The sequence below is a fragment of the Candidatus Zixiibacteriota bacterium genome (assembly GCA_016933955.1).
Lineage (GTDB): Bacteria > Zixibacteria > MSB-5A5 > GN15 > PGXB01 > JAFGTT01.
Map to the genome: position 1 here is coordinate 57,672 of JAFGTT010000019.1, position 57,671 is coordinate 115,342.

The following is a 57,671-nucleotide window of genomic DNA, read 5'->3' on the forward strand; positions in this document are numbered from 1 at the left end:
GGCGCCGATCGAGAAATAGTACTTGGGATGAGCCGCCACAGTAGCCAGATCGGTGGCCCAGGCCAGATCATAACGAAGGACGAATATTCCCAGATTGGCGCGGATTCCGAAACCGAATGATGATTTGATATCGACCAGGCGATTATCCCCCTGGGAGGTAGCGCCCTTGAAACCGGTGGAATCATTCCAGGCGGAACCGATGTCGTAGAAAATATTCCCGGTAACATAACCGATAGTCATCGGAAGCGGGAAGTTCATTTTCAGGTAATCGACAAAGGGGTAACGGAATTCGAAATTGGCCAGGAAGTACCTATCGCCCGAAAAATCGAAATATTCATAGCCACGCAGGGGGGTGATGGTTTCGGAAAAATAAAGATTTTCCACATCGTACACCTCGGCATCGATGGTAGTATTTTCGATTTTATTGGGAGTCCCTCCGAGGAAATACCTCTTGGGCGTATCACCCCAGGAAATTCCGGCCGAACCGCGGACGGCAAATGAAAAGAGTCCTTTGATATGCCAGTATTTACGATAATCGAACTCAGTGGCATAGAAGGAGATATTGGGATCGGATCCGAAGAGGTCATAAGCGATATCGAAATCAAGCCGGGAACGGCGGCCATTGAGCGGCCCGGTGATCCCCCAGATGATATTATCCTGGACCAGGGACAGAGTGGCCGTGGAGACTTTGGCGGACCGATCTTCGCGGATATCATCGGCATCATGATATTTGCGGTCGATAAAATATTGGGCGACGACTCCCTCGACGCGGAAAAACTGCGAGAAGGGCCGAGACATATAACCCTGGAATCCGTACATCCGATCGGAGAATAAATAATCATAGGCATCGATGTAATAGTTTTTGGTATGGAACAGCCCCACTCCGTAATTGGTCCTCATCCGATTGTAGAAATAGTAGACCTGTAGATTGGTCTGATCAATGGTATTGACCAGATCGGTGATCAGATAAATCTGGTGGTCACCGAGATAATCGGAGAAGACGAAGATCGAATTCCCCTGAAGACCATAGAATGTATCGTAGGAAAAGCCGCCGTTGACGTAATCCGGGGTGAATTTAACCCGATAATCATGGACCTTATATTCACCGCTGGGCAATTTATTAACCGTGGCAATGGAATCGAAAACCGCCTTTTCCTCCGGTTCCAGATAATTCATGGACGAGGTATCTTTGTGAACCGGTTCGAATAATCCGGCCAGGGGATCATCACTGCCTTCATCAGGATTAGAGACAAAAACAAAATCGCCACCCTCGATTCGAGTCGTATCGACATGGGCCGGTTCCGGGGTCGTGGTGGAATCACCGGTCTCGGGTGCTGTTGCAGTTACCAGAGAATCGTCGCTGGCAGTCGAATCGGAGACTTCGGCAATATCGATTAATTTTGTTGAATCCTCTTTGGCAATTTCGGTTTGATGGTAATCGTATTTCCCTTTCATAAAATCGGTCGGTTCGAGCCGGCCGTTTTTAATAGCATCCTTCCAGTCTTTCAAGACAAAGATATCAAAACCGCCTTTGTTGAAAGACTGAAAAGCGATCTGCTTGCCATCGGGAGACCATGAGGGGGCATTGGCTCCGGTCAGGATGTCGGTGATCGGAAAGACGGTCGAGGAATCGATAAAAGCGATATAGAGATTGTCGATTCCGTTCCGATTCGAAACGAAGCAGACCGTTTTGCCATCGGGAGCCACATCCGGTTCGGTATTAATTCCAGGACCGGCGTGGATCGGAAAAACCGATTTATCATCAATATCAACCATAAAGAGATTGTAATTTCCATAGCCGAAGGGGCTGTAAATTTTCCGGTAATCCAGTGAATCGGTCGGCTGATAATCGGGGTTATTTACAATAAAAGCATTATCGGGATGCGGGCGATCTGAGGAAAAGGCCAGATGTTTGGAATCGGGGAACCATGAGGGATGATCATCATCATAGGTATCATCGGTTAGATTGTATGTCTTATTGTTTTCGATATCATAGACAACAATATTGCGTTGCCGGCCATTAAGAGCCGCGAAGGCTATTTTCTTGCCATCCGGGGACCAATGGGGATGGAGAATGCTGTTGAATTCGAAGAACTTCCTTTGATAAATGTTTTTATCCTTGATGGTCAGGAAATAGATGGCATCCCGACCATGAGATTTGGCCACGAAAGCGATTTCTTCGCCATCGGGCGAAAAGGTAATCCCCGAATAATAGGAATGAAGCGATTCCAGATCGCCGCTTCGTTCAGCCTTGACCAGGCGGTCGATTTCTTTACCATCGATGGCCGAAATCAGGTACACCTCGGTGTAGTCTTTACGAGTCGAGAAGATGGCCAGACGGTCTCCTTTGGGGGAGAAGATGGGGTTGCCGTTAAATCCAGAGCCGTCCTCGGAATGATTGGTCAGAGCGCGTGAAAATTCTTTGGCTTCCTGCCGTTTGGCGATATCGGGCCAGTAACGGCGTTTCATTTCCTTGGAAAATTCCTCGTAAAGCTCTTTGGAAGTGATACCCAGGGATGATTTCAGGGCCTTATTTATGGTCAGGTGAATTTTGCCTTTGGCGAAAATCTCTCCGATTTTTCGTTCACCATAGTTGTCGGCGATAAAATTAATCAGGGCCTGTCCTTCTTTATAGGCCATGTACCCTGAAATATATTCGAGGGGAGCCAGGTAATTGTTGATGGTGGCATCGCGAACCACCATATCGGCCTGGTAGTCCCATCCGAACCGGGAGCTGTATTCGGCATAACCCTCAGCCAGCCACAGGGGCATTTCGAAAAACCTCTGACGGGAAATCAGCGAGGAAAAGATATTGCCGAAAAGCATATCGAAGGTAACGGCATGGGTCAACTCATGATGCAGGACATGGCGCAGGTCGGCGGTTGATCCATTGAAAGGGACGGTGATACGGTTTTTGAAAACCTCGGTAAAGCCGCCGACTCCTTCCGGAAGCAGTCCGGAAGTGATGTTGGTTTGCTGGAAATCATTCGGGGAATTGTAAATGAAAACGGGAATACGACGGTGGATGTGGTAATTCAGTTGATCCGAAATAATGACGTAAGCTGATTCGAGAACCGTTGCTGAGAATTTGGCCGTTTCATACATCTGATCAGCGAAATAGACATCGAAATGCCTGGTTTGCAGGTACTGCCATTCAAAGGCTTTATACTGGACTTTGTTCTGGCCAAAGAATCTTGTTTGACCATTGGCCGCTCCGATACATAAGAATATCAAAAATGACAGGATAAATATTTTCTTTATCATAACAAATTCCGTGTAAATGATGGACTTTATTTATTTATCAACTTACTCTTTTAATATCGGCTCCCAGCTTCAATAATTTCTCATCCAATTTGCTATAACCCCGGTCAACATGATATACCCGAAGTAATTCGCTGTTTCCTTCTGCGGCCAGGCAGGCCAGAGTCAGGCCTGCGCCGGCCCTGATATCGGATGCCATCACCGTCGTCCCCTTCAACTTAGAGACGCCGGTAACCAGCGCTTCGTTCAGCGTAACATTGACATTGGCCCCCAGGCGCCGGAGTTCCATGGTGTATCCGAACCTGTCTTCAAAAACAGTTTCCTTGATACTGCTGGTTCCCCCGGCTACCGTAGCCAGGGCGACGAAACATGGCTGAAGATCAGTCGGAAAACCCGGAAATGGAAAAGTAACCACCTTGACGGGTTTCAGTTTTTTTGGTCCTTTGACCCTGATAGCCGTTTTTTTCTCCTCAATCTGACAGCCCATCTCATATAATTTACGTGAAACCATGGTCAGATGAGATGGATTTATGCCGGTCACTTCGACCTCGCCGCTGGTAATGGCCGCCCCGCACATATAAGTTCCCGCTACCAGCCGATCCCCGGAGACTTTGTGGCTGATGGATTTAAGTTCGGAGACGCCTTCAATTGTAATGGTGGCCGTCCCGGCTCCATGAATTTTGGCCCCGGCGGCCTTCAAGAATTCAGCAACATCAACCACCTCGGGATCGCAGGCGGCATTGATAATCCGGGTTGTCCCGTTGGCCAGCACGGCGCCGAACATGATATTTTCGGTGCCGGTGTGCGATGGCCGATCGAAATGGACGGTGGCGCCTTTGAGCTTCCTGGACCGGGCGATAACATAGCCGCCATCTTCGGAAACTTCGGCTCCCAGCGTTCGAAATCCGAGAATGTGGTAATCAATTGGCCTGGCACCCAGAATACAGCCTCCCGGAAGGGAAACCCGGGCTTCTCCGAGGCGACCCAGGAGCGGACCAAGAACCAGAAATGAGGCTCTCATCTGCCGCATCAGGTCATAAGGAGCTTCGTTGTTATTAATATTACTGCAATCGAGACTCATTCGGCCGGAATCGGGATCATAATCAATCACGGCGCCGATATATTCCAGGACTTTCTTAATTGTGTATATATCTCTTAAAGGGGGGATATTTTCAAGGACGGTTTGGCCTTTTTTAAACATGATGGTGGCGGCAATGATCGGCAACGCGGCATTTTTGGAGCCATCGGCGGCCAGACTGCCGGACAGGATTTTTCCGCCGCGGATTTCAAACTTATCCATATTAATCCTTATAATGCTTAATATTCCAAATCATTTCCAACTTCAAAAACATTAAAGGATAAACGTTTGCTTTACAGGTTGCAACAATAATATAATCAACACGACCCGACAGCCAGCTACCGGGCCGTGGTTTTTCAATAGATATCCGCGGCGGTTTCTTTATCAGCAACATTGGTCGGTTTTGCCAGAACCGTTTTTATCCAGATTTTCTGTTCTTCCGGCATGCTGGGTTGGCCTCCCGACATTCCGCCGCCGGGGCCCATGCCGCCACCGCCGGGACCCATCCCGCCGCCTGGCGGGGAGCCGCCCATTCCGCCCGGGCCGCCTCCTCTCGGAGGACCACCGAAATCATCATCTTTGGAAGGCCGACTCATTTGTTTCATCTCTATTTTGCCCCACTCAACTCCAATACAAACAGTTGCCCCGGGTTGAGCATCGATGCCGAAAAAGCCGGCTGACATGGGGGCCAGCGGGATACTGAATTCATAGGTATAAATGCCGTTGGTTTCACCAAAAGCGGCCTTCGGACCCATACCGCCATCGACCGGGGCCGTAAATTCAAAATCATTGTCTTTGTCAATCAGGGTCAATTGAGGTGTTTTCAAGGTGTCGCCCGGAAACATTTGTTTCTTCTGGTCGGAATCGAAACGACTGGGTTTATCACCGCCCGGCCCGCCTCCGGAGTCGGGACGAGGGGGAGTTCCACCGCGATAGACTAGGCCGATATTTTTGTGTTTTTTACCCTGGTTATCAAACCAGAGGGTCAGGCCGCTCATCCGAATGGATTGCAGCCAGGAAGGGTCATTGAAACTGAAATAAATATTTAAGTGACTGCTGTCATTGCACATGGCCAGGACGGCTTTTTGTTTTTCGAAATAATGAAAGGGGATATCATCCCAGTCCCCTCGTTTTCCGTCGGCCGTTATACCCGCCCCAGTCCAATTTCCGGGGAGTTCCACCGTGTTACAGGCCAGCAACATAGCCAAACCGCCCAGGATTATCATGGTTATTGATTTTTTGTGGTTCATAAATCGGATTTCACTTTCACCAAAAATGCCAATAAAAGATTGAGACTCTTTTATTTTATTTGACAAGGCAATAGATTAGAAAGACCAATTTTATTTACATATTTTTTGCCGGAATAACCCGGTGACAGATTCTGACAAAATATCCTTGACATTGTTGTCTGGTTTTGTTATGTATAAAATCTGTCTTTATTAAGCAACCGGATTTTACATAAAATATTTAATTGCTCAGGGAGGACCAGGGAACCTGTCCGATAAAGAGCAATCAGGTGTGAAAGGAAACGCTCGTTGTGAGTTCAGGGTCCAGTCGAGACCGGCTGACAATGATTTTAATTCTCATTATTATCATAATGGGAATCGAAATAGTCTATCTGGTGATTCAAAATAATAAACTGCGCGGAATTATCGAGGATCCCAAGAAATATTTTAAAACTTTGTCGCCCGATGATATGGTCCCGCCATTCAGCGCCCAGGATATTTTCGCGGGGAATATCAGTCTGAATTATACGCCGGGAGCGCCATTTTCGATGTTGTTCTGGTTTTCACCGACCTGTACGGCGTGCGAAGATAATATCGGTTTCTGGTCCGAGATTTTCGCAGATACCTCTTTCCAGGAGATAAGGTTTTTAGGGATGTGCGCCGGGACACCCGAGGAAGCCAGGGAGTTCGCGTCGGAGAATGGTCTTAAATTCCCGATTGTCGGGGCCCAGGATCCCTATTTGATGGAAACTTATAAAGGCAACATCTTGCCGCAGACGGTTCTGATATCGCCCGACGGGAAAATAATCCGGGTCTGGCCTGGGGCCGTTACTGAAAGACAACGTCATGAAATAATCCAGGTTTTATCGCAGCTTCAACCATGAAGGAGGTGATATTACATGGCAGCTCTAAGAAGAATTAAAGCCCTGGTGATCATTCTGTCACTGGTTGTGATGTTTGCCGGCGGCTTTACGATCATGTCAACCCAGCAGGCCGAGGCACGTTATGCCTGCTGTATCTGGGTGATGTATTGCACACAGGCACCGCCCATTATCTGCTGGGATGTCTGCATTCCGGTTCCATGCCCTTAGATGGATCGAATCATCTAATGTTGGGCAGATTTTCCAAAGGACAATTTCAGGGTGGGTAATCCCGCCCGGCAGGGCCGGCTTTAAACGTCGGCCTTTTTTATTTTCCGGGGTTATTCTTTGACATAGACGTACGGCACCGAATATGCACCGTTGAAAGGAGAAACATAGAATCGCCCGTCCGGTCCAGTGAAGATAATCTGGTCGAAACTGATAATGAGCGGTTTGGAATATTCGGAGCTGTCGATGTAGGTGACTGAAGTCTCGCCACTTTCGGCGGAATAAATATAATCCTGAAAATGCCAGCCCAGGTCTAACGCCAGACGGCCGCTGGCTTGATGGAGTGAAGGCCAATGGAGCCAGGCTTTGGTTATATAGGTAAAGAGAGTCTCCGGCAGAATGTTGAAAATATTGTTTTTTATTATATGGTAGGTGCTGTCGTTTCCCACGAAATAGATAAAGGTGTCGCGGGTGACGATGGTCGGGTCCCAGCCCGGTCCGAAATACTGCATTTCATTGCCGAGAACCATAAACAGAGAATCATTATTCTGGGCCAGAATCAGGCTGGTGTCCATCAAGACTATGGATTCGAAGTCCCGGGTAATTTCCGAGGGCCATGATGATGCATTTGAAATCCGATAGAACATAATCCGGCTGGAGTCGAGATAAGCCAGGGTGTTGTTATCGGATCCGATGGTCGGTGAATGTAAACCCTCGCCCATCAGTACCGGTTCACGGATCGGGGCCCCGATCGAAGCTCGATAGATACCGGTGAACTGGGTATAATTGGTGTCGGTTGAGATGTAGTATATATAATTGTGATCGGGCGATAGGGACGGCTCGCTTTCGATAGGGTAAATATAATCATCGTCATCATTATTGGTGCCGTAATGCTCATCGCCGCAGGAGAGTAACAGGGCCATCAAAATCAGGCCTGCTATTCTAAGGTTCATAATCCCATCCCTTCAGAGTTTCCCTGACCCTGATGAAAAAATCGAGTGCTTCGGGTTCGGTATAATCTGGATATGTCCAGGGCAGTGATTTGAATTTTTTATTTTGGAAGATCAGTGTCACCTCGCCGAAAATTCCGTTTTTCAGATATACGCGATGGGCATAGTCCTTGGTGGTGGCCAGGCACAGGTTGGCATGGGTCATAATCCCGGGATCCAGATTGATCTTGCGAAAAACGAAATCCCCCACCTTCTCGCCGTATTTTTCTTCGAGTTTATTGGTCCAGAGTTTGATGTCGGCCAGGCTGTCGCGATCCACCGTTTTTTCGAAAGCGAAGAATTTTCGTTTCAGATTGTCACCCATCTCCTCGCGGTAATATTTGGTATGCAGGAATTCGATTTCATCGGTTTCGAGTTCGACATGGCCATACTTCTTCTCGATTTCCAGGACAGCATCATGCATAGCCCCGACCGAAGCATAGATGATCGAGAGGATTAGTCTTCCCGGCAGAGGGGTTTTGATTCGTCCCATAGATTCTCCTGATTAACGGTAACATAACCGTAAATGGTCGGAGTATCAACCATTATTGCTTTTTTTGCCAAAGCAGGGTGCCAGACACAGTCCGCAGATAAGAGTCCCAATATTTTCGGGCCGGGCAAATTCAGAGACTTTGGAAAAACAGGCGGCCAGATCAAAATCCTGCGGATTCTCGGCGATAGCCCCGACCGGGCAGGCATCGATGCAGGCGTAGCAGTCGCCGCAGTCATCATCAAGAGGAAAATCAGGCTCCAGCTCCAGATCGGTCAGGATCGTAACCAGCCGAATTTGAGAGCCGTAATCGGGAGTAACCAGGAGATTGTTCCGTCCGCGCCAACCCAGACCGGCCCGGAAAGCGATTTCCCGATGTGACAGATGGGCCAGCATCTTCGGTTTCCATTTAAGGATCTGTGAGGCCGGAATCGGCAGGGCTGAAGACCCGAGTTGCATAAGGTGCCATGAGACATTGAAAGCAATGTCGTTCAGGATATGATTGATCTGCCGGTAATGCGATTTATACAATACATTGGGCCGGTCAACGATGGTTTCCAGGACCGCCGGGGATACCGGGACGCCGATTGAAATGGCGGTGGTCAGGCGGTTCGATGTTTCTCTGATCTCGCCGTGAAAGCCGGCTCTTAAATCGGCGGTAACGGTAGTGACCCCCAAAAGCGGGCCGCCTTTCAGTTTACTCATCTGACGAAGATCGCTTTTGATTTTGACCGGGTCCATAATACGATTATATGAATATGCCGGATTAAATCCAAGAGAAAGGTCGCCAATTAAAAGTTGCAAAAATCTGGATAAGCCAATATATTAATAGCCTTGAGATTTTAATGGAGGATAAATGGGTATGAAATACAAACCGGTCAAAGCCGCACGGGGAACCAAGCTGAGTTGTAAAGGATGGGCTCAGGAAGCGGCCCTTCGCATGCTTAACAATAACCTTGACCCGGAGGTTGCCGAGAAGCCGAAAGACCTGATTATCTATGGCGGATCGGGCAAGGCGGCCCGCAACTGGGATTGTTATCACGCCATTGTCAAATCGTTAAAAACGCTTGAGAATGATGAAACGCTTCTGGTTCAATCGGGCAAACCGATCGGTATTTTTCGAACCCATGAATATACTCCGCGCGTACTGATCGCTAACAGCCATCTGGTTCCGCACTGGGCGACCTGGGATAAATTCCGCCAGCTGGAAAAACTGGGTTTGATTATGTTCGGCCAGATGACGGCCGGGAGCTGGATATACATCGGAACCCAGGGAATCGTGCAGGGGACCTATGAGACTTTTGCAGCAGTCGGGAACCAGCATTTTAACGGCGATTTGTCGGACAAATGGATTCTGACGGGCGGTATGGGGGGAATGGGCGGGGCTCAACCTCTGGCCGGGACCATGGCGGGGGCATCCATTCTTTGCATCGAGATTGATGAAACCCGGATCAATCGCCGGGTTAAGATGGGTTACTGCGATATCAAGGTCAAGACACTGGATAAGGCTCTTAAATTAATCAAGGAACACACCCGGCTGAAGAAACCGATTTCGATCGGACTGGTCGGTAATTGCGCGGAGATGTTTCCGGAAATATTCCGGCGGGGTATCATTCCCGATATTGTCACCGATCAAACTTCGGCTCATGATGAGTTAAACGGGTATATCCCGGAGAGAATGACCGTCACCGAAGCGGACCGTTTACGCAAGAAGAATCCCCGTGAATATATCGATCGGGCCTATGAATCAATGGTTAAACATTGCAGCGCCATGGTGAAATTTCTCCGGGCCGGATCAGTGGTTTTCGATTACGGTAACAATCTGCGCGGTCAAGCGGAAAAGGGCGGCCTTAAGGAGGCCTTTGAATTTCCGGGTTTTGTCCCGGCTTATATACGGCCGCTTTTTTGCGAGGGCAAGGGTCCTTTCCGCTGGGTGGCTCTTTCGGGGGAACCGGCCGATATTCATGTGACCGATGAAATCATTTTAAAAGAATTCAAATATAATAAATCATTATGTCGCTGGATTGAACTGGCCCGGGAGAAGGTGCCCTTCCAGGGACTCCCGGCCCGAATTTGCTGGCTGGGGTACGGCGAACGGGCCCGATTCGGAGAATTGATCAACGATCTGGTGAAGAAGGGCAAGATTAAAGCTCCGATTGTGATTGGCCGCGATCATCTCGACTGCGGCTCTGTGGCCTCGCCATATCGCGAGACAGAAGCGATGAAAGACGGGTCCGATGCTATCGCCGACTGGCCGCTTTTAAACGGTATGCTGAATGCTATCTCCGGCGCCAGCTGGGTATCGATTCATCACGGCGGCGGGGTTGGTATCGGTAACGCAATTCATGCCGGAATGGTTATTGTGGCTGATGGGACCGAGATGATGGGTGAACGTTTGAATCGGGTTTTAACCAATGACCCGGGAATCGGGATCGCCCGTCATGCCGATGCCGGCTATAAGGAAGCGATTAAGTTCGCCAAAGATCATAAGATAAAAACTCCGATGATCGGGAAATGAATAAAATGACATATGGAGGCCGGATTGCACACCCGGCCCTTTTTATTATTACCACTTTCAAATACCTGTATTAAGAATTGCTTAAACCGGAGATAATCAACGATGATAACTGCCACTGATTATTCGGGGGCTGTCGGATATGCTCTCGGAAATCCGGCGGTTTGACTGAATCAGATTATACCGGTTGATTTTTTACGTTTTGCCTATTAAATTATTCAGTTGTGAAAAGGATAAACTCCGAAGAATTTGTTTGACTATAATTTTGGACTGAATCATGCCTCCTGCAAAAAAAGCGACCCTTCTGATAAAAAATATCAATCATCTGATAACCATGGTTGGCCCGGTTCCGCGTCTTGGAGACCAGATGAAAGATCTGGGTCTGATTGAAGGCGGGGCGGTGGCTGTGGCCGGTGAAGAAATTCTTGCCGTCGGCAAATCCGAGGAAGTCGAAGGTCATGTCGATCTGGCCGAGGGATGCCGGGTAATTGATGCCAGGAAGGCAGTGGTTACACCGGGTTTTATTGATCCGCATACCCACCCGGTTTTCTCCCGAACTCGCGAGAGTGAATTCGAAATGCGGATTTTGGGAAAGAGCTATATGGAAATCGCTGCGGCCGGCGGCGGTATCCGGGCCTCGGTTCGGGATCTGCGTGAAACCGGGCGGGCCGAACTTGTCCAGAAAACAGCCGAGCGTTTGGATGCACTGCTTTCTTACGGGATTACCACGATCGAGGCTAAGTCGGGATATGGATTGTCCACCGAGGCAGAGATCAAATCGTTGGAGATTATCAAGGAACTAAATGAAAACCATGTTATGGATCTCATTCCCACTTTCCTGGGGGCGCATGAAGTTCCCGATGAATTTCGTCATCAGCGCAAGGATTATATTGCCCTGTTAATAGATGAGATGATTCCGAAAGTAGCCGAGGCACAACTGGCGGAATTTTGCGATATTTTCTGCGAGGAAGGGGTTTTCAGTGTTGAGGAGTCGCGGCGGATTATGAGCGCGGCCAAAAATCACGGGATGAAGCTGAAATTCCATGCCGACGAATTGGCTTCATCGGGCGGTTCCGAACTGGCCGCCGAAATGGGAGCGGTATCGGCCGATCATATTGTCTATATCTCCAATGCGGGTATTGCGGCAATGGCTCAATCGGGAACGGCCGCGGTGCTACTCCCGGGAACCTGTTTTTCGCTCGGATCAGGACATTATGCGCCGGCCCGGAAATTGATCGAGGCGGGGGTGACAGTGGCCATGTCAACCGATTGTAATCCGGGTTCGAGTTTTACCGAGTCGCTGCCGTTGATGACCACATTGGCGGCTCTTCATTACAAAATGACGGCGGCCGAATCTATTTCGGCGATTACGGTTAATGCCGCCTGTGCGGTTAACCGCGGGGGGAAGATAGGCCAGTTAATCCCGGGTCTGCCGGCGGATATTGTTGTCTGGGATATGAATGATTATCGGGAAATGCCTTATCATTATGGTGTCAATCTGGTTAAAACCGTTATAAAACGGGGTAAAATTGTTATCGGATAATCATTTTCCGAAACTTCACCTGTGGCGGAATGTTATAAGAATATGATGAAGGGTCTGCCTGGTATTGCCGTTTTCTGCCTGATTATCGGAATAATATCCGGTTGTGGCATTTACAGTTTTAATCCCGGCGGTAAATCATCGATTAAAACTATTTCGGTGGCCCAGTTCGAAAATAAAACGATTGAATCCGGGCTGGCCAACCGGATGACGGATTTGGTGGTGGATGCTTTCATTGCCGATGGCAATTTAAAAATAGCCTCCGAGGACAATGCCGATGCCAATTTATTCGGGACCCTTTTAAACTATAAAAGAGATCCGTATACCTATGATGAGGCCGATAATGTCTCTCAATATGTTGTCCGCCTTACTTTTGATGTTCTACTCCAGAAACGCGAAAGCGGCGAGGAAATCTGGAAAGAGGTTATTTTGAGCGAAGGCGTTTATAATGTCGATTCACAGACCGAGGAGGATGGGCAGGTTCTGGCGGCCGGGAAACTGGTGGAGGATATAATTAACCGAACCACCAAAAGCTGGTAATTTTTGTTTGACAGTAACCGAAAATAGAAAATATATTCCCGATTTAGTGAGGTATTGCATGAAATCAAGACATCTTACAGTCGTCCTGGGGTTGGCCGCGATGCTGTTGCTTTGCTCAGGTTCCCTTTGGGCCGATGAAAATAACCCGGATGCCGGAACCAGTGCCTTTTATTTCCTGAAAATACCGGTCGGGGCGCGGCCAATGGCCATGGGCGGGGCTTTTACCGGGGTGGCCAACGATGAAACCTCACTCTACTATAACCCGGGTGGAATTGCTGATTTGAAAGGTAAACGGTATGTGGCCGGTTATAATAATAATGTATTCGATATGCAATCCGGATTCCTGGGATATATTCATCCGGTCGGCGAAAATCGCAAAGTGACGGTTTATTTAAACTATCTCAGCTATGGTGATTTTGTTGAGACCGACGATACCGGTCGGGTGCTTGGCACTTTTGGCGGAAGTGATTTGCTTTTTGCCGCCGGTTACGCGATGAATATCAATCCCAAACTGGCGGTGGGCGGAACGCTGAAACTTATTTATGAGAAAATCGATGATTTTTCGGCCACTGGTTTTGCGATCGATCTGGGGGCCAGGCTGGCCGTGGATAGGCAGCAGAGGACCCATGTCGGTGTCATGATTCAGAACCTGGGAAAGCAATTGTCAACTTTCGGTGATGGTGAAAAGGATCCCTTGCCTCTTGTTGTCCGGGGCGGGGTATCCTCGTATCTCAAGGGCCTGCCGCTCCTGATCGCCGGGGATTTAATTTATCCGACCGATAATGATCTTTATTTCGCCCTTGGCGGCGAACTTTTGGCTTTAAAACCACTGTATTTAAGATTGGGTTATTCCAATTTCGGTGAGAATTATAAAACGGGTTCCAGCAAGGATGATCTTTCGGGTTTCACGGCCGGATTCGGGGTGGATTATAAATATATGCAGATATCTTACACAATCACACCTCAGGCGGAATTGGGGACCAGTCATCGCATAACCTTAACCGGAGGATTCCAATAATCCGATTTAGAAAACAAATGAATATCAGGATGTTGATCCTGATGATCGCGATATTGTTTCTGGCCGGATGTTCGGGGGGAACCGGCGGCGATTCGCCCAAGGATACGGTGGTCCGTCTGTTCGGGGCTATGGAACGGAATGATGCTCCGGCTATTGAGCATCTGGTCGATTTGCCGGCCCTGATGGATCAAACACAGGAGGATTATGCACTCCAGCGGGATGAACCACGGGTATTTCATAATCCAGCCGAGATTCTGGATGATTTAACCGGTGACGGGATAACCAAAAAGCGCTGGTTCTCGATGCAGAGGGTGATCGGCAAGACGGAAATCCATGGGGATTCGGCTCTGGTCGAGGTATCGTTTCTTAATAAAAAGTTGGGTATTCAGTATTACAATAAATTCGGTCTTCGCCATGTTGACGGCCGATGGTTGATTTACAGCTTCCGGACAATGTCAGGGAATTAGTATTTCCCGATTATTCCGATATAATTCTCGTCGGGTGAATGACCCGAGAGAATGATATTTAAATATTCAGGACGGGCTATGGACCGAGGCAAAATTGTATCAATCGAACGTTCCAAAGGATACGGTTTTATTGAAATGGAAGACGGGGAAAAGGTGTTTTTTCATCAGCGCTGGCTTCGAAAGATAAAGTTTCGGCAGTTGAATGAAGGCGACGAGGTTGTTTTCACGATTAACATAGGTCCCCGTGGTCCGAGGGCATTCCATCTGAATCTTGCCGACCAGGAAATCCAGGAAATAAAAACAAAACGTATCGCCGAACTATTCAAATATTAATCCAATCAAACAATAAAAAGGGAAGCTTACCGTGTAGACGGAGACAGAGGGGGAAATCCCCGTCGTATTCCCTCGGCAAACTTCCATTATAAAAATATTACGGCCGGCATAATTTGTCAAGGATTATCTGCCTGCTAACCGATTCAGAATAACTACATAATGGATCAAAGTAGGCGATGAATCCGATTTGTGGCCCAACGTGATGACTGTAAGTAACTATAATACAAATAATTATAAGTCGGGCTTAATGGCCTTCGATTACAGACGACATTTCTCAAAGCATATTTTTATTATATTTTTGGATTGCCTGGCTTATCCGGTTGACCGGAGGTAAAGATTTATTTAACTTATATTAATCGGCACCCGATCATGGGTTGTTATCTGCGATTCTTATCTGTGATTGATTCCTGTGGATTGGGTGTGGATAACACATTGAGAAAACTATTCAATCCTGCGGAGTGAATGTTTTTATGGCTGGAATGGCAATTAATCCCAATTGATTGTTGGTAATATGTGGATAAAGTTGTGATAGTCTTTTAATAAACTGCCTGACGATGTGGGCAGGCGCAAGGAGGATTGGCGATGCAGACTTTTATTTTGATGACTAAGCTTTCGACCGATGTTTCGAAGCGGATGAAAGACCGCGCCAAAATCGGTCGCGCCTGGCTGGAGCAGGTCAGGGAAAAATGCCCCGAGGTTAAATTCGTGGCGCATTATGCTCTTCTGGGCGGTTACGATTTCATGGATATTTACGAAGCTCCCAACGAAGAGGTGGCGGCCAAGGTTTCCATGATTTCGATGACTCATAGGGCTTTTGAGGCCCAGAGCTGGACCGCGATTCCATATAGACGTTTTGTCGAACTGACCGAAGAGATCTGACCATTAGCAAACTTGAAAATTCGAATGTAATGGGTTATTGTACATCAGGATCATGGTGGAAGACAAATCTAATTTAAGTGATTTTTCGGATTTTTAGTAAAAGATATTCGGTATGAATGAGTCCTATTCGAATTATTATCCGATTGAGAAGGTCAGGCCAAGTCTCTGGTACGTCGCCTTCGGGGTTATGGTCGGAGTGTTCGGAACGGCGGTTTTTATCTGGTTTCTGTATGACAGGGTAATTCATATGGCCGATGATTTTCAGCGGGTGGTGGTACCGGGAAGGGCGGTTATGGAATTTAGGGGTCCGGGCAATTATACCATTTTCCATGAGTATCGCAGTGTTGTCGGCGGACGGATATTTGGTTCGGATGACAATATCGCCGGACTTCAGATCAGACTGGTCAAACTGGAAGGCTATGAAGAAATTTTCTTGGAAGAAACTCCGGGCAGATCATCTTATGAATTCGAAGATCGCGACGGCTATTCGCTGTATGATTTTAATATAATAGAGCCGGGGTCATATCTTCTGGAAGCCTGGTATCCTGGAGTGGGGTCTTCCGCTACGGGTAAGGAAACGGTTCTGGCGGTGGGCCGGGATTTTATGAAACGCCTTTTGACGACTGTTATTATTTCAATTGTTATCATGGTTGTCAGCTGGGTTCTGGCTGTCATTATCATTATTACAACCATGGTTAAAAGAAAAAGGAATCGTCAAGAGGTTCTGGCCTATCAATCAGGTCGGCCCCATATTGCCGGTTAATTTCGTAATAGAGTGGGGGAATAATGTCATATATGACCAAATCGGATTTTCTGGCGGGGATGGAATGCCGGATGAGATTATGGTTTGCCGCGCACCCGCCTGATAATCTTCCGGGACCGGGCCCGGTTGAAATATATCGAATGAAATCAGGAATTGAAGTAGGGCGGGAGGCCTGGAATTTATTCCCCGGTGGCCGCTCAGCCGAGAATGGTGATGGGAATCAGGCGGAAAATCTGGAAACAACCATGCGTTTGGTTGAGGATGAGAATGTCCCGGCTATTTTTGAAGGGAGTTTTCTTTTCGATAATATTTTGATACGGGCCGATATCCTGCAACGTCTCAATGGTGGTAGATGGAATCTGGTGGAAGTGAAATCGAGTACCGGGGTTAACAAGGAAAAGCATCTCTGGGATGTCTGGATTCAGTATTATGTGTTATCCCGTCTTGGTTTTGAACTGGAACAGGCGGGGATCCTGCATCTTAACCGGAATTACCGATATGATGGCAATTCTCATAATTATTCCGGGCTATTCGCGTTTTTCGATCTGAAACCCGAGATTGATCCCATGAATAATCTTCTCGGGCCGGCCATCGACTGGTTCAAGGATATAATTAAGGGCCCCAAACCGGAACTCCCCGAATTGGACCGGGCCTGTAAAGAATGCGGATTATCGGCCTTTTGCCGGGATGATATCCCTGATGATTGGGTGGCATACCTGCCCCGTCTCAGTTCGAGCAAATGGGATCTTCTGGCCTCGATGAATATCAGGGAGATATGTAAAATTCCATCCGATTTCAGCTTGACGCCAACCCAGAACATGATTCGCGGATGCGTAATGGATAATGTCGAATATGTCAATCCCGATCTCGGAGAACAACTGGGCAGTTTGAAATATCCCCTTTATTTTCTTGATTTTGAGACCGTTTCGACCGCTATTCCGCGCCTGTCCGGAACCTGTCCCTACCAGGTGATTCCTTTTCAGTGGTCATGCCATATTCTCCGCCGGGATAACTCAATCGACCATAATGAATTTCTTCATGATCGACCGACCGACCCCCGGATTCCTTTTATTGAATCACTTCTGAACTGCCTTGGCGATGAGGGAAGCATTCTGCACTATACTTCCTTCGAGAAAGTGATTCTATCGAACCTGGCGAAGGAATTCCCGGTCGTCGCCGGCCGGATTGAGGCCATTGGGGCTCGCCTGGTTGACCAGTGCCGTCTGATTATGGGAAATTACTATCACCCTGCATTCAAAGGTTCCTATTCCATCAAACAGGTTTTGCCGGCGATGTTTTCCGATGATGGCAACGGCTGGAGTGATCTTGATATCAAGGATGGCAGTACGGCTATGGCTAAATACCTTGAAATGATATCACCTGATAAAAACGGGCAGGATAGAGATTCTCTCAGGGAGTCATTACTTCGTTATTGCGAGCAGGATACCTGGGCCATGGTCAGAATCCATGATTATCTCCAGGGGAAAGTCTGATTATCTATTTAACCGGATCAATGGATGAGGCCGGCTTTCCCCTTTAAAACATAAAAATTTTATTGTTTTTTTGGGAGCAATATAATTATTATATTAAATTGATGTCCGGAGAATCTAATAAGGGGCAATATAATAGTATTAAATAATAATATAATCAAGATTGGCCTGCGATATCGGGCGAGTCGATAAATCCGGAAGGAGGATTGATAGTGTTCAAGGAATTCAAGGAATTTGCCATGCGGGGCAATGTCGTGGATATGGCCGTCGGTATAATTATCGGCGCCGCTTTCGGTACCATTGTTAAATCACTGGTAGCCGATGTCATTATGCCGCCGATCGGTCTGTTACTCGGCAATGTTGATTTTTCCAACCTGTTTATTGTTCTCAAGCAGGGAGCCACGCCGGGACCTTACCTGGCCCTGGCCGACGCCCAGGCCTCCGGCGCAGTAAGCATCAACTATGGAGCTTTCATTAATACGGTTATTAGTTTCCTGATTGTGGCTTTCGCGGTATTCATGATTATCAGGAGTATCAATAAACTGAAACGGCATGAGGAAAAACCACCCGAGGCCCCGACCACCAAGGAATGTCCTTTCTGTCTTTCAACGATTCCGATCAAGGCCAAGCGTTGCGCCCACTGCACCGCCGATCTGGGTGTAACAGAAGGGTAAGAAAAGCGACCTTTAAATTAATCGGTAATATTCGATTTACGGCATTAAATACTATATAGTGGAAAGTGTCGGGTGTGGAAACATGCCCGATATTTTTTTTGTGAGTCCTCTGAAAAACGAAAGGGCGATCAAAAGCCCGACGATAAATGAAACTTTTATATAAAAAAATGAGTCTATTTCAATATATCACAACCATAGATGGCGGAGGGCAATTGCTTTGAAAAAAACCATCTTACTTTTCCTGATATTGTACTGCAGTACGGTTCAGGCCGCTTCGGTGGGGCTGATGGTCAAGGATTGCGGTATCAGTTTCGGCAACTCGCCGCGCCTGAACGGACTTAGAATCAATGTGGTCGATAAGCATGTCGAAGCTGTTAACGGATTAAACTTGACTCTCTGGGTCCCCGGGAAAAATCCGGATTTCGTCATGAACGGTCTGGCAGTCGGTCTTATCGCTCCTGATGCCCGGCGGCTCAATGGTGTTACTATCGGCGGTATCGGAGTGGCCTGCGATCAAGGCTGCGGACTGGCGGTCGGACCGATCGGGGTCGGAGCGGATGATTTCACCGGGGTCGCCGTCGGAGGAATCGGCATCGGCGGGGACCGAGTGACCGGGGTCGCTCTTGGAGGTCTGGGAGTCGGGGCTGACGATTTCACCGGTCTGGCCCTCGGCGGATTGGGTGTTGGTAGTGACAGAATGACCGGTCTGGCCATAGGGGGACTTGGTGTCGGGGCGGATAAACTGATCGGAGTGGCGATCGGCGGTCTTGGGGTCGGTTCCGATAATATTACCGGAGCCGCGATCGGCGGTCTGGGAGTTGGTGGAGACAGGTTGAACGGTATGTTTATCGGGGGTCTGGGAGTCGGCGGTGACAAGATGACAGGTTTATTTGTCGGTGGTTTGGCGGTCGGGGGTGATGAGATCAGCGGTCTGGTTCTGGCCGGCGGTGTGGTGGGAGGAGATTTAATTAGAGGCGGCACGATTGCCGGGCTGGGAATCAAGGCCGATGAATTGAAAGGTTTTAAAATTGCGCCATACTGTCATGCCGGAACAGAAATGGCCGGAGTCTCGATTGCGATAGTGAATATTGCCCGAAATTTAAAGGGCCTCCAGATAGGTCTAATCAATATCGCCCACAATAATTCGGCCCCGTTTAAGGTAACGCCTCTGTTTAATTATCATAAATAAGCAGCGGCCTTCCCGCTCGCAGGGCTTGGGGTGAGATCTTTCTGTTGGCCCGGCCTGACCGGATAAAGGACCGGCGGCGCCGTGCCCTTTTAAAGGCAATTAGGGTCCGGGCCGTTTCCGTATAAGTACATAGCCAGATAGTTGATATCCAGAATATTAAGATGTCCATCGTTATTAATGTCGGCATTTTCGAAAATGACGGGCGATGGGCCGCTCAAATAGAGATATCTGGTAAGATAAACGATATCCAAAACATTGACAACACTATCATCATTGATATCAGCACATGAACTGAAGCTGGTATAATAGATATTCGAAATGGCCGACCAGTTCATAACTTCGTCGGCGGTTTTCAGAGCAATCAGGTAAACCTGACCGCTATCCAGCCCGGAGATAGTAAAACTTTCATGAGTCCCGGCCGGTTCCGGCCGGGGTTCACAACAGACGGTATCGGCCCGGTTCCACCAGGAATCGATATCATTGCCGACCGGATTGGTCGAGATACGGATATCGTACAGGTAGGCCTGACCTTTATTCATGTCATCACCGGGAGCGGTCCAGTGAAAGGTCACGGAGTTGCCGCTGATAATCAGGGTCGGCTTATACGAGGCATGAACGACCTGAAGACAGGTTGACAGGAAAAATACGGCGGTGAGGATAAAAACGTGCAGAATGACGCTATCGCGTCCTGATGCGAAAGCCATCAAAACCCCCATAGTAACGATTGTTAACATCACACCGATCGGAACGTCCCCTGTTCCGACCACTTCAACCCAAAATCGTTAACTACCCTCGATAGGCTTTCAAGTCTCCTTAAAATCCTCTGCTCGGCGGAATCGGTTTCGGGCCTTTTAATCCTGTTCCCATCAGGAATAAAGCAGTTAGAACCCGCATTTCGCCCATGTTTACGTTATTTTCCCGCAATATATGTTCTTCAAACATTGATGCAAGTTAATTATGACAATGAGTTAAAAATGTTGGTGCATTATGTTCGTTACAAGACATGGCACAATGATACACCGCCGTCCTTTATTTAAAGCTCTACCAGGGAGTAAATTTTACTTGAATTCTTTCGGTCGCGATAGTATCTATTCGGGAGATTCTTTGTTTGAAATCCGGGAGATATAATTATGGAGTATTACACCAGGTTCAGGAGTAGCCGTTTATCGTTTCAGGGTTCATTTATAATGATGGCCGGCATGATGATACTGGCTGTTGCGGCCCTGTCGGCCGAGGCGCCGGTCATGCCGGGAGACGAACCGGTGGCCACTTTTTCTATTGTCGCTCGTGATTCGGTGACAGGTGAACTTGGAATAGCGGTTGCCTCGAAATTTTTCGCGGTCGGGAGTGTTGTTCCCTGAGCCCGGGCCGGAGTCGGGGCGGTGGCAACACAATCTTATGCCAACACAACCTTTGGCTGGCGGGGTCTGGAGTTGTTAAGCGAGGGTTTAAGTCCGCAAGAGGCCCTGGAACGGTTGTTGCAGGATGATGATAATCCGGAAAGACGCCAGATCGGCATAGTTGCGACTGATGGGAACTCGGTAACATACACCGGAGATGAATGTCTGGCCTGGGCGGGTGGCCGCAACGGGCCCAATTATGCCATCCAGGGTAATATCCTGGCCGGCAAAGAAGTTGTCGCTGCGATGGAAAAGGCCTTTCTCGAAGTACCGGGAGATCTCGCCGGTCGCCTTTTCGCGACTCTGTTGGTCGGGGAGTCGAGGGGAGGTGATTCACGCGGCAAGCAGTCGGCGGCTATGCTGGTGGTCAGGGAAGGGGCCGGATACGGTGGTTATACCGATCGTGCCATTGATATTCGCGTCGATGATCATCCCAAACCATTAGCGGAATTAGGGCGACTTTTGAATATCGCCCAGATGAATTATGCCTGGAATGATGCCTGGACATTATTCACGAGGAAAGAATATCAAAAAGCTCTGGAACCGATGGAACGGGCGGCCGAATTGGCCCCGGAATATGGCGAAGTTCATTACGATCTGGCCTGTATCAGGCTGGCGACGGGTAACCGGGCCGGGGCTCTGGCGGCTTTGAAAAAAGCCCTGGAACTTAATCCGAAACTTGCAGGTCAAGCCCAAAACGATGAGGACCTTAAGGGATTACATGATGATCCGGAATTCCAAATGATGATTCAGACAGGTGAAAAATGAATCCTGAGGAACGCCCCGGACTTTTAACCACCCGTTTGGCACTTCGGCCATTTACGCTAAATGATGCTCCGATGGTGCAAAAACTGGCGGGGGATCCGGCTATTGCCGCGACGATGCATAGTATTCCCCATCCGTACGAAGATGGTATGGCCGAGAAATGGATCGAGACTCATGCCGAGGAATATAAACAGGGAAAGCTGGTCAATTTCGCCATTGTCCTGCGCGAAAACCATCAACTTCTTGGAGCCATGGGGTTGCAAATTGCAGGAATCCACAGAAAGGCTGAACTGGGATACTGGATCGGTCATCCATACTGGGGTAATGGCTATTGCACCGAGGCGGGTCGGGCGGTGGTTGCCTTTGGATTTGAGTCTCTGGGATTGAACCGCATATTCGCACGATTTATGATTGTTAATCCGGCCTCAGGTCGGGTGATGGAAAAGATCGGAATGAAGTATGAAGGCTTGTTAAGGCAGGATTTAATGAAGGAGGAGGCCTTTCATGATATGAAAATCTATGCCATACTGAAAGATGATTATAAATGAACAAAGGGTAATTGAAATATGCGGCCGACTTTTTATATTGTCGATGTTTTCGCTGAAAACCGCTATTCCGGAAATCAGCTGGCCGTATTCCGCAATGTGGCCATGCTTTCGGATCGGGAAATGCAGGATATCGCCCGCGAGATGCATTATTCGGAAACGACCTTTATTACTTCCGAGAAAGAATCGGAAGGCGGATATAATGTCCGAATCTTCACTCCCGAACATGAGATGCCCTTTGCCGGTCATCCCACCCTGGGGACAGCCTTTATCATCCAGAGGGAAATAATCGGTCGGGCAGTTGAGAGAGTGAACCTGAATCTGAAGGTCGGGCAGATTCCGGTGACTATCAATTATGACGATGGTCGAGCGGATATGCTGTGGATGAAGCAAAAAAACCCGATTTTCGGAAAGACCATTAATGTATCGCGAATGGCTGATGCCCTGAGATTGAGGAAATCCGATCTGGACGAAAATTTTCCGGTTGAAGAAGTCTCAACCGGGGTCCCTTTTTTCATCGTTCCTTTAAAAAAGATGGAGGCCGTTAAACGGGCCCGGATGAATCTTGATGTTTTCGGCGAGATCGTGAAAGATACCGAGGCCAATGCGATTTTGGTATTCGCTCCGGAAACGGAATCATCCAAAAACCAGTTGCATGTCCGGGTGTTTGTCGATTTTCATGGAATTCCTGAGGATCCGGCCACCGGAAGCGCCAACGGTTGTCTGGCCGGGTATCTGGTAAAACACGGTTATTTCGGGTCGAATGCGATTAATATCAAGGTCGAACAGGGATTCGAAATCAAGCGGCCGTCGCTTTTGAACCTGAAGGCAGAAATCTATGAGAATGGTATTGATGTTCGGGTTGGCGGCCGGGTATATATGGTGGCACGAGGGGAACTGGTTTGAAATTCCTGATTAATATCATGATAATTCAGAGACACAGCCGGTCCTGCGAAATTATAAATAGGGGTGTACGAGGTAATCAATGCCCTGGTATGAAATCATTTATTTTATTCTGGCACTGATAATCATGCTGATCGGACTGGTAGGTACAATTCTGCCGCTTATCCCGGGGGTACCAATTATTTTCGGCGCCATTTTTATCTATGCCCTGCTCACCGATTTCGCGACAATCAACCGCGATGCTCTACTGATATTCGGGATTTTAACGCTCGTGACGTTGTTCCTGGACTGGGTAACGACCACGCTGGGCGTGAAGAAAATGGGCGGATCGATAATCGGTATGATCGGAGCCTTTATAGGTACCATAGCGGGAATCGCGGTCAGTGTCATGCTGGGGGCGATGGTTCTTCTGGGAATGATAATCGGATCCTTCGCCGGGGCTTTTCTATTCGAGATAATGATCGGCAAGGATGCCGACGTGGCATTGAAGGCGGGGTTGGGGAGTTTTATCGGTTTTCTGGCCGGGGGATTGATCAAAGTCGTAATTGCGATCGGGATGATAGCGGCCTTCGTCTGGCTGGCGATTTTTTAGTTTTTCCACGGTATTCCAATAGTCGGCAAGATATTGAATTATATAAAAACAGGAGAGATACCATGAACAGGTTATTATGTCTGGTGGTGTTTTTAACAATTATAACGGGGTGCGGTCATAATATGAATATTTCCGTGGAAAAAGAAAAGATACTTCAGGCTGACCGGGACTTTTCTTCCCTGTCGGTTGAACGAGGGACGGCGTATGCCTTTGATGCTTATATGGATGATAGCGCCGTCATGTTGCGCGGCGGATCGGCTCCGATAATCGGGCGGGAAGCCATTAACAGGAGTTTTGATAATTATCCGGCCGGAGCTGTCCTGAAATGGGAACCAATTATGGCCGAGATGGCCGGATCAGGCGATATGGGATATACAATCGGCAACTGGGAGATGTCCATGACGGATACATCGGGTAACGTTAAAACAGGTTCCGGTAATTATGTAACCATATGGAAAAAGCAGGCCGATGGTTCATGGAAATTCATTTTTGATTCGGGGACCCAGGGTCAGGCTCCGGTTAAAAACGGAAATTAATTACCGTTAACATCCTGTTTAATGTTCCCGGAAAAGAAACAATTTGCTTTTGCAGGAATAATCTATTAAATACGTGTTATATTTATCCGATTCGGATAATATTTATTTACACAATGAGAGCACAGGGAAAATACACTTGATAGAATAAGGAGAGGTGCTATGTCCAGTCCCATGTGGTGCAACCTTTGCAAACGCAATGTCGTCCCCAAGAAAGACTTCAACTGGCTGGTGTTTATTTTTCTGTGCGGAATTTTTTATCTGCCGTACTACTGGCTGAAAAAGAAAAAATGCCCGATTTGCCAGGGCGACAATTTCAGCCCGGCCAAGGCAGAGGAAATGAAATAGGCTTTCATTTTCCAGATAGTAAATAATTTGACAAATAGTTTTCATTGCCGCGGGAACCATTCCGAACAAGGTCCCATTCGGTGGAGTATGCTCGTTTCGCATCACCCGCCCTGCGACTATGACCGCACTTTCAGGGTTGGCCGGGTCAGAATATGTGTCCGCTGTTTCGGTATTCTAATCGGGATTGTCATGATTTTGATCTGGAGTTTGCCACGGGAACCGATGGAAGCTTTAGGGATTCTGATGGCGGCCGTTCTACTGCCGCTTCCGGCTGTTTTCGATTTCACTTTTCATGAGTTGAATCGCTCCCGCAGCAACAACTTCAGACGCCTGATGACGGGGATTTTGATGGGGTTGGCGCTGGGTTTGATCATCCGAATAATTCTGGATATTTCTGTTTTTGCCGGAATCAACCTGATCCTCTATATCTTCTTGCTGGAATTCGGGGTGGCTGTTATCCTGAATCGAAGCGGCCGGCTGGAAGAACTTATACGGCGGTACGAACAAGCCGTGCGGAAACGACCATAAATCCGATATCGATTATATTCCGATTTTGATAATTACTTTTTAAAGTCCGCAAGACAAGTCTTTCTTTTTTTTCAATTGACACTATATTCCCATCGAAATAGAGCGAAAGGATGATGATTTGGATATTAAGAAATACACTGAAGCTAATCGTGAGGCCTGGAATGAAGTCACTCCAATTCATCGGAAAGCCCGCCGGGTTGACCTGAAGGAGGCTTTCAGGAAAAAAGGTTTTTCCACTCTCGATGATATTGTAACCTTGAAATTCAAAGAACTCGGGATTGCGGACAAAAATGTGGCGCAGGTTTGCTGCAACAACGGACGGGAATTGCTGTCGATGCTTAACCTGGGAGCGGTTTCGGGAGTCGGATTCGATATTTCCGATGAGGCCATAGCCGAAGCATGCGAACTGGCTGAAATTTCCGGTTTGAATGGCCATTTTGTCCGAACCGATATTTATGATATCGGACCGGAATATAACGCCGCCTTCGACCTGATTTATATTTCCATCGGCGCGCTTCCCTGGATGCCGGACCTTGAGAGATTCTTTACGGTGGTGGCCGGGATGCTAAAAAGCGGCGGATTTCTGGTTATCTACGAACAGCATCCGCTGGTTTACATGCTGGCATTACAGGGAGACAAGGAATTCGATAAGGCCGAACCGGCCCGGTTGGTACACTCCTATTTTCGGGAGGAGCCATGGGTGGAAAACACCGGGATCGATTATATCGGGAAATCGAGGTATAGCTCCAAAACGATGTATAATTTTACCCAACCACTTTACAAAATAATGAATGCCATAATCAGAAATGGTATTACGATTACCGAATTCAACGAATATGCCCATGATATATCCAGTGAATTCGAGCATCTTCTGGATAACGGTAAACTGCCTCTAAGCTGTTTGCTGATATGTCGGAAGGAGTGATATGCGATATGTCCGATAATGAAAAATGCTGCGGTCATAATTCGTCACGGGAATCATCGGGACATAGTAACCAGAAGTATCCCAATGAAACCATGCGACTTTTATGTGAACGATCCAGTTGCCGGGCCTTTGAGGATCGTCCGATTGATGATAAGGTCATGAACCAAATTCTTGAAGCCGGAATTCATGCCCCGACCGGGGGCAATCTTCAGCCCTATTCCATCATTAAAATCGACCGACCGGAGACAAGGGCAAAACTGGCATCACTCTGTGGAGATCAGCCATGGATCGCCTCAGCTTCGAGCAACCTGCTATTCTGTATCGACCTGCACCGTCTGAACCGGTGGGCCGAGCTGGAAATGGCGCCATTTACGGCGGCCGAACAGTTCCGGCAGTTCTGGATTTCATTCCAGGATGTTATTATCACGGCCCAGAATATTGTCACCGCCGCCGATGCGATGGGGCTGGGTTCGGTTTATATCGGGACGGTGCTGGAGTGTTTCCGGGATCTTAAGAAAATATGCAGGCTCCCTGAAATGGTTTTCCCGGTGGTTTTGCTTTGTCTTGGTTATCCCAAGGTGCGTCCGCAACGGGCCCGGAAACTGGGGATAGATATGATCGTGCATGACGAAAAATATCGTGACCCGGACGATGAAGAACTACGGAGAGCCTTCGACACAAAATATCCGACCTGGAAATGGGAAATCACCGAGGAACGGATGACGAGGATGGCCGAGGTGTGCCGGAGGGTTCATGGCGAGAAATTCGCGGAAAAATGTCTGGCCCGGATCCGGGAAAATGGCTGTATCCGGCCCGCCCAGATATATTTCGGTTTGCATTACTGCGCTGATGAAATGACGGCCGATAATGAGGAATTCGTGCGGATTATCGAGGAGTTTGGTTTTAACTGGTTTAAAAAATTCAATATCCGATCGAAATAAATACTGATTTTTAATGAATGTTTGGGTTCGCTATTTCGTCATGGAATTTGGATAGATAAAATTTGATTCGGGAGGGAATCATGTTGAGATTATTCCGTTTAGCAATTCCGGCATTGATTCTGGTTTCGATGATAGGCACCGCGTCATTTTCGGAACCACTCTGGATTTTTGATAATGCCGCGCCATTTCTGGATATCCGGGCAAACATAACTTCATCGAATTCCAAATATGAGTATTACAGAGTGGAAGAATCAACTAATGACTTTGATGGTATCAATGAAATCCGAACCAGTTATCGCAGAATCAATATGGCCTCGATGGGATTGACGCTTGAAAAATCATACCTGTTTTCCAGCGTGACATTGTCAACACCGTTTGCGGACGAAGAGTTAGGGTTTGATCCCTGCCTGGATATCAACGGGGGGGTTAGGTATGGTGATTTTCAGGTATATGCCGGTATTTTTTCCGATTTGAACCGGGATTGTCTTAATCAAATAAGCAGTCCCCTGTATGGCGGTATTGGTGCTCTGCACCGGCTGGATAAACTGGGAATCGGTTATGATTTTCGTTACCTGCATGGCCGTTATGATGAAGACTGGCTTAATCATGATTATGAGATTTATTCGCTTTCGGCTCGTCTGGCCTGTCTGATCGACATTTTCCACCCATATTTATATTTCTCATATGATAAATGGACCTTTCCCGATGATCATTCTTTTAATTTCGGGATCGGATTCACGCTGGGCGGTTTACCATACACGCTCGGAGCGGAATCGCGCCGGATCAGTAATGAAATTACGGTAACCCCGGATGGAGTAGTGCGCAAGCCGAATATTTACCTGTATCCGGAGAAGGAAAGCGAAGTGAGTGTCCGGATTAATCCCAACGGGTATATCACCGCCTCGCTTCCGGATTACAGCGATGGGTGGCGGGTGACTGCTTATCCCGACGGCTCCATACCCGGAACCGAGGGATTTCTCTTTTATGAGGCCGAGGTCAGCTATGACAAACCGGAGGAAGGCTGGTGTCTGGCGTCCGGTGATTTACCCGCCTTTTATGACAGTCTTTTGATAAACTGCGGATTTAATGAAAAAGAAATCAGTGATTTTGTCGAATACTGGACGGTCAATCTTCCAGCGGCGGATTATTTCGCGGTTTACCCGCTATTTAATGAAGCGGTCGATCATATCTGCCCGCTGGAGGTAACTCCCGGACCGGATAATATTCTTCGCCTGTGGCTGATATTCGAACCGGTTTCGAAGATGGTGCAATTGGAGAAACCGGAAATACCGCCATTCGAGAGAACCAATTTTACCGTGACGGAATGGGGCGGTATGGTGGCCGGGGAGTGAATGACGGATCGAGGCCATTACTTTGGATATATCTGGCAGGCCGGCCGCAATGGCATTCTTTGTTACGACTATTTGTCTTGGATGTTTTGAGCCCGCTCGTCCTGGATATTCTGAAACATATCCAGTAAAGATAGGGCTATCACGTTCAACAGTTCTTGGTCGTCGTGGGGAAGGTTCAGATCCTCTCTCATGGTTCTGTACACTTCGTTCACCGCTGCCCTTATCTCTTTGTCGAATTCCTCCGGGCTCCCCGGGTACCATATCGGCAGGTATTTCCTGTTCCGGTCGAAATTTTTCGGATTCAGAATCTGATCCGGATGCAGTTCGCTTAATGCCGGATCCTTGTCCTCGAGGCTCATCTGGCTGAACGGCGGATTTCCCGCCTTCTCCATCCATTGGACGAGATGCCCTACCGGATCCTCGATCTCCAGTTTTAGATTCATAGACAACTCCTTCCTCTTTTAATATCGCTCTTTTTGGGATTTTGTCAATAGCCTTTCGCCACGCTTCCCAGGACTCAGGATTGTATGTAATCTATGACAAATTTAATCCTTTGGTCTTGCATAAATTTCGCGATACCGTATAATGCAAGGTTTGCTCCTGTATTCCGTATCCCCGATGGGTTATGAATGGGATTGACGATGTATATTTTGACCGGTAAGATTTTCTGGATTTTCGGCGGTCTGCTTCTGGTCGGGCTGTTGTTGTATATCATCATGGCCGTTCTTCTGATGGCGTTCCAGGCGCGGTTTGTGTATTTTCCTTCCCGTGAAATCGAATCAACCCCGGAGACGGCGGGGCTTGTGTACGAGGATATTACCTTCAAGACTCGAGACGGGGTGGAGTTGATGGGCTGGTTTATTCACTCCAGGGAATTATCACCGGTGATCTTGTTCTGCCACGGCAATGGGGGTAATATATCGCATCGCCTGCAAACGCTGGAAATCTTTCATGAGATGGGTTTAGACTGCCTGATATTCGATTATCGCGGTTATGGCCAAAGCGGCGGCGAACCATCGGAGGTGGGGACCTATCTTGATGCCGAAGCGGCCTGGGATTTCCTGATCCGGGAAAAAGGATTTCTTCCGGAGCAGATCATTATTCACGGACGTTCACTGGGTGGTGCAGTGGCGGCCAATCTGGCTTCGCGAATTAAACCGAAGGCACTGATTCTGGAATCGGCTTTCACCTCGATTCTCGATATGGGCGCGGATATGTACCCCTATTTACCGGTTCGGCTTTTAAGCCGGTTTCGCTATGAAACAGCTCGGTATGTGGAAAACATATCCTGCCCGGTTCTGGTAATTCACAGCCCGGATGATGATCTGATACCGTTTAAACACGGGCAGAAGATATATGAAAAGACGCCGGAGCCGAAGATGTTTCCGGAAATTTATGGTGATCATAACGGCGGCTTCCTGCTGGATAAGGATATGTATGTATCCGGAATAAGCGACTTTCTTGAAAAAACATATCAGATTAAGTAAAACGGGATTTTATCATTTTACAAATTCAAAATAAAAGCGGGGTGATTTTTTAATTTTTAATCTTGTGTAAAAATTTAAAATTTCGTTTAATTCGGCCGAAAAGAATATAAAAACATTAATAATCAAGGTAGATTATTATCTGCAAACAACAGGAGGTAAAGTGAGGAAGCTATTGATTCTCGCGTCGAGTCTTCTCCTGCTGACGACTTTTACGTTTGTCGGCTGCGGTGATGATGACGACGATCCGGTCGGCAGCAAGCAGGTGGCTATGATGTTCGGCCAGACCGCGCTGTGTGAGGGATATTTATATTTCTACAGTTACATTTTTGATATTGAAGGATTGGAACCCGATATTGATTCAATCCTGATCGAGGATGAAAAAGCCGAAATTCAGATCGGCTATGGCGAAGGCCTTATGATGGGCCAGGCCCATTATGAAGAAGACCAGGGCTCTCTGGAATCCGGTGATGATGTCACGATTGAAATATACACTTCAGGCGGAAAATCGTCCTGTACGGTCAGCCTTCTGGATTGCGAAGATGACGTGCCTGAGGTTATCGGCTGGGCATCCAGTTCTCCTTATGATACTATTGATGCCGAAGATCCGATTGAAATCGACTGGCACCCGGTGGACAATGCCGAATGGTATCTGGTTGACTATTATTACAGCTATGATTCCAACGGCACCCATGATAGTCATGATGCCTATTATGCAACCAGTGACACATTCTTTACTCTTGCCGGTACGGAAACCGAGTATAACGGTTATTTTGAATTCAATATTGTGGCCATTAACGGACCGACCCCCGATGCCTCATCCGGCAATATTACCGGTGAATATGTCAGGGGTGCGATTATCAGTTACGCCAGCGACTGGTTCGATATTTATGTCGGTACGGGTGATGCCTGGCCTTCGCCATTGAAACCGACCGATGATATCGAACATCGTGATATCAGCAAACGCCTTACGGAAATTTACAAATAATTTCATTCCGTAAAACTCGAAGTTGAAATTGAGCCGGGGTCATCGACCCCGGTTTTTTTATGCCTGCGTTTTGTTCCATGAATCTTTATAGCTTGAAATACGTCATAACATTATATTGGCGGATAGGATTTATGGCCCGGCCAGTGAGAATGAAATAGATGTAATTGCCGGTCGGGGGAATGCACAATGATTCATGGAGACGTCATTATGAAGAACATTATCATCGGATTATGTCTTGGCCTGATTATTCCGTTCAATGTGGCTATCGGGGATAATACGACCCCTCTTTCGGATCCTTATCAAATAATGGGGCGATATGTTCAGGCTATCGGTGGACTGGAACGGCTGAAAGGCGAACAAACCAGTTACTTCGAAGCCACCTTTACCATGCCCGGGCTGGCAGGAACTCTGAAAAACTGGACCGGGCGTCCGGATCGGGAACGGACGGAGCTGGATCTGCAGGTTCTCAGAAAGACAACCGGGGATAATGGCCGTTTCAGCTGGGAGTTAGATACCAATGGTAAAGTAACCATAAACAAGGATAAAGCGACTCTGAAAAGACGGGAGATTTCGCGTCTGATGAATGAATTCGATTTTCTCGATCCCGGGTCCAATATTTTTGATTTGTTTTTTATGGGAAGCGAAGCCATTGACGGAAAGACCTGTTATGTTATCCGAATCACGAACAGCGTTAATAATGACACTCTGATCGAGTATTATCCTGTCGATGATTTTATTAAAAGCAAATCGGTCAGTATCACGCCCGACGAAAAAGTCATTACGAAATTCTCGGATTATCGTTTTGTCGATGGGCTTTTGATTCCGTTTTGCCAGGAGATGAATATTCAACCGGTCGGGCAGGAAATAAAGGTCCAGATTACCGAATATCGGTCCGATATTGAAATTGACCCGGCTCTGTTCGATCCGCCCGGTGAGGATGTTCGGGATTATCGCTTTTTATCCGGGGGAGCATCGGCTGATATCCCGTTTGAATATATTGAAAACCATATTTATTTAATGGTCAATATTAACGGTCGTGAAAGAATATGGATTCTTGATACCGGGGCGCAGATGTCGGTTATCTCAAGCCGCTACGCTCGAGAAATCGGGGTGGATTTGGAGGGAAGTATGAAGGGCTCGGGAGCCGGGAATACCGTCGATTTTTCTTTTGCAACTCTGCCGTCATATCGCCTGGGAGATATTGAATTCGAACCGCAGCAAGTGGCCGCTCTTGATCTGGGAGAAATTTTCGATCATTTTGATATTGATGTGGTCGGAATTCTGGGATATGATTTTCTGTCGCGATTTATTACGCGGGTCGACTATGCCGGAGAAATGCTGACCTTTTATGATCCCGATCATTTCGAATATGACGGCCCCGGGGTGATTCTGGATGCGCCCCTTCATGGCAATGATTTCCATATTCCCATAACCGTGGATGGCCGCTACGATGGGGATTGGAATGTCGATCTGGGGGCCTCGACCATAAGTTTTCATTACCCTTATGCCCGCGAACACAATTTGCAGGAAGGCCGGGGAGTGGATCGTGTCGGCCTTGGAGCCGGCGGGGAGTTTCGGGAGCGGACGGTTCAATTCGAGTATCTGGAATTGGCCGGATTCAGGATTTTAAAACCACTGATCGATATTCCCATGAATGAGATGGAAGGGGCCTTTCGATCCGGTGAGATGACCGGCAATCTGGGCAATTCCATAATGCGGAATTTCATTCTTTATCTTGATTATAAGAATCAGAAAATGATAGTGGAAAGAGGGAAAGATTTCGGCCGGGAATTTCCTGAGGATAAGAGCGGCCTGCAAATCTGGCGGGAAAATGGTCGTCCTGTGGTTCATTTTATTTCACCGGGGACACCCGGTCAAAAGGCGGAATTCCAGGTCGGAGATATCATCTTGTCTGTGAATAAGCTGAAAGTGGAATATCTGAAAAATCTCCAGGCACTTCATGATTTATTCAAAGCCGCCGAGGGTACCGAATATAATGTGGGAATAATGCGTGACGGCAAGGAGCGGGAACTAAAAATCCGGCTGAAAAATCTTTATTAGGTGGCAGGTTCTGTTGGATATAACCGCCAAGGAAATGATTGCGATTAATAATCCCGCTCGGCTGAAGTTTTAGTACGCGGGCATAACCATAGACCCGGTTCAATAGATTCCAACCGAACTGAATTTGATAAATTCACCGGAATAATATAATTCCGGAATCCATCAAGGATTCTGCTGCTGGATGGACTGCCAGAAAAGAACAGTTAAAGTTACCCGGAAATCAGCAGTACGAGTATCGAATCCAAACAAGTCTCAGCAAAATCACGGCCGGTACAAGATCCCGGACTATTATCTCCGCGTATCTCTTCTGGGACCCCGATCATTCCTTTTCGGACGAGCTTCATCGACTCTCAACGTCCGACCTTTAAAATCGGTTCCTTCCAGTTCCGCTTTGGCCTTCTCGGCTTCTTCGGGTGTCGACATTTCAACGAAACCAAAGCCTTTACCTTCGATAACGTTGATACTTTTCACCTCACCGTAGGCGGCGAACAATTCCTGCAACTGCTCGGCCGTCACACCATAATTGAGGTTGCCGACATAAAGTTTGCTACCTTGCATGGTATACTCCTGATTTGGTAACTTCTTTTGCTTGAAATGTCTCCTGAAATAAGAGCGAATATATCTTACTGGCTTTTTAAAGGAAACATTTCTGCAAAGACACCTTGGTTAAACACGATTTTATTCTAACCAATTAAGTCCCATCTGTCAAGCTCTGATTGGTCTTTTATTACTGATACGGGAAATAAAGATACTTTGGCTGAGACCCTTATGATCAAAACACGTCTTGCTATAAGTCTTTGTTGAACAATATAATATGAAATGTTTAACCTTCCTGAATGGTTGCCTGGGAAAACTCGGGTACAAGGCGATATAATCGTTTTCTTCCGCCTGACCTGACGATGCTGAAAGTGTGGTAATTAAATAAAGATGGGCCTGATGATGGGGGGCTGTTTTTTTATTACTATTCCCGGAGAGATGATGAAATATTCCGGTGGTTTTTTTGGGGGATTACATATCGAATTATTGAATGTATTTTATTTATTTTATGAGTTTCAATCATGATCAGGGCATAATGGTTTGAAATCCGGGCGGGCATTTTTGGCTTGACATTGCTAATTACTATGGTTAGATTCATTCATTAACTTGGATTGCAGCGGATGAACGTTGTGCTTGATAATGATAATATGATTCAATATAATGTGGCTTCATGATGTAAACGACGAGAGATCTCACAGGCGTTCAATGGGTCTGTGATTTTTTTTTGGGATAAGAGAGAGTACCGCTTTGAATCTAAAAATCGTTTTTGTCGGTTTTTTTATTTTCTTGTTCAGTCATGGCCTTACTCTGGCCCAGGAATCATCTGATTCCGCATTTACCGCGAATGATACAATATCCGTTGTTCCCCCCGATGTTACGCCTGTGATCGTTAAAAATGTGGAAGTCCGTGACAATCCCAATGATGAGGGGGGAGCCATCAGAATCCATTGGAGTCTGTCTATTGACGATTATAAGGGCGGCAAAGTGGTTAGATATGTAATCCTGAGAGGGACTGACCCACGGGGCAAATTCGAGAATCTTGGCGATGTATCATCCGGGACCGGGCAGTTTATTGACAATGCCACCGAAGACAAAGTCGAATACTATTATAAAGTCGCGGCGGTTAATGAAAAGAAGGAAGATGGCCGGCTGCTGTGGAGCGTGTCGGCCGATTCGGATATAGTCGGACCGGTGAAATCATCAGCCCAGTGGTTCAATTTCGAGCGAATAAATGTCTTTGTCGGAACGCTGTTTGTCTGTTTGGCCATATTCATATATATCCAGATGGCAAAATCCGGACGCAACCTTTATGTCCGGAAAATCGCCGGTCTGGAATCGGTTGATGAAGCAGTTGGCCGGGCTACGGAAATGGGCCGGAAGATTCTTTATGTCCCCGGAATCAATGATATGGATAATGTCCAGACGATTGCGGGGATTACCATTCTGGGTCGAGTGGCCCAGATTGCGGCGGAATATGAAACATGGATCGAGGTTCCAACCTGTCGTTCGCTGGTAATGGTAACCGCCAAGGAAATTGTCAAGGAAGCATACAGTAAAGCCGGTCGACCGGATGCCTATAACGAAGATCAGGTTCATTATCTGACTGATGACCAGTTTGGATATGCCGCCGCTATCGACGGAATGATTGTCCGTGAAAGACCGGCGGCGATTTTTTATATGGGGGCGTTTTTCGCCGAGTCGCTGATTATGGCAGAAACCGGAAATTCAATCGGGGCGATCCAGATTGCCGGTACCGGTCAGCCCTCGCAGTTGCCGTTTTTTGTGGCCTCGTGCGATTATACCCTGATCGGTGAGGAACTTTTCGCGGCTTCGGCCTATCTTTCGCGTGAACCGCGCCTTCTGGGTTCGCTTAAAGGTCAGGATTTGGCCAAAGCGGCCATTCTGGTATCGATCATTGTTGGTGTTGTCCTGGAGACGTTCGGATTATTCCAGTTTTCCGGCTTTTTCAGGGTTATTGGTGAATAGGGAAGAAGGATTCCGATATGCGTCGTGAGATTCCGTTAATTATTACCGCGGTGGTCGGGTTTGTCTATGTTATCCAGTATTTTATTCCTCATTATCCCTTTAATAATTTGAATGGATGGTTTTCCGACTGGTTTTCGATTATCGGAGCCTGTGCCATCTGGCTGGGGGCTCTCAACCTGATGAGAATTTCATTTGATAAGGTATACAAAAAAAGAAGGGACTGGGGTTATTCGATTATCATTATTCTTTCATTTGCACTTATTGTCGTAATTGGCTTCGGCGGCGGTCGGGATTTCCGGGACCTTGGAACCAATTTTGACTGGCTTTACCGATTCATTTACACACCCTTGTCGGCCACGATGTTTGCACTTCTGGCCTTTTTTGTGGCTTCGGCCTCGTACCGAGCTTTCCGGGCCAGGAATTTGGAGGCATCGCTTCTGCTGGTAGCGGCTTTCTTTGTCATGATCGGGCGGGTACCGGTGGGTGATGCTCTGGTAACCAAGGTGGCCGGACTGATAAGTCTGCCGATTCCGGATGCCGTTCTGCCATCCAAAATCGCCACCTGGATTATGAATTATATCAATGCCGCCGGTCAGCGGGCGATTATGATCGGGATTGCCCTGGGAATAGTCTCGACCTCGCTTCGAGTTATTCTCGGTATCGAACGGGCTCATCTGGGGGGTGAATGATGAAACAGGATCTGATAGTATACCTTGGCGTACTGATACTGGCCCTGGTATTTTATTTTGTCATCACCGAACCAGTGGTTTTTTCGCCGACCGTATCATTGATTCTGATCGGCATTATCGGACTGGTTCTCCTTTATATTTTGATAAAGACTATCCGCGGCCAGGTATTTGGCCGGAGAACGGTGTTTTTATTTGTAGGAATTGCCGTGGTCCTGCCGTTTTTCATGTCCATTCGGCAGGATATCAAACTGTCGCCGGAGGTTGAGGAGTTGTACAATGCTGTCATGGCATTGCAACCCGGTTCAAAAGTCCTGGTTTCGCTGGATTATGACCCGCCCTCAGCTCCGGAACTGCAACCGATGGCGGAATCGTTTTTTCTACTTTGTTTTCGAAGAGATTTAAAGGTCATTGTCATGGGTCTTTGGCCTCAGGGCCCGCAGCAGGCTGAACTGGCTATTCAGAAAATACTTGATCGTCCCGAGATGGCTTCAAGAAACATCCGCTATGGTATCGATTATGTCAATCTTGGGTTTCAGACCGGCAATGAGTTTGTCATTCAGCGTATGGGCGGATCCTTCCGCAGTATGTTTTCGACCGATTACTATGGGACGCCTTATGATTCCTTACCGCTGGTAAGAAATATTACAAATTTCAACAATATTGATTTTTCATTTAACCTTTCGGCCGGATATCCCGGAACAATTGAATGGGTTCAGGTCGCAGTGGATCGTTACGGGGTTAAACTGGGAGCGGGTAATACTGCTGTTCAGGCGCCTCAGGTTTATCCTTATCTGCGAGCCGGCCAGTTGACCGGTCTACTGGGCGGGCTCAACGGGGCCGCCGAGTTCGAGAAGGTAACCGGTGTTCTCGGCAAAGGCACCAAATTCATGGTATCGCAGTCGTTTTCACATGTTATCGTGATTGCCTTTATTATCATTGGCAATGTGGCCTATTTCATGGGTCGGAAACAGGAAACGAAGAAGAAGCAATAGGCGGTCAAAATAACCGGACCGCTTGAGGATATAGATATGGAAATTTTTGGAACCTGGCTGGCGGCGTTTTTCACTCTGGGGATTATATCCTTTTTATACAAGGACAATCCCTGGTACAAGGTGAGTGAAGCGATTTTTGTGGGGATATCGGCTGGTTACTGGTTTGTCATATCTTTCTGGGATAACCTGTATGGCAAGTTATATATCGGGATAAGCGAGCATGGCGACTATATGCTTCTGGTCGGCGCCGTCCTGGGTTTTATGATGTTGTTGCGATTAATTCCCAAGATCGGGTGGATTTCCCGCTGGCCTTTGTCGTTTGTGGTCGGATCCATTTCGGGTTTCTACCTGATGAACTATTTCTCATCGAATGTCATGGCTCAGGTTCAAAATTCGATTCTTCCCTTCTTCAGCTCCAGTTACGGTCAACCGATGTTCTCGGCATCATTCGAGCAAATTGTCGGCAATATAGTTGTGGTGGTGGGGACTTTCACCGGCCTGGTTTATTTCTTTTTCTCGAAGGAGCATAAAGGTGCTTTTGGAGGGATGGCCAAGGTCGGTATCTGGGTCATTATGATTACCTTCGGGGCCTCGTTCGGTTATACGGTTATGAGCCGTATGTCGCTTCTGATCGGGCGTATGGATTTCATCTTCGGGGATTGGCTGGGAATGATTCAATAGTGATGGATTATTACGTTAAATTTCATAGGCCTCACAGCAATATAATTCCATTATTCACAATTATCTTTTTTCTGGCGACCGGGATGATTAATGCCCAGGGAACGGATTCATCGGTTGTCGATACGGCCATGCAGGTTCAGCTTCCGGTTCCGGTTTCGGAATTCATGGCTCTGGATCACGAGTACGATCGCGGCGAGGCCGTGGATTTGAGCTGGAAATTGTCGGTAAATGATGATGGCTCGGGACGGGTGACCGGCTATGATATTTACCGGTCGCATGGCGGAGACGGGAAATTTATTTTAATTGCCTCGGTTCCACCCGGTTTCGGAACTTTTGTTGATAAGGATGTAAAATCGGGCGATGTCTATACCTATAAAATCGCCACCACGTTGGAAGCCGGAGCATCGGCATTCATTGAGGCCGATCCGGTGATTCCGAATACCGAGATAATCAACTGGAATCTTCTTAACCTGTTTATCATCGGTTTCATAGTCTGCGGTTCGGTGATATTTTTTATCGCCCATGCCAAGCGCGGGAAAAAATTATTTATTCGCAAAATTGCCGGTCTTGAGGCGGTCGATGAAGCTATTGGCCGGGCTACCGAAATGGGCCGTCCAATTCTGTTTGTCCCCGGCATTAATGATATGGATGATGTCCAGACAATTGCCGGGATCACCATTCTCGCGCGGGTGGCCAAGGTGGTGGCCGAGTACGATATAAAGATTAATATGCCGGTGTCGCGGTCGATTGTCATGACTACCGCGCGTGAAACCATACGAGATGCTTATGCGGCCGTCGGTCGTCCGGATGCATATAATGACGACATGGTTCGCTATATTACCGATGAGCAGTTCGGTTATGTGGCGGCGGTCGATGGAATTATGGTTCGTGAAAAGCCGGCCACCTGCTTTTATCTTGGCGCTTTCTTTGCCGAGTCGCTGATTCTGGCTGAGACGGGTAATTCGATTGGGGCGATTCAGATCGGCGGGACGGCCATGCCGGCTCAATTGCCATTTTTCGTGGCCGCCTGCGATTATACCCTGATTGGCGAGGAGCTTTTTGCCGCTTCGGCCTACCTGTCCAATGATCCCAAACAACTGGGTTCCCTTAAAGGTCAGGATGTGGGCAAGTCCGTTGCCATGGCCGCTATCATTCTGGGTGTCCTGAGCGAGACTATTTCGCAAGCCTGGGGCGGTTCATTGTTTTTTAAACTGGCCGAGTATATGCAACGATTCTTTACCATTTCGAATTGATGAGGTAATGAAGGTTTGAAGAGACAAATCCCGCTTTTAATTACGCTGATTGTCGGTGTTGTCCTTATTGTCTCGGTCTTTTTCCCACCGATTGAGACGCTGGGCGAGGATTTTTCTCTTTATTTCGATATTATTGCCGTGTTCGCCTTTTTCCTGGGCGGAGGCAACCTTATTCGGGTTCATGGAGACAAAATATTCAAACGCCGCCCCGATTGGGGATTTTCCATCGTAACGATTGCCGGTTTCGGGCTGATGCTGATAGCCGGGCTGTTCAAGCTTTTCAACCCGGGTGGAATTACGGCCGATGTGGCCGCCCCGGGTTCGATGTTCCAGATCATGTATGACTGGATTTTCAATCCGCTCGGGGCAACCATGTATGCTTTGCTGGCGTTTTATGTCGCCTCGGCATCGTATCGGGCCTTCCGGGCCAAGAATCGTGATGCCACGATTTTGCTGGTGGCGTCATTCGTAATCCTGCTGGGGCGGACGCCTCTGGGAGTTTATGCCACCAGCTGGATTCCCGATTCCCTGTCGCTTCTGCGAATTCCGGAGATGGCCATCTGGATTATGACTTCGCCCAACCTGGCCGGACAGCGGGCCATCATGATCGGTATCGCTCTGGGAGTGGTTTCGATGTCGCTGAGATTGATACTGGGAGTGGAACGTACACATTTGGGGTCCGATAATGAGTAACCTGGGTTTGATTATATCCCTGATTGTTATCGGAGCCGGTTTGCTCTGGCTGTTGATTCTATCTTTGAAAGGCCGGGAGGTGGAACGGCGGGTTATTTTTCTTTTTGTCGGTCTGGCAGTTTCAATCCCGTTGCTGTTCAATATTACTTTTTCGGAAAAAGCCACTCCGATTGTCATGAATGTTTTTAACAAGATTGACAGTCTGCCGCCCGGATCAAAAGTACTATTGTCGTACGATTACGGGCCGTCGATGGCCCCTGAAGTGGATCCGATGTCCAATGCCTTTATTCGGCACTGCCTGACCAAGGGCCATAAGCTGTACATCATGGCGCTCTGGGCCACCGGGCAATCGCTGGCCGCGACCGCCATCGATTCGATTATTAAAACCGAATTTCCAGAGAAGCGTAACGGCGTAGATTACATCAATATAGGATATAAGGCCGGGGGAACGGGCGTTCTTAATGTCATTATCACGGATATAAGGAAAATGTATTTAACCGATGTTTCGGGCGTGAATCTCGACTCGGTACCAATTTTCCATGGAATAAAATCTCTCAGGGATATGGATTTGCTGATTTCCATCGGTGGCGGTTATCCTGGCGTCAAGGAATGGGTTCTGTTTGCCGGCGCCCCGGGCGATATTCCCACTGCAGGTGGTTGTGCAGCGGTCTCGGCGCCTTTGTTGTACCCATATTATCCCCGGCAGATGCTCGGTCTGCTGGGCGGTATCAAGGGAGCAGCGGAGTATGAGTCGGAGTTGATGAGACGTTATCCCCGTTTCAAAGCGTCGCCGACTCCGGGAATTAAGATGATGGGCCCGCAGACCCTGGCGCATCTGATAATTATCGCCTTTATCGTGATCGGTAATATTTCGTTCTTCATCTCGAGGAGGAAACGCGGCTGATATGAACCGTGCAAAATCAATATCCCTTATTATACTCGCGGCGGTTATCGTGCTTTTCGGGTTGAGCTGGGCTATTAAAGGAATGGCGATTCACGAGGCCGAAACCGGGCTCTGGTTTTCAATGCGTGACAGTTTTCTGATTACTTTTGCGGCCTTTCTGACCCTGGCCATATTTTCCTTCTTATACAAAGACAATCCCTATTATAAATTCGCCGAGAACCTGTTTGTGGGTGTATCGGCAGCTTACTGGATGTGTGTCGGTTTCTGGTCAACGATTGTCGGCAATCTTTTTCCCAATATCTCGCCCCATCTGTCCAGCATATTTGGGGTTCCGTATAAAGGCTTTCACCCGGCTTATTTTATTCCGCTTATTCTGGGGATAATGTTGCTGATGCGGCTGTCAGCCAAACTGGTCTGGGTGTCCCGCTGGCCGCTGGCCTGGATTGTCGGGACCACAGCCGGGTTAAACCTGATAAGGTATCTGAGGACTGATTTTATCAGCCAGGTAAGCAATACCTTTTTGCCGCTTCTGGTGGATTGGAAGGGTGTCGGGCCATTCTTCTCGGACTTCTCTTTGGCTTCCACCGGTCAGTTTACGATGATACTGAGTAACTGGGTAATCTTCATCGGCGTTTTCTGTGGCTTGATTTATTTCTTTTTCTCGAAGGAGCATAAGGGTTTCTTCGGCGGGGCCTCGAAAGCGGGCATCTGGATTTTGATGATTACCTTCGGGGCATCATTCGGATACACAGTCATGGGGCGGGTCTCATTACTGGTGGGACGTCTTACCTTTATCTTCAAGGATTGGTTGGGACTGATAAGTTAGTTTTTAATTATAAAACAGCGTGAGGCTTGTATGAAGCTAAAAACGTTAATAGTTCTGTGCTGTATTATCATGGCAAGTTCGGTCCTGGCACAGGATGAGAATGAAAAAAAACCTTTGCCGGCGGTCGTATCCAATTTAACGGCTGATCTTGAAATGGAGAATGGTGCCAGGATAGCGGTGCTTCAATGGAATTTACCGGCGGAAAGCGATTCTGTTGAGACAATTGAATACGCCGTTTTGCGGGGTCTGTCGAGTGTGGGGCCTTTCGAGGAACGCGGTCGCGTATCAACCGAAGAAACATCTTTTAAGGATGTAATTGAACGAGATTCATCGGTAGCCGATTCGTTGATCCCGATCTCTCCCCGGCCGGCGACAGATTTAATTGTAGTGGATAAGGACAATGATCATGGTCATGGGTTGATTGTCAGCTGGCATAAATCGCCGGACGATGGGGAAGGGGCGAATAATGTCATAGGTTATGCCTTATATCGTGCTGATAGTACTCCCGTCATGTTCAAATTGCGCCAAACAGTATTCAAAACCACGGAAATGGAAGATATCGGCGGCATGTATCCCGATGAGAGAGATTATATGCCAGATAACGTTGATTACTATTATAAAATTCGGGCCATAACCACCCAGTATTTTCCGGGTGAGCGGGATTATTATTATGTTATTCGTTCCGTTTCAACCGATTCTTCGGTGTTCAAAGATTGTGGCGCGGCCCAGTTGAATATGGTCCTGTATTCCGACAGTGAAGTCTTTGGACCGGTTCAGTCTTTTGGTCAGTGGTTTAATTGGAAGAGACTGGCAGTTCTGGTGATGGTGGCCGGCTTTTTGTCTCTTACGGTATATTTTATCAACAAAGCCAAAGGCGGGGCCAAGCTTTTTGTCCGCCGCCTGGCCGGTATCGAGGCTGTCGATGAGGCGATCGGTCGAGCCACCGAGATGGGCAAACCGATTCTGTATGTTCTCGGGCTGGGAACCGCGGCGGACATTGCCACTATCGCGTCGTACACCATTCTGGGCCGGGTAGCCAAAAAGGTGGCGGAATATCGCACCGGCTTGATCGTACCTTGCTATGACCCGATCGTTATGACAGTGGCACAGGAGACAGTAAGGACGGCGTATATGGATGCCGGGCGCCCGGATGCCTTTAATGAGGATATGGTTTATTTCGTGACCAATCAGCAGTTCGCATATGTCGCCGGTGTCAATGGTGTCATGCTTCGTGAACGACCGGCGACGAATTTGTATATGGGTAAGTTCTATGCCGAGTCATTGATTTTGGCCGAAACCGGTGTTGTCGCTGGCTCAATCCAGATTTCCGGGACGGATGAAGTTTCGCAAATTCCGTTTTTTGTGGTGGCCTGCGACTATACCCTGATTGGCGAGGAACTTTATGCGGCTTCGGCCTATCTCGGTCGGGAGCCCCTGCTTCTGGGTTCTCTAAAGGCCCAGGACTATGCCAAGGCGGGCGTGATATTACTTGCAATAATCGGGTTAATATCATTGATGTTTGGTTATCATGGCGTCGTGGATTTTTTCCACGTCAGCGGTTGAAAAGGGTGAATTAAGATGAAAAGACAGTTTCCATTAATGCTGGTTTTTATTTTCGGATTCGCCATGATCATACAGTATTTTATTCCGCATCAGGCATCCGAATGGGTAAACGCTTTCTTTATGGACTGGATGATGATTATCGGTGTCTTTGCCCTGGCGTTGGGCATCTGGTCGCTGATAAGAGTCTCCTGGGATAAAGTGAAGCACAAAAGGCCCAATTGGCAATATTCGATTGTAACGCTGGGTGGGCTTTTTTTGATGACATTTTTTGGTTTTGATTATTTTCGGCATTTTTCGACGCCGGTGGGATCGGATAATTACATGTTTGTGCATTTTTACCAGTATATTGTCATTCCGATTCAGGCTACCATGTTTTCGTTGCTGGCCTTCTTTATAGCTTCGGCGGCCTATCGGGCTTTCCGGGCGCGCTCTCTTCTGGCAACCCTGTTGTTGATTGCGGCGCTGGTTATCATGCTCCGTTTTAATCCTTTTCTGGGACCGATCCAGCCGGTTATGGAAAAATTCTCGGTCTGGCTTCTCAATGTCCCGAACCTGGCCGCCAAACGGGCGATTGTCATTGGGGTCGGTCTGGGAATGGTGGCCACGGCCCTGAAAGTTATTCTTGGTATTGAACGCGCCTATCTGGGCCGGGATTGAGGAGGGTTGGCAGGATGAATATATTTGATCGTTTGATTTCGTTGGATCGGCGTTGGGTATTCCTCGCTTTGGCGGTTGTGTGTGTCATAACTTATTTATGGGATTTTAAAGTCCCTGTCAACCTCAGCCATGAAGTCCAATCAATTTTTGATAAGGTTAACGCCCTGGAAGAGGGTGATATTATTTATATGTCGGTTGATTATGATCCCAATGCGCTGGCGGAACTTCACCCGACAACTTATGCTCTGGCAGAATTGTGTTTCCGAAAAAAGATCAGGGTAATTTTCGGAACGCTTTCCAATCTCGGTCAGGGTATGGTTGATCAGGTGATCCGTGATATCTCGGATTCAGTTAAAAACGACGCGACTTATAATGGTGTTTTCTATCAGGGTCGGGAAATCGTCAACGGAGTCGATTATGTCTTTCTGGGGTATAAGCCTTATCCGGCGATGGTGATCCAGGCTATGGGACTTGATTTCCGGGTTCCGTTCCCAACCGATTATTACGGGACTCCACTTGACAACATCCCGATAATGCGGGGTACGAAAAACTTCGACCAGTGCAAACTGGTGGTGGATATGGCCGCCGGCAATGTTGCCGAAATGTGGATCACGTACGGACACGGCAACTACGGTGTTCCTCTGGCTCTTGCGGTGACCGGGGTTATGGGCGCCGATATGTATCCCTACCTCGGTTCCGGTCAAGTCTTTGGACTTGCGGCAGGGCTTCTGGGGGCGGCTCAGATTGAGATGCTATGCGATAATCCCGGACGAGCCATGGATGGGATGAGAATCCAACTATTCGCCCATATTCTCATTATCCTGTTTATTGTCATGGGTAATATCGGCTTCCTGGCAACCCGTAACAAGAATAAGATGAGATAGGAGGTGATGGTAGATGGAATGGAGTACATTTTTGTGGACGACGTTGGGAGCCTTCCTGACACTATGCACTTTCTCATTTCTTTATAAGGATAACCCGTTTTATAAATTCGCCGAACACCTGGTGGTTGGCGTTTCGGCCGGTTATTTTGCGCTGGTGCTATGGCACCAGAGTTTGATTCCCAATCTGTTTACCCGTCTCAATGATGGCGACTGGTATTTTCTGTGGGTGAATTCATCGCAGTGGTGGTATCTCATCCCGGCCGCCCTGGGGGTGATGATGTGGACCCGGTTTTCAAAGAAAAGGTCCTGGATTAGCCGCTGGCCGATTGCCCTGTACATGGGTATCGCGGCCGGTATGGCTATTCCCCGGGAGATGCAGGCCAGGGTGATCGAACAATTGCATTCGGCTATGCTGGGTGTTATCGACCGGAGTAACTTCTTCGGCCACTCCGTTTTTGACACCGCCTCCGGCATTGCCAGCATTATTATCTTTCTGGGAACCCTGGCGGCTCTCTTTTATTTCTTCTTTTCAAAGGAGCATGTCGGTGTTTTCAAGGGAATATCCAGTTTCGGAATCTGGATCTTAATGATCGGTTTCGGAGCATCGTTCGGTTACACCGTCATGGGCCGTATTTCATTGTTCGTGCAGAGAATCCAGGTTTTGAATGACTGGACCGTAAATGCTTGGGAAAGCGGAGAGGTCAGTTATGTGTTATTCTGGTTCCTTGTCTTCGGTATCTTCCTGATCTGGGCGATGTTCGAAATAGTGAAATACTTCATGAACAAGGGATCGACTCCAGAGCAATAGAATATTTCAAGAATACAAATGAAAAGCCCGCTGATGGCGGGCTTTTTTTACAGCGGGGAATTTAAAAATATTGTTCTGTAATTGCCTAATAATTAAAAGGTTATATTTTTTGTTTTTTTAGATTTATGCAATTTGTTATAAATTAAATAATTATGACAAAAATGTTGACAAAAATAAAAAATTCGCTTGACAGTAATGTGCTCATTATCTATTTTATTTTAGCGATAGGTTGGACCTGATATAAGTATAATATTTAGGGTAACTTTAACTTCAATCCCGAAAGTGAGGAGGGGATGGCGAGAACGTCTGGTTCCGCTGAAGTAACCAGTAAAACCAGGAATAAGAAAAAGGGCAAGCTTTCCACCCCCGAGGCCCGTCGAGAGTACCAAAGACGGTACTATCAGATGCACAAAGAAAAGGCCAAAGAGTATCAACGGCAGTACAATCTAACGCATAAGAAAAAGGCACGAGGGGGTCGAGGGAAAGCCAATTTTGATTGTCCGCGCGAGGTGGTTCGCGCCACCTTTAACACGTCCGACATCATGCATGCGCCGGTCGAAAAGACGCTGAAGATTCTTGAGAAAATAATCAGCGGCGAAAGGCTTTTTACCATGTAAAACCGGTGCCGGGTTTGAAGGCGGTTCGGGTTAAATATTTCCCGAACCGCCTTTTTTTATTGCGTATGGATTAAAAATCAAGTTAATTTTTCCAAAATTTATTTGGAAAAGGAGGGATTTTTGATATGGCCGCTCCAAAGAAGACAAAAAAGAAGACTCAGATTAAGACTAAAACCAAGAAAATGCCGAAAAAGCCCGCAAAATCAGGAAAAAAGAGCATGAAAAAAGCCGCATCGAAAAAGACGACAACGATTCGCAAAAAAACAGCTCCTCGCAAGCAAGCCGCTGCCGCCAAGGCCCAGGCCAAAACCGCCAAAGCCAGAACCGCCAAATCCTCAGCACCCCGAACCGCTAAAACCAAAGCCAAAGCCAAGACTCCGGCATCCAAAACAACGGACAAAAAACTTCAGTTTTCGGCCTATTATTTCTTTGGCGGCAAAAAGGCCGATGGGGATGCCGCCATGAGGGATCTCCTCGGTGGAAAAGGAGCCGGCTTGGCCGAAATGAGTCGGATCGGGGTTCCGGTTCCTCCCGGATTTACTATTACCACCGAAATATGCAAGATTTTTTATGAAAACGATCTGAAAATACCGGCCGAGATCGATAAAGACATTGAAAACCAGATGGCCAAAATCGAAAAACTGGTCGGTATGAAATTCGGCGATCCCGAAAACCCCCTGCTGGTGTCGGTTCGATCAGGAGCTAAGTTTTCCATGCCCGGCATGATGGATACGATTCTGAATCTCGGTCTCAATAAGGACACTCTTAAGGGTCTGGCGCAGAAGACCGGCGATGAACGGTTTGCCTACGACAATTACCGCCGATTTGTGCAGATGTTCGGAAATGTCGTTCTGGGGATAGATAAGGACAAATTCGAAAAAGTTATCGAAATTAAAAAGAAAGACCGGAAAATAAAACAGGATTCTTCGCTCCAAGTCGAAGACCTCAATGATATCATCAAAAAATTTAAGGCTATTATCAAGCGCAAAACCGGGGAACCGTTCCCGGATGATCCTTACACCCAGTTACGTATGGCCCGTGACGCCGTATTTCGTTCCTGGAATAATCCCCGGGCGATCAGTTACCGCCGACTGAATAATATCCCCGGTGACTTGGGGACGGCCGTCAATGTTCAGGCGATGGTGTATGGCAATATGGGCAACACTTCCGGAACCGGGGTTGGGTTTACGCGAAATCCCGCCAACGGCAACAAGGAATTTTACGGTGAGTACCTGATTAACGCCCAGGGCGAGGATGTGGTGGCCGGGATACGGACCCCGCAACCGATTACCCGTTTGAAGGATGAAATGCCGCAGGTTTTTAAGCAGCTCGAAGAGATCACCAGTCGGTTGGAGAAGCATTATCGGGATGTCCAGGATTTCGAGTTTACCATACAGGAAGGCCAGCTTTACATGCTTCAGACGCGAACCGGCAAACGTACTGTTCAGGCGGCCCTGAAAATCGCTGTTGATATGGTGAAAGAGAAGCTTATCACCCGGGAAGAGGCGATCATGCGGATCGAGCCGGATCAACTTGATCAATTGCTTCATCGCCGATTGGATCCGGCCGCCAGGTTTGAGGTTATTGCCAAAGGTCTGCCGGCCTCTCCGGGAGCCGCCTCGGGGCGGGTATATTTCAATTCCGAAGATGCCGTTAAGATGGCCACGGAAAAGAAGCCGGTTATCCTGGTGCGGCAGGAAACCAATCCCGATGATATCGAGGGCATGCATGCTTCGGCCGGGATTTTGACCTCGCGCGGAGGAATGACTTCGCATGCCGCGGTTGTCGCCCGCGGGATGGGGAAATGCTGTGTAGCCGGTTGCGAGGCGGTTCGGGTGAATGAGGCCAAGAAACAGTTCCAGGTCGGTAAGCTGATTATTAAAGAAGGTGAGATTATTACTTTAAACGGCTCAACCGGTGAAGTTATTGTCGGTGAAGTCTCAACCATCGAGCCGGAGCTTTCCGGTGAGTTTGCCGAGTTCATGATCTGGGCGGATGGAATTCGTCAACTCCGGGTTCGAACCAATGCCGATACGCCGCCGGATGCCGCGCAGGCCCGGAAATTCGGGGCCGAGGGAATCGGTTTGTGCCGAACAGAACATATGTTCTTTGCCGAAGAGCGGCTGGGAATAGTGCAGGATATGATTCTGGCCGATTCGACCGAGGAACGTCAGGATGCTCTGGATAAACTGCTCCCCTTCCAAAAAGGCGATTTTAAGGGAATTTTCGAGGTAATGGATGGCCTTCCGGTAACCATCCGAACCCTTGATCCGCCGTTGCATGAATTTCTGCCGGATAAAGTGGAAATCAAAAAGCAGATCGAAGCTCTTGATAAGTACGATGAACATTATGATGATAAGCTGGCCAGGAAGAGGAAAATCCTGCAACGGATTGACGAACTCAAAGAAGTCAACCCGATGCTGGGTCATCGCGGTTGCCGGCTGGGAATCGTTTTCCCGGAGATAACCGAGATGCAGGTTCGGGCTATAATCGAAGCCGCCTGCGAACTGGCCCGCGCCAAGAAAAAGGTCATTCCGGAAATCATGATCCCCCTGGTCGGGCATATCAACGAATTCCGCAACCAGAAGGAAATCGTCAAACGGGTGGCCGATGAGGTTATCAAGAAGTACAAGATCAAGGCTCTGGAATACCGGATCGGAACCATGATCGAGATTCCAAGAGCCGCCCTGACGGCCGATGAAATTGCCACCGAGGCGGAATTCTTCAGTTTCGGAACCAATGACCTGACCCAAATGACGATGGGCTTTTCGCGCGATGATGCCGGGAAATTCCTGCGATACTATGTCGAGAAGGGTATCCTGCCCAAGGATCCCTTTGTTTCCATCGATCAAACCGGTGTCGGTCAACTGGTCCAGATGGGGACCGAAAAAGGCCGGGCAACCAATCCCAATCTGAAGATCGGTATCTGCGGTGAACATGGCGGCGACCCATCCTCGATCGAATTCTGCCATCGAACCGGCCTGAATTATGTCTCCTGTTCGCCGTTCCGGGTTCCGATAGCCCGGCTGGCGGCGGCCCAGGCGACAATTAAAGAGAAACAGAAGACCACCGAACGCGACAAATAAAACGATTCGACATCAAGAAGGACATCATGACCGAACCCGCCATCCCATGGGCGGGTTCGGTTTTTTGTCGTATAAATCGGGATCGGGTCTTGATTCTGCCGGGTATGGTTATTATGGGGGACGCAACCTCATGAGTCCATTATGATTGGCGATCGGGCGGACAATGATATTATCCCGGCAAAAACGATCGGGATGAAAACCGTTCTGGTTTTAATAGGGGCTCACCGATGCCAGCAACTGCGTCTGCCGGGCGAAAGGCCGGATTACACAATTGAGAATATACCGGCATTATTGGATATCCCGGAAATTCGGACACGGCTTTAAACCGATTATTGGAATAACCGGGTATTGCTCTGAGGGTGGCTTCGAATTAATTCCATTAATAATTTTATTGAACGAAGAGGGCTCTTCATTAGTCTAAAATATAGGAAAATAAGAAAAAAGCTATTGTGGACAGGCGGCTTTTTGATTATTATAACTATCTTAAATAGAATAATTAAGGCTTTAGGGAGTGATAAAAATGAGAAAATTGACTTTTGTGCTTTTAATTGCCATTGCTATTATGGCCGGCTGTGCCGATGACGTTATTATCCCCCCGCAGAGTGAATTACGAGGTGCATATACCGGTGTCTATAAAGTGGTAACAGATTATAAAGATCCGAGTTCTGCCACCACTGATCGCCAGAATGTGGATTGGACATTTACCGATCAGAAATTCTTCTGCACCGTGACGGATGATGACAATGTTTGGTTGTGTGATTATTCGGGGTATTATGAGGTTACCGATGCTCTGATTCTCTCGGATACTCTGGTTGGTGTGCAAACCTGCGATAAAGACAAGCTTTTGGTTGGCAGGACACAATTGATTCGCTATCAAGGTTCTGAGGATCAGTTGGATTCAGTGGTAATAACGCAAGAGGATTCAACAAACGTGATGTTCAAAACCCTGGTTTTGATTCCTGAGCCGGAATAACCGCAAGAAATTTTGGCCTCCGCCTGATGCGGAGGCCTTTTTTTTATGAGGTTTGGGAGGATAAATTTATGTCATTAAAAAGAACTATTGGCCTGTTTTTTCTTGTTTCCATTCTCCTGGGGGCTATAACTTGCAGTGAGGATAATGGTCTCGGTCCGGTTTCATTTGATCCTCCGGTGAAATTGACGGGGACCTATCTGCTGACATTCGATTGGCTGACCGATGATTCGCTCAGTGCCTCATGCACCGCCGAGTTCGAATTCAAATCACAGGGTGTCTTTTTTATGCGGGTCGAGGACGACGGAAATACGGGCAGTTTCGATATTTGCAGTGTCGAAGGAACATGGTCTTTTGACGGAGATTCGCTGTATATAACCGTGACCAACGAAAATTTATATCAGGATCTTTGCCGCCCGGACGCCAAACCCCAAGCCCGATATCGCTATACAACAGACGGTGATTATATAGTCTTTGAATCCCGGACACCGGATCCATATCGGCGGATAGAAATTTACGGCCGATAGAAATAAGCCCGGCATAAATTTTTAATTTTTACTGACAGCACCTGTCAGTCAATCATCCTATTATTAGATAAGGAAAATCCCCGGCCCGAAAGTGCGGGTTTGGCGGTATTGTATTATCGGAGGGGAGAATTTATGCTGGCCAAGGTATATTCATCGGCGACTCTTGGAGTCAACGCCTATACGGTTGAGGTTGAAGCAGATATTCAGCAACAGTTGCCGGCCTTTATTACGGTTGGGTTGCCGGATGGGGCGGTCCGGGAGTCCAAAGAAAGAGTCACGGCGGCCATTAAGAATTCCGATTTTGTCTTTCCCTCGAAAAAAATAACCATCAACCTGGCCCCGGCGGATATCCGCAAGGAGGGTTCGGCTTTCGATCTGCCGATGGCGGTCGGGATTCTGGCGGCCACCGGTCAAATTTTGCGTGACAGCTTTGATGATTATGTTCTTCTGGGGGAATTATCGCTCGATGGGGCGGTGCGGCCGGTGCCGGGAGTGTTGCCGATGGCGATGCATGTGCAGAACAATAACGGCATCAAAGGAATCCTGGTTCCCAGAGAAAATGCGGCGGAGGCGGCCATGGCCGAACAACTGCCGGTTTATCCGGTTTCGTCGCTTAAGGAGGCGATTCATTTTCTAGAGGATCCGGGAACGATAAAGAGGTATGAACTTGATATAAAGTCGGTTTTTTCGGCCCATCGCAAGTACGATGTCGATTTTTCCGATGTTAAGGGTCAGGAATCGGCTAAGCGGGCGCTGGAAGTGGCGGCGGCCGGAGGGCATAATATCATCATGACCGGTCCGCCGGGATCAGGTAAGACGATGCTGGCGAGGCGGTTGCCGACCATTCTCCCGGATATAACGATCCCCGAAGCACTGGAAACGACGAAGATTCACTCCGTCGCCGGGTTATTGCCGGATAATGCCGCTCTGATTGCCACCCGCCCTTTCCGCGCCCCGCATCATACGGTTTCCGATGCCGGATTAATCGGCGGGGGCCGTATTCCCAAACCCGGCGAGGTTTCGCTGGCTCATCATGGGGTCCTTTTTCTGGACGAAATCGCCGAATTTCATAAGGATGTTCTTGAGGTTTTAAGGCAACCGATGGAGGACGGTCAGGTCACCCTTTCACGAGCGACGACATCACTGACTTATCCGGCTTCATTCATGCTGGCGGCGGCCATGAATCCCTGTCCGTGCGGCTATTTCGGGGACAGCAGTCACGAGTGCAACTGCTCGTCATCGGCCATCCAGCGATATATGTCACGGATTTCCGGGCCTTTGCTGGATCGGATCGATATCCATATAACAGTGCCTTCGGTCAAGTTTAAAGAGCTGTCTTCGGATGCCTGCGGCGAGAAATCGGAGATCATTCGCCGCCGGGTGAATATCGCCCGGCAGATCCAGTTGGATCGGTTTGGTAACGAAAAAAAGATATTCTGCAATGCGCATATGAAATCCAAAGACAGCCGTCATTATTGCCGCATAAATGAGAAATCCAAATCGCTTTTAAATCTGGCCATCAGCAAGCAGGGATTATCGGCACGAGCCTATGACAGGATTTTGAAAGTATCGCGGACTATTGCCGATCTGGAGGGAGCGCCGGAAATCGAAACCACCCATGTGGCCGAGGCTATTCACTATCGTTCTCTGGATCGCAATCTCTGGTTGTAGAAATTTTCCACTCAATTTTACGCTGACAGCCGCCGAATTGAGAAAATATCTATTCTTGACAATTTTATATCCGTAATTAACTTGCATTAATTTTGGAGTAACAAACCGATGGCTGAATTGACCAAAATGGAAAAGCTGCTGCTTCACGCCGGGCGGCTTCTGACCTCGACTCTCGATTACGAGGAGTTGATGAAGTTGGTGCTGGAATTAGCGGCGAAGGCGACCGATTCCGAGGCGGCGCTGGTTTACCGGATCGACAAAAATATTGATGTGGTCCGGGGACGGTTTGCGCGTTGCTGTGATTCCGAGGTGATATATTTCACCCTCGATAAGGGGGAGGGTATTATCGGCTGGGTGGCTGAAAACCGGGAGCCGGTCATTTCCAACGAGCCTGATAAGGACCAGCGTTTTTCACCTAAACTTGAGGATAACCTGGGGATCAAATTCCGCAACACCCTGGCCGTGCCGCTTATCGGCCGGGCCCATATGATCGGTGTCGTCGAAGTGGTCAACAAGTATGAAGGCGGGTATACCGAAAACGATCTCGATACTGTTTTCGGTCTGGCTAACCAGTTTGCGGTGGCAATTGATAATGCCAACTTGTATCGTGATGCCAAACGTCGGGCCGTCGAGCAGCAGTTGCTGTATGATGTCAGTAAGACGCTGTCCAGCACTTTGAATATTGATGAAGTTCTTCGATTGATTCTTAGTTCGCTCAACAAGGTGGTCGGTTTTATCGCCGGCGGGGTCTTTCTTCTGGATGAAGAAAAGAACGAGGTCAGCACGGTGTACTCAGAAGGATACAGTCATTCAGGCAGCGAGGAATTCATGCAGCTCAAGATCGGGCAGGGCCTGGTCGGCTGGGTAGCCAAGACCGGCGAGGCAGTGATTGTGCCAGATGTCGATAAGGATGAGAGGTATGTCAGCGGACACCCGGAAACCAAGTCGGAAATCGGGGTGCCGATGAAAATCGACGGGCGAATTATCGGCGTGCTCAATCTCGAATCGAGCAAGCCCGATGCCTACGACGATCATTCGCTGGAACTGGTAACGGCCTTTGCCAGCCATGCCGCGATATCGGTCGAACGAGCTATCATGCACGAACAGATGATCGCAAATCAGAGGCTGGCCGAGCAACTCAGTATCGCAAGAAATATTCAACTGTCATTTTTGCCGAAGGCCGATCCGGTTATCAGGGGCTATGATATCTCGGGAGTGAACATACCCTCCGGCGAGGTGGGCGGCGACTATTTCGATTATATCAAGATAATAGATAACCAGCATGGTATCGCTATTGCCGATGTTTCCGGCAAAGGTATTCCGGCGGCCTTGATTATGGCTTCTTTTCGGGCTTCCCTGATCGCCGAAATCAGGAATAATTACGCCATCAGAACCATTTGCTCCAAAGTCAATTCATTGTTGTTCGAATCGGTCGAGCAGGGCAACTATGTGACGGCCTTTTACGGTGTCCTCGATTCCAAAAACGATATCTTCACTTTCTGTAACTGCGGTCACAATCGTCCTATATTGATTCGTCAGGATGGTTCGGTTGAAATGCTCAGGGAAGGCGGCCTGGCTCTGGGGGTTTTGATAAACACTGTTTATGAAGAACGGCCGATTTTCCTTCGTTCGGGTGACCTGATTGTTTTTTATACGGATGGCGTAACCGAGGTCAATAATGATAGCGGTGAGGAATTCGGCGAGAAACATCTGATTGATGCCGTGAAGGAATGCCGTCAACAGCCGGCTCGCGAAATTCACGGTGAAATTGTCCGGCGTGTGAAAGAGTTCGCCTCGCGCAAGCATGTTTTCGACGATCTGACTATGATCGTAATGAAAAAAATATAAATATCAAGTCGTAACCTTTGGCATCACTTTCTACTTGATACATTTGGGAATCGAAAGTCCCGTCATAATAATTAATTTGACAGGATAAGGGAATTGTCTTAAGTTATAATGTATAAGTTAAATCAGGAGGAATAATGAAAAAGCCGATATTGCCCCTTTATATTCTTCTGGCCCTGTTGATCACCGGATGCAGCAGTGATGATAACGGGACCGATGGCGATGGCGATGAACCGACAATTGTCCGCCTGGTGGTGGATTCCGAAGCGACCAAGCCAACTTTAGGCAATGTTAATGAGGCTGTTTGGTTTACGATTGATTCAATGAAGGTGGAAATTGGCGGATCATCGACATACGGGATCAATCCCAATCTGGGTAAACAGGATGTTACTCTGAGGGCTATTGAAGCTTCCGATACGCTTTATCTTTGGGCCCGCTGGCATGATGCCACCGCCAATATCTGGGGCGGGTATATTGTGAAAAGCTCTTTGGAACACGAATGGGATTCGGCTACATATACTTATGACGATCAGTTTTTTGTCCTGCTTGATGCCGGCGGCGATGGAGTGGAGACCGGGAAGATGGATGTTTGGAACTGGATGTCATCCCGGACGGCGCCCGGCTTTTTGGCCCAGGATGAAAGCTGGAACGGAACAGTTCATACGCTTGATACGGTTCAGCCCAATATTAATCCGTACCGCCGAAACTGGTCGAATTTGATGCAAAAACCGTTCTGGATGCATCGCGATACTCTCGACTATACGGGGTCGGTGTTGTATCTTGAAGATACGGTAGAAATGAATGTTTTCCTGAATTGGCCGGCCGGTTATAAGCTTCCGGGCTATGCCATCGATTCCACTATTCATAGTTCTGCCACCCGGGGGGAGAGCAGTCGCTGGGATGTAGTGGCTATTTCGAAATACGATAGTACCGGACTGGATGCCTCCGACTATACCTGGACGGTGGTTTTCGCTAGAGCAATGAATACCGGTCGCGGTGATGATGTCAGCCTGACATCCCTGGATTCGATCGAAGTTCGGATCGAGGCGACTCATAACGGTAGTGACAGCCACTCCGGATCAGCACCATTCTGGATTATATTCTGATGAATTATTCACCATAGGATATTAAAGCCGGCTGCAAACGAGCCGGTTTTTTTATGGTTTCGGGGTGGGATAATAGGTTAACTGGCCACGTTTGTCTTTTTGGTAGAAAGAAATTCCGCGGGGCGCATATTTGTTGATAAAATACTGCGGGAGAAAGACAGAACGAAAAACAAACGCATACTCACCGATGGGGACCAGATACGCCCGGTTAATTAACTTACCCTCTATTACACGTCCGTCAGCAAGGAAATCCTCGATCGGGAAGATGAATATGGCCGGTCGGGTGGATATATAGGCCGCCCGGCGATATTGCAGGTAGCGGTAATCGGCCCGCTTTTCATGGGCCATTAATTTACCCTCGGATTGAGGTAATTGGCGGTGGGCCACGTGGGCGTCAGTCAAGCCGAGATAATCGATTGTGGTCAAGCCCGAATAGTAAGGAATCGCTCCCACGCACCAGAGACAGATGACTTCATCGCGATCGATATATCCCTGTTCCACCGCGCGGGTCAATAGCCGGGCTTGCGGCAAAAAGACCTGTTCCATCGCCATTCGGTGCTCCTCCTGACGAATACAGACAAAATCGGTGGCCAATCCGAAATGCAGACGGTCGAGAATTAAGAGATATTGCTTTAAACCCGGAAGGCGGTTGATTATTGTCCCATTGGGGCAAGCGGAATTAACCCCAACAGCCGAATTGTAAGTTGTGGGGAAATTCAAATGAGTTTCTATTGATGGTACGGTATAGAGAATTATCCCGATAATCAGACCGGCGGTTGCCATAATTCTGTTTAAAGACGATTCTGTTTTTAAAACGGGAATGATCAAGGTTCGAATGCCTTCCTGCAGAATAATGGCCAGGAAGGGAAGAAATACATCGAGTTGTCGGTATTCGAAATGATCCCCGCCAATATAAGCAATGTATATGGCGTAAGGAGCAAAGGGAATCAGAATATTCATTATAATATGACGTCGATCCGGGTCATATCTTCTGGTCAGCAGAAGAACCGCCAGGGGAATAGCCAGGTAGAGACCGTACTCATGGATGAAGGTTAGAAGATAAAGTAAACCGGTATTGAACCAGGCTCCCGTGACCTTGGCATAAAAGGTATTGGGGAAGGGGTATCCATAATAGAGCATCCTGAATATAAAATGGGCACCGACAATGGGGATAAAAATCATCAGGGATTTTATAAGTGGTTGTACTTTTTGGTGACATCGGATGTTGAGAAATAGACGATAGGCCCAAAAGGAACCAAACAATAAAATGCCCTCCGGTCTGGTTAACGAGGCTATGGCAAAAAACAGGGCGGAGAAATAATAACTGCGGTCGCCTTTGAATGCCCCTCGAAAATGAGTTGTTACCGCCAGGAAAATTAATAGGGTAAAAAGGCGGGTTTCCAGTCCGCCCGAGGCCCAGACGGCAAATGAGCGGCTAAGGGCCAGCAAGAGTGGAGCAATCAGACCCATCAGAGTAAACCTGCGAATATCAAGAAAGACCCGATTGAAAGAATATACCATCCCGATCAGTATCAGAGTCGCCACCAGACTCAGAACATTAGCCGCATTTTCAGGGGCAGGGCCAAGAAATTTGATCAGGGCCAGGATTAACACCCATAGGAAATTGGTGTAACCTTCGACTTTTTCGCCCAAATTGAAAACAAGACCGTGGCCATCGGCAAGATTGACGGCATAGCGGTAAGATATAAAGGCGTCGTCGGTTAGAAAGGTATAAAGGGATATATGAAGAACGAGAATTAATAAAATAATAGCCGCCGAAATGAGGAAAATATATTTTGATCGAGCCATAAATTAAAAAAGCCGTTTCCCGGTAAAATACGCTTATCCATCCGGTGAACAAGAACTTTTTCGATTGTTTGCGATACCGGCCTTGCGGGATGGTGATAGGATGTTTATATTTTAAATATTGAAATAGTGGTTTTAAATATTTTCAGGGAGATTACAAATGGCACTTAAAAGTTATGAAGAATATCTTGAATCTCTTCGGAAGATGCGGCCCAATATATATAAGTTCGATGAGTTGATTGAGGATGTGACGACGCACCCGGCCACCAGGAATACGGTTCAGGGTCACGGGCAGACATTTCGGGCTATCACTGATCCGAAGGAAAGAGAAATCCTGACAACTACCTCACACCTGACCGGAGAACCAATCAGCCGTTATCTGTCGATCATTCGCTCGGCTGAGGATATGTTTGCCAACAGCCGGATGAAACGACATATGTTCCATCTAACTGGAACCTGTACTGGGGGACGATGTGCCGGCTGGACGGCTTTGAATTCGATGTTTATCACCACCTATGAAATGGATGAGAGGCTCGGGACCGATTATCATCAGAGATTTTTAACCTGGCTGAAAGACGCCCAGGCGCGGGATATTACCATCTCCGGAGCCCTGACCGACCCCAAGGGTGACCGGACCAAATCGCCGTCGATGCAGGATGATCCTG

Annotated in this window: 56 protein-coding genes and 1 pseudogene (2 of these 57 cut by a window edge); 47 read left to right on the forward strand and 10 right to left on the reverse strand. The window is 47.9% G+C overall.

Annotated elements, in window-relative coordinates:
• The 3 genes from JXQ28_06835 to JXQ28_06845 all read right to left on the reverse strand — a co-directional run.
• Nucleotides 1-3,264, reverse strand: partial view of a PD40 domain-containing protein gene (locus tag JXQ28_06835; protein ID MBN2277444.1) — the 5' portion only. 9 nt of this gene lie to the left of the window's left edge; 3,264 of the gene's 3,273 nt are visible here — the first part of the coding sequence; it begins with the start codon at nt 3,262-3,264; its stop codon lies off the left edge, out of view.
• A 37-nt stretch (nt 3,265-3,301) separates the two neighbouring features.
• Complete coding sequence (murA, locus tag JXQ28_06840; GenBank protein ID MBN2277445.1) at nt 3,302-4,561, reverse strand: UDP-N-acetylglucosamine 1-carboxyvinyltransferase; 1,260 nt, start codon at nt 4,559-4,561, stop codon at nt 3,302-3,304.
• A 134-nt stretch (nt 4,562-4,695) separates the two neighbouring features.
• A complete protein-coding gene (locus JXQ28_06845) occupies nt 4,696-5,589 on the reverse strand; it encodes a hypothetical protein (GenBank protein ID MBN2277446.1) in 894 nt (297 codons plus the stop codon).
• Between the two features lie 320 nt (nt 5,590-5,909).
• On the opposite strand from JXQ28_06845, the gene JXQ28_06850 reads away from it, so the two are divergent.
• Together JXQ28_06850 and JXQ28_06855 are read left to right on the forward strand one after the other, a co-directional pair.
• Nucleotides 5,910-6,449, forward strand: coding sequence for a redoxin domain-containing protein (locus tag JXQ28_06850; GenBank protein ID MBN2277447.1), 540 nt, complete (start codon nt 5,910-5,912; stop codon nt 6,447-6,449).
• Between the two features lie 15 nt (nt 6,450-6,464).
• Entirely contained in the window at nt 6,465-6,656 is a 192-nt protein-coding gene (locus JXQ28_06855) for a hypothetical protein (GenBank protein ID MBN2277448.1), read from the forward strand.
• A 110-nt stretch (nt 6,657-6,766) separates the two neighbouring features.
• Here the strand turns inward: JXQ28_06855 and JXQ28_06860 are convergent, their stop codons facing one another.
• Genes JXQ28_06860 through JXQ28_06870 form a run of 3 tightly spaced genes read right to left on the reverse strand, consistent with a single transcriptional unit; the run spans nt 6,767 to nt 8,837 of the window.
• Nucleotides 6,767-7,606, reverse strand: a complete 840-nt coding sequence (locus tag JXQ28_06860; protein MBN2277449.1) for a hypothetical protein — start codon at nt 7,604-7,606, stop codon at nt 6,767-6,769.
• Entirely contained in the window at nt 7,596-8,135 is a 540-nt protein-coding gene (locus tag JXQ28_06865) for a DUF4416 family protein (protein ID MBN2277450.1), read from the reverse strand. Before JXQ28_06865 ends, JXQ28_06860 begins: the two co-directional genes overlap by 11 nt.
• A 45-nt stretch (nt 8,136-8,180) precedes the next feature.
• On the reverse strand, nt 8,181-8,837 hold the full coding sequence (locus JXQ28_06870; protein ID MBN2277451.1) for an epoxyqueuosine reductase: 657 nt from the start codon (nt 8,835-8,837) through the stop codon (nt 8,181-8,183).
• Nucleotides 8,838-8,994: 157 nt separating this feature from the next.
• Here JXQ28_06870 and hutU point away from each other — a divergent pair, with 157 nt between their 5' ends.
• From hutU to JXQ28_06925, 11 genes are all read left to right on the forward strand, one after another.
• Entirely contained in the window at nt 8,995-10,650 is a 1,656-nt protein-coding gene (hutU, locus tag JXQ28_06875) for a urocanate hydratase (protein ID MBN2277452.1), read from the forward strand.
• Between the two features lie 274 nt (nt 10,651-10,924).
• Entirely contained in the window at nt 10,925-12,190 is a 1,266-nt protein-coding gene (locus tag JXQ28_06880) for an imidazolonepropionase (protein ID MBN2277453.1), read from the forward strand.
• A gap of 42 nt (nt 12,191-12,232) precedes the next feature.
• The gene (locus JXQ28_06885) at nt 12,233-12,727 is read left to right on the forward strand and encodes a hypothetical protein (protein ID MBN2277454.1); all 495 of its coding nucleotides are present in this window, start codon (nt 12,233-12,235) and stop codon (nt 12,725-12,727) included.
• A gap of 58 nt (nt 12,728-12,785) precedes the next feature.
• Nucleotides 12,786-13,745: a PorV/PorQ family protein gene (locus JXQ28_06890; GenBank protein MBN2277455.1), complete on the forward strand. Its 960-nt coding sequence runs from the start codon at nt 12,786-12,788 to the stop codon at nt 13,743-13,745.
• A 41-nt stretch (nt 13,746-13,786) separates the two neighbouring features.
• A complete protein-coding gene (locus JXQ28_06895; GenBank protein ID MBN2277456.1) occupies nt 13,787-14,212 on the forward strand; it encodes a hypothetical protein in 426 nt (141 codons plus the stop codon).
• Between the two features lie 78 nt (nt 14,213-14,290).
• The gene (locus JXQ28_06900) at nt 14,291-14,545 is read left to right on the forward strand and encodes a cold shock domain-containing protein (protein MBN2277457.1); all 255 of its coding nucleotides are present in this window, start codon (nt 14,291-14,293) and stop codon (nt 14,543-14,545) included.
• A gap of 582 nt (nt 14,546-15,127) precedes the next feature.
• Nucleotides 15,128-15,424, forward strand: coding sequence for a GYD domain-containing protein (locus JXQ28_06905; protein ID MBN2277458.1), 297 nt, complete (start codon nt 15,128-15,130; stop codon nt 15,422-15,424).
• A 112-nt stretch (nt 15,425-15,536) separates the two neighbouring features.
• A complete protein-coding gene (locus tag JXQ28_06910; protein ID MBN2277459.1) occupies nt 15,537-16,187 on the forward strand; it encodes a hypothetical protein in 651 nt (216 codons plus the stop codon).
• Between the two features lie 23 nt (nt 16,188-16,210).
• Nucleotides 16,211-17,680 (forward strand): DUF2779 domain-containing protein, encoded by a 1,470-nt coding sequence (locus JXQ28_06915; protein MBN2277460.1) that lies wholly within the window; start codon nt 16,211-16,213, stop codon nt 17,678-17,680.
• A gap of 209 nt (nt 17,681-17,889) precedes the next feature.
• A complete protein-coding gene (gene mscL, locus JXQ28_06920; GenBank protein ID MBN2277461.1) occupies nt 17,890-18,351 on the forward strand; it encodes a large-conductance mechanosensitive channel protein MscL in 462 nt (153 codons plus the stop codon).
• 217 nt (nt 18,352-18,568) lie between these two features.
• Nucleotides 18,569-19,540 carry a hypothetical protein gene (locus tag JXQ28_06925; protein ID MBN2277462.1) on the forward strand — a complete coding sequence of 324 codons (972 nt, stop codon included), beginning with the start codon at nt 18,569-18,571 and terminating at the stop codon, nt 19,538-19,540.
• Nucleotides 19,541-19,629: 89 nt separating this feature from the next.
• Here JXQ28_06925 and JXQ28_06930 read toward each other — a convergent pair whose 3' ends face one another.
• Nucleotides 19,630-20,244, reverse strand: coding sequence for a hypothetical protein (locus JXQ28_06930; GenBank protein MBN2277463.1), 615 nt, complete (start codon nt 20,242-20,244; stop codon nt 19,630-19,632).
• 540 nt (nt 20,245-20,784) lie between these two features.
• On the opposite strand from JXQ28_06930, the pseudogene JXQ28_06935 reads away from it, so the two are divergent.
• From JXQ28_06935 to JXQ28_06980, 10 genes and pseudogenes are all read left to right on the forward strand, one after another.
• Nucleotides 20,785-21,708 (forward strand): annotated as a pseudogene (locus JXQ28_06935) (DUF1028 domain-containing protein).
• Nucleotides 21,705-22,253: a GNAT family N-acetyltransferase gene (locus JXQ28_06940; GenBank protein ID MBN2277464.1), complete on the forward strand. Its 549-nt coding sequence runs from the start codon at nt 21,705-21,707 to the stop codon at nt 22,251-22,253. The pseudogene JXQ28_06935 and the gene JXQ28_06940 overlap by 4 nt, the downstream one beginning before the upstream one ends.
• 18 nt (nt 22,254-22,271) lie before the next feature.
• Nucleotides 22,272-23,156: a PhzF family phenazine biosynthesis protein gene (locus JXQ28_06945; GenBank protein ID MBN2277465.1), complete on the forward strand. Its 885-nt coding sequence runs from the start codon at nt 22,272-22,274 to the stop codon at nt 23,154-23,156.
• A gap of 79 nt (nt 23,157-23,235) precedes the next feature.
• Nucleotides 23,236-23,745 (forward strand): DUF456 domain-containing protein, encoded by a 510-nt coding sequence (locus JXQ28_06950; protein MBN2277466.1) that lies wholly within the window; start codon nt 23,236-23,238, stop codon nt 23,743-23,745.
• A 62-nt stretch (nt 23,746-23,807) separates the two neighbouring features.
• Nucleotides 23,808-24,281 (forward strand): DUF4440 domain-containing protein, encoded by a 474-nt coding sequence (locus JXQ28_06955; GenBank protein ID MBN2277467.1) that lies wholly within the window; start codon nt 23,808-23,810, stop codon nt 24,279-24,281.
• A gap of 159 nt (nt 24,282-24,440) precedes the next feature.
• Nucleotides 24,441-24,626: a hypothetical protein gene (locus tag JXQ28_06960; protein MBN2277468.1), complete on the forward strand. Its 186-nt coding sequence runs from the start codon at nt 24,441-24,443 to the stop codon at nt 24,624-24,626.
• Between the two features lie 87 nt (nt 24,627-24,713).
• Complete coding sequence (locus tag JXQ28_06965; protein MBN2277469.1) at nt 24,714-25,154, forward strand: DUF2085 domain-containing protein; 441 nt, start codon at nt 24,714-24,716, stop codon at nt 25,152-25,154.
• Nucleotides 25,155-25,272: 118 nt separating this feature from the next.
• Nucleotides 25,273-26,079 carry a class I SAM-dependent methyltransferase gene (locus tag JXQ28_06970; GenBank protein MBN2277470.1) on the forward strand — a complete coding sequence of 269 codons (807 nt, stop codon included), beginning with the start codon at nt 25,273-25,275 and terminating at the stop codon, nt 26,077-26,079.
• Nucleotides 26,080-26,087: 8 nt separating this feature from the next.
• Nucleotides 26,088-27,020: a nitroreductase family protein gene (locus JXQ28_06975; GenBank protein ID MBN2277471.1), complete on the forward strand. Its 933-nt coding sequence runs from the start codon at nt 26,088-26,090 to the stop codon at nt 27,018-27,020.
• 80 nt (nt 27,021-27,100) lie between these two features.
• A complete protein-coding gene (locus JXQ28_06980) occupies nt 27,101-28,372 on the forward strand; it encodes a hypothetical protein (GenBank protein ID MBN2277472.1) in 1,272 nt (423 codons plus the stop codon).
• Nucleotides 28,373-28,440: 68 nt separating this feature from the next.
• Here JXQ28_06980 and JXQ28_06985 read toward each other — a convergent pair whose 3' ends face one another.
• On the reverse strand, nt 28,441-28,815 hold the full coding sequence (locus JXQ28_06985; protein MBN2277473.1) for a hypothetical protein: 375 nt from the start codon (nt 28,813-28,815) through the stop codon (nt 28,441-28,443).
• 219 nt (nt 28,816-29,034) lie between these two features.
• Here JXQ28_06985 and JXQ28_06990 point away from each other — a divergent pair, with 219 nt between their 5' ends.
• The 3 genes from JXQ28_06990 to JXQ28_07000 all read left to right on the forward strand — a co-directional run bounded on the left by JXQ28_06990 (nt 29,035) and on the right by JXQ28_07000 (nt 32,905).
• The gene (locus JXQ28_06990; protein ID MBN2277474.1) at nt 29,035-29,859 is read left to right on the forward strand and encodes an alpha/beta hydrolase; all 825 of its coding nucleotides are present in this window, start codon (nt 29,035-29,037) and stop codon (nt 29,857-29,859) included.
• A gap of 160 nt (nt 29,860-30,019) precedes the next feature.
• Nucleotides 30,020-30,844 (forward strand): hypothetical protein, encoded by an 825-nt coding sequence (locus tag JXQ28_06995; GenBank protein MBN2277475.1) that lies wholly within the window; start codon nt 30,020-30,022, stop codon nt 30,842-30,844.
• A 207-nt stretch (nt 30,845-31,051) separates the two neighbouring features.
• Nucleotides 31,052-32,905, forward strand: a complete 1,854-nt coding sequence (locus JXQ28_07000; GenBank protein ID MBN2277476.1) for an aspartyl protease family protein — start codon at nt 31,052-31,054, stop codon at nt 32,903-32,905.
• A 288-nt stretch (nt 32,906-33,193) separates the two neighbouring features.
• On the opposite strand, the gene JXQ28_07005 is transcribed toward JXQ28_07000, so the two are convergent.
• Nucleotides 33,194-33,463, reverse strand: a complete 270-nt coding sequence (locus JXQ28_07005) for an RNA-binding protein (GenBank protein MBN2277477.1) — start codon at nt 33,461-33,463, stop codon at nt 33,194-33,196.
• 726 nt (nt 33,464-34,189) lie between these two features.
• Here JXQ28_07005 and JXQ28_07010 point away from each other — a divergent pair.
• The 20 genes from JXQ28_07010 to JXQ28_07105 all read left to right on the forward strand — a co-directional run bounded on the left by JXQ28_07010 (nt 34,190) and on the right by JXQ28_07105 (nt 55,200).
• Complete coding sequence (locus JXQ28_07010; protein MBN2277478.1) at nt 34,190-35,428, forward strand: fibronectin type III domain-containing protein; 1,239 nt, start codon at nt 34,190-34,192, stop codon at nt 35,426-35,428.
• 17 nt (nt 35,429-35,445) lie between these two features.
• The gene (locus tag JXQ28_07015; protein MBN2277479.1) at nt 35,446-36,117 is read left to right on the forward strand and encodes a hypothetical protein; all 672 of its coding nucleotides are present in this window, start codon (nt 35,446-35,448) and stop codon (nt 36,115-36,117) included.
• Complete coding sequence (locus tag JXQ28_07020; protein MBN2277480.1) at nt 36,114-37,109, forward strand: hypothetical protein; 996 nt, start codon at nt 36,114-36,116, stop codon at nt 37,107-37,109. The genes JXQ28_07015 and JXQ28_07020 overlap by 4 nt, the downstream gene beginning before the upstream one ends.
• A gap of 36 nt (nt 37,110-37,145) precedes the next feature.
• The gene (locus JXQ28_07025; protein MBN2277481.1) at nt 37,146-37,790 is read left to right on the forward strand and encodes a hypothetical protein; all 645 of its coding nucleotides are present in this window, start codon (nt 37,146-37,148) and stop codon (nt 37,788-37,790) included.
• Between the two features lie 83 nt (nt 37,791-37,873).
• The gene (locus tag JXQ28_07030) at nt 37,874-39,043 is read left to right on the forward strand and encodes a fibronectin type III domain-containing protein (protein ID MBN2277482.1); all 1,170 of its coding nucleotides are present in this window, start codon (nt 37,874-37,876) and stop codon (nt 39,041-39,043) included.
• Between the two features lie 15 nt (nt 39,044-39,058).
• Complete coding sequence (locus tag JXQ28_07035; protein ID MBN2277483.1) at nt 39,059-39,736, forward strand: hypothetical protein; 678 nt, start codon at nt 39,059-39,061, stop codon at nt 39,734-39,736.
• Complete coding sequence (locus JXQ28_07040) at nt 39,729-40,640, forward strand: hypothetical protein (GenBank protein MBN2277484.1); 912 nt, start codon at nt 39,729-39,731, stop codon at nt 40,638-40,640. Before JXQ28_07035 ends, JXQ28_07040 begins: the two co-directional genes overlap by 8 nt.
• Before the next feature lie 121 nt (nt 40,641-40,761).
• Complete coding sequence (locus JXQ28_07045) at nt 40,762-41,466, forward strand: hypothetical protein (protein MBN2277485.1); 705 nt, start codon at nt 40,762-40,764, stop codon at nt 41,464-41,466.
• 30 nt (nt 41,467-41,496) lie between these two features.
• Nucleotides 41,497-43,029 carry a hypothetical protein gene (locus tag JXQ28_07050; protein ID MBN2277486.1) on the forward strand — a complete coding sequence of 511 codons (1,533 nt, stop codon included), beginning with the start codon at nt 41,497-41,499 and terminating at the stop codon, nt 43,027-43,029.
• A gap of 15 nt (nt 43,030-43,044) precedes the next feature.
• The gene (locus tag JXQ28_07055; GenBank protein MBN2277487.1) at nt 43,045-43,686 is read left to right on the forward strand and encodes a hypothetical protein; all 642 of its coding nucleotides are present in this window, start codon (nt 43,045-43,047) and stop codon (nt 43,684-43,686) included.
• A gap of 14 nt (nt 43,687-43,700) precedes the next feature.
• Entirely contained in the window at nt 43,701-44,570 is an 870-nt protein-coding gene (locus JXQ28_07060) for a hypothetical protein (GenBank protein ID MBN2277488.1), read from the forward strand.
• 13 nt (nt 44,571-44,583) lie between these two features.
• Nucleotides 44,584-45,378: a hypothetical protein gene (locus JXQ28_07065; GenBank protein ID MBN2277489.1), complete on the forward strand. Its 795-nt coding sequence runs from the start codon at nt 44,584-44,586 to the stop codon at nt 45,376-45,378.
• A gap of 293 nt (nt 45,379-45,671) precedes the next feature.
• Entirely contained in the window at nt 45,672-45,995 is a 324-nt protein-coding gene (locus JXQ28_07070; protein ID MBN2277490.1) for a hypothetical protein, read from the forward strand.
• Between the two features lie 218 nt (nt 45,996-46,213).
• Nucleotides 46,214-49,081, forward strand: a complete 2,868-nt coding sequence (locus JXQ28_07075) for a pyruvate, phosphate dikinase (protein ID MBN2277491.1) — start codon at nt 46,214-46,216, stop codon at nt 49,079-49,081.
• Between the two features lie 141 nt (nt 49,082-49,222).
• Nucleotides 49,223-49,405: an HAD hydrolase-like protein gene (locus tag JXQ28_07080; GenBank protein MBN2277492.1), complete on the forward strand. Its 183-nt coding sequence runs from the start codon at nt 49,223-49,225 to the stop codon at nt 49,403-49,405.
• Nucleotides 49,406-49,601: 196 nt separating this feature from the next.
• Complete coding sequence (locus JXQ28_07085) at nt 49,602-50,054, forward strand: hypothetical protein (GenBank protein ID MBN2277493.1); 453 nt, start codon at nt 49,602-49,604, stop codon at nt 50,052-50,054.
• Between the two features lie 68 nt (nt 50,055-50,122).
• The gene (locus JXQ28_07090) at nt 50,123-50,578 is read left to right on the forward strand and encodes a hypothetical protein (protein ID MBN2277494.1); all 456 of its coding nucleotides are present in this window, start codon (nt 50,123-50,125) and stop codon (nt 50,576-50,578) included.
• 132 nt (nt 50,579-50,710) lie between these two features.
• A complete protein-coding gene (locus tag JXQ28_07095; protein MBN2277495.1) occupies nt 50,711-52,249 on the forward strand; it encodes a YifB family Mg chelatase-like AAA ATPase in 1,539 nt (512 codons plus the stop codon).
• 108 nt (nt 52,250-52,357) lie between these two features.
• Complete coding sequence (locus JXQ28_07100; protein MBN2277496.1) at nt 52,358-54,097, forward strand: GAF domain-containing protein; 1,740 nt, start codon at nt 52,358-52,360, stop codon at nt 54,095-54,097.
• Between the two features lie 134 nt (nt 54,098-54,231).
• The gene (locus JXQ28_07105) at nt 54,232-55,200 is read left to right on the forward strand and encodes a hypothetical protein (protein MBN2277497.1); all 969 of its coding nucleotides are present in this window, start codon (nt 54,232-54,234) and stop codon (nt 55,198-55,200) included.
• A 51-nt stretch (nt 55,201-55,251) separates the two neighbouring features.
• On the opposite strand, the gene JXQ28_07110 is transcribed toward JXQ28_07105, so the two are convergent.
• Nucleotides 55,252-57,009 (reverse strand): hypothetical protein, encoded by a 1,758-nt coding sequence (locus JXQ28_07110; protein ID MBN2277498.1) that lies wholly within the window; start codon nt 57,007-57,009, stop codon nt 55,252-55,254.
• A gap of 157 nt (nt 57,010-57,166) precedes the next feature.
• On the opposite strand from JXQ28_07110, the gene JXQ28_07115 reads away from it, so the two are divergent.
• Nucleotides 57,167-57,671, forward strand: partial view of a 4-hydroxyphenylacetate 3-hydroxylase gene (locus JXQ28_07115; protein MBN2277499.1) — the 5' portion only. It continues 959 nt past the right edge of the window; only the first 505 of its 1,464 coding nucleotides appear in the window; it begins with the start codon at nt 57,167-57,169; its stop codon lies off the right edge, out of view.

Excerpts from the sequence above, each read along its gene's own strand:
- JXQ28_07105 (MBN2277497.1), top strand. The coding sequence starts at position 54,232 with ATGAAAAAGCCGATATTGCCCCTTTATATTCTTCTGGCCCTGTTGATC.
- JXQ28_07015 (MBN2277479.1), top strand. The coding sequence starts at position 35,446 with ATGCGTCGTGAGATTCCGTTAATTATTACCGCGGTGGTCGGGTTTGTC.
- JXQ28_07020 (MBN2277480.1), top strand. The coding sequence starts at position 36,114 with ATGATGAAACAGGATCTGATAGTATACCTTGGCGTACTGATACTGGCC.
- JXQ28_06860 (MBN2277449.1), bottom strand. The coding sequence starts at position 7,606 with ATGAACCTTAGAATAGCAGGCCTGATTTTGATGGCCCTGTTACTCTCC.
- JXQ28_06870 (MBN2277451.1), bottom strand. The coding sequence starts at position 8,837 with ATGAGTAAACTGAAAGGCGGCCCGCTTTTGGGGGTCACTACCGTTACC.
- JXQ28_06985 (MBN2277473.1), bottom strand. The coding sequence starts at position 28,815 with ATGAATCTAAAACTGGAGATCGAGGATCCGGTAGGGCATCTCGTCCAA.
- JXQ28_06885 (MBN2277454.1), top strand. The coding sequence starts at position 12,233 with ATGATGAAGGGTCTGCCTGGTATTGCCGTTTTCTGCCTGATTATCGGA.
- JXQ28_07070 (MBN2277490.1), top strand. The coding sequence starts at position 45,672 with ATGGCGAGAACGTCTGGTTCCGCTGAAGTAACCAGTAAAACCAGGAAT.
- JXQ28_06905 (MBN2277458.1), top strand. The coding sequence starts at position 15,128 with ATGCAGACTTTTATTTTGATGACTAAGCTTTCGACCGATGTTTCGAAG.
- JXQ28_06930 (MBN2277463.1), bottom strand. The coding sequence starts at position 20,244 with ATGGCTTTCGCATCAGGACGCGATAGCGTCATTCTGCACGTTTTTATC.
- JXQ28_06900 (MBN2277457.1), top strand. The coding sequence starts at position 14,291 with ATGGACCGAGGCAAAATTGTATCAATCGAACGTTCCAAAGGATACGGT.
- JXQ28_07030 (MBN2277482.1), top strand. The coding sequence starts at position 37,874 with ATGATTAATGCCCAGGGAACGGATTCATCGGTTGTCGATACGGCCATG.
- JXQ28_07100 (MBN2277496.1), top strand. The coding sequence starts at position 52,358 with ATGGCTGAATTGACCAAAATGGAAAAGCTGCTGCTTCACGCCGGGCGG.
- JXQ28_06960 (MBN2277468.1), top strand. The coding sequence starts at position 24,441 with ATGTCCAGTCCCATGTGGTGCAACCTTTGCAAACGCAATGTCGTCCCC.
- JXQ28_06880 (MBN2277453.1), top strand. The coding sequence starts at position 10,925 with ATGCCTCCTGCAAAAAAAGCGACCCTTCTGATAAAAAATATCAATCAT.
- JXQ28_07040 (MBN2277484.1), top strand. The coding sequence starts at position 39,729 with ATGAGTAACCTGGGTTTGATTATATCCCTGATTGTTATCGGAGCCGGT.
- JXQ28_07075 (MBN2277491.1), top strand. The coding sequence starts at position 46,214 with ATGAAAAAAGCCGCATCGAAAAAGACGACAACGATTCGCAAAAAAACA.
- JXQ28_06910 (MBN2277459.1), top strand. The coding sequence starts at position 15,537 with ATGAATGAGTCCTATTCGAATTATTATCCGATTGAGAAGGTCAGGCCA.
- JXQ28_07045 (MBN2277485.1), top strand. The coding sequence starts at position 40,762 with ATGCGTGACAGTTTTCTGATTACTTTTGCGGCCTTTCTGACCCTGGCC.
- JXQ28_07090 (MBN2277494.1), top strand. The coding sequence starts at position 50,123 with ATGTCATTAAAAAGAACTATTGGCCTGTTTTTTCTTGTTTCCATTCTC.
- JXQ28_06945 (MBN2277465.1), top strand. The coding sequence starts at position 22,272 with ATGCGGCCGACTTTTTATATTGTCGATGTTTTCGCTGAAAACCGCTAT.
- JXQ28_07080 (MBN2277492.1), top strand. The coding sequence starts at position 49,223 with ATGATTGGCGATCGGGCGGACAATGATATTATCCCGGCAAAAACGATC.
- JXQ28_06850 (MBN2277447.1), top strand. The coding sequence starts at position 5,910 with ATGATTTTAATTCTCATTATTATCATAATGGGAATCGAAATAGTCTAT.
- JXQ28_06965 (MBN2277469.1), top strand. The coding sequence starts at position 24,714 with ATGCTCGTTTCGCATCACCCGCCCTGCGACTATGACCGCACTTTCAGG.
- JXQ28_06980 (MBN2277472.1), top strand. The coding sequence starts at position 27,101 with ATGTTGAGATTATTCCGTTTAGCAATTCCGGCATTGATTCTGGTTTCG.
- JXQ28_07055 (MBN2277487.1), top strand. The coding sequence starts at position 43,045 with ATGAAAAGACAGTTTCCATTAATGCTGGTTTTTATTTTCGGATTCGCC.
- JXQ28_06950 (MBN2277466.1), top strand. The coding sequence starts at position 23,236 with ATGCCCTGGTATGAAATCATTTATTTTATTCTGGCACTGATAATCATG.
- JXQ28_07060 (MBN2277488.1), top strand. The coding sequence starts at position 43,701 with ATGAATATATTTGATCGTTTGATTTCGTTGGATCGGCGTTGGGTATTC.
- JXQ28_07025 (MBN2277481.1), top strand. The coding sequence starts at position 37,146 with ATGGAAATTTTTGGAACCTGGCTGGCGGCGTTTTTCACTCTGGGGATT.
- JXQ28_07005 (MBN2277477.1), bottom strand. The coding sequence starts at position 33,463 with ATGCAAGGTAGCAAACTTTATGTCGGCAACCTCAATTATGGTGTGACG.
- JXQ28_06855 (MBN2277448.1), top strand. The coding sequence starts at position 6,465 with ATGGCAGCTCTAAGAAGAATTAAAGCCCTGGTGATCATTCTGTCACTG.
- JXQ28_07095 (MBN2277495.1), top strand. The coding sequence starts at position 50,711 with ATGCTGGCCAAGGTATATTCATCGGCGACTCTTGGAGTCAACGCCTAT.
- JXQ28_06865 (MBN2277450.1), bottom strand. The coding sequence starts at position 8,135 with ATGGGACGAATCAAAACCCCTCTGCCGGGAAGACTAATCCTCTCGATC.
- hutU (MBN2277452.1), top strand. The coding sequence starts at position 8,995 with ATGAAATACAAACCGGTCAAAGCCGCACGGGGAACCAAGCTGAGTTGT.
- JXQ28_06895 (MBN2277456.1), top strand. The coding sequence starts at position 13,787 with ATGATCGCGATATTGTTTCTGGCCGGATGTTCGGGGGGAACCGGCGGC.
- JXQ28_06845 (MBN2277446.1), bottom strand. The coding sequence starts at position 5,589 with ATGAACCACAAAAAATCAATAACCATGATAATCCTGGGCGGTTTGGCT.
- JXQ28_07000 (MBN2277476.1), top strand. The coding sequence starts at position 31,052 with ATGAAGAACATTATCATCGGATTATGTCTTGGCCTGATTATTCCGTTC.
- JXQ28_06915 (MBN2277460.1), top strand. The coding sequence starts at position 16,211 with ATGTCATATATGACCAAATCGGATTTTCTGGCGGGGATGGAATGCCGG.
- JXQ28_06890 (MBN2277455.1), top strand. The coding sequence starts at position 12,786 with ATGAAATCAAGACATCTTACAGTCGTCCTGGGGTTGGCCGCGATGCTG.
- JXQ28_06940 (MBN2277464.1), top strand. The coding sequence starts at position 21,705 with ATGAATCCTGAGGAACGCCCCGGACTTTTAACCACCCGTTTGGCACTT.
- JXQ28_07065 (MBN2277489.1), top strand. The coding sequence starts at position 44,584 with ATGGAATGGAGTACATTTTTGTGGACGACGTTGGGAGCCTTCCTGACA.
- murA (MBN2277445.1), bottom strand. The coding sequence starts at position 4,561 with ATGGATAAGTTTGAAATCCGCGGCGGAAAAATCCTGTCCGGCAGTCTG.
- JXQ28_06975 (MBN2277471.1), top strand. The coding sequence starts at position 26,088 with ATGTCCGATAATGAAAAATGCTGCGGTCATAATTCGTCACGGGAATCA.
- JXQ28_07110 (MBN2277498.1), bottom strand. The coding sequence starts at position 57,009 with ATGGCTCGATCAAAATATATTTTCCTCATTTCGGCGGCTATTATTTTA.
- JXQ28_07050 (MBN2277486.1), top strand. The coding sequence starts at position 41,497 with ATGAAGCTAAAAACGTTAATAGTTCTGTGCTGTATTATCATGGCAAGT.
- JXQ28_07085 (MBN2277493.1), top strand. The coding sequence starts at position 49,602 with ATGAGAAAATTGACTTTTGTGCTTTTAATTGCCATTGCTATTATGGCC.
- JXQ28_06955 (MBN2277467.1), top strand. The coding sequence starts at position 23,808 with ATGAACAGGTTATTATGTCTGGTGGTGTTTTTAACAATTATAACGGGG.